Below are 57,320 nucleotides of genomic sequence, written 5' to 3'. Positions count from 1 at the left end.
GAAAAGGAAAATATGACGTTTTTTTGATTTAAATATGACGAATTGACGTCAGCGTCGTGACAAACATATTTAATATCAGCCTGTTATGCTCATCTGACCTCTGTAATATTTTCTTACTATGGCGTTGGCGGCGCTGGGGCCTTACAATCGGCCACCGTGAATTTAGCGGTTACCGGCGGCGAAACGGCGTAACATGGCGCTCTTTTGTCGCGATTGTGGTTTTTACACCCAAAATAATTGGAGTTGCGGCAAGCCAGCCAGGGGCTGCGGCTTCAAGTATGCGGGGGATATACAGAGAGGCGCAGGTGGAACAGTTTGATGTCGTAGTAATAGGTGCGGGCGCCGCGGGCATGTTTTGCGCCGCGCAGGCGGGGCAGCTCGGCCGCCGGGTGCTGCTGCTCGACAACGGCAAAAAACCGGGCCGCAAGATCCTGATGTCCGGCGGCGGACGCTGTAACTTCACCAATATGTACACCGAACCGGCGGCCTATCTGTCGAATAACCCGCACTTTTGCAAATCTGCGCTGGCGCGTTACACCCAGTGGGATTTCATCGATCTGATCAACCGCTACGGCATCGCCTATCATGAAAAAACCCTGGGGCAGCTGTTCTGCGACGATTCGGCGCAGCAGGTGGTCGAGCTGCTGGTCAAGGAGTGCGAGCTGGGCCAGGTGACGACGCGCCTGCGCAGCGAGGTGCTGAGCGTGGAAAAAACCGAACAGGGTTTCGAGCTGGCGCTGAATGGCGAAAAAGTAAGCGCTCGCTCACTTGTGGTGGCCAGCGGCGGTCTTTCGATGCCGGGGCTGGGCGCGTCGCCGTTCGGCTACAAGCTGGCGGAGCAGTTTGGCCTGAACCTGTTGCCGACGCGCGCCGCGCTGGTGCCCTTTACCCTGCATAAACCGCTGCTGGAACATCTGCAGACGCTGTCCGGCGTCTCAGTTCCGGCGGTGATCACCGCCGAAAACGGAGTCAGCTTCCGCGAAAGCATCCTGTTCACTCACCGCGGGCTGTCTGGCCCGGCGGTATTGCAGCTTTCCAGCTACTGGCATCCTGGCGAGCATGTAAGCATTAACTTACTTCCGACGCTCGATCTGGCGGCCTTCCTCGACGAGCAACGGCGGGCGCACCCCAACCAAAGCCTGAAAAACACCCTGGCGCTGCACCTGCCGAAGCGGCTGGTGGAGTGCCTGCAGACGCTGGGGCAACTGCCGGAGGCCACGCTGAAGCAGCTGAACCCGGCGCAGCAGGCGGCGCTGGTGGACAGCCTGCAGAGCTGGCGGGTGCAGCCGAACGGCACCGAAGGCTACCGCACCGCGGAAGTGACGATCGGCGGCGTCGACACCAAAGAGCTGTCCTCCAAGACCATGGAGGCCGGCAAGGTGCCGGGCCTGTACTTTATCGGCGAAGTGGTGGATGTGACAGGGTGGCTGGGCGGTTACAACTTCCAGTGGGCCTGGAGCTCGGCCTGGGCCTGCGCGCAGGCGCTGGCGGCGGTCGACGGCTGATGGCCAGCGCCCTCGCTCCCGCGCCGCGGCGGGCTCCGCGTCGCAAATACGCCGGCAGTGCGCTCTCGTTGAAGGGGGCGACGCGCAGTACGATGTGATCGATTTGCTGCAGGCTGAATGGGCGCAGGGTTTTATCCTCGGGCGGATGCGTAATGACTCGGCATGTCAGGCGCCGTCCTCGTCGCACATCCTTGCCACCCTCTCCTCCAGCGCCGCACGCGCCGCCGCCTCGAGCGCCGGGGCGGCGGCCGCATTCTCCGCCAGCAGGGTTTGCAGGCCGACCAGCCAGTCGTAGATATAAAAGGCGGCATGCGTGGCCGCCGTCGGCGCCAGCTTGGTCAACCGCTGCTGATTGCCCCAGTCGACCGCCGGCTGCGGCGGCGGGCTAAATATCGGCCGGCCGTGATTGATGCGGCTGGCGGGGCGCGACGCCGCATCGCGTTGCTGGAAGCCCAGCCAGGCGACGAAATCGCCCAGTATCGCCAGCGCCTGGCCAATCTGCCGGTCCTCGCCCGCGGCGGCGGCCAATGCGCGTTCCAATGCGGCGTCAATCTCCAGCCGGCCGGCGGCGGTAATCAAGGCATCGGCCAACAGTTCCAACTGGGGTTTGTCGACGCCCAGCAGCGCCGACAGTTGGGCGTTATCCGGCAGATTGCGCAGGTGATTGACCCACTCCGCGAACACCCGCTGGGCAAACGGCGAGCCGCCATGCGCCGCCGGTGCGGCGGCGGGCTCCTCGCCGAACAGGTCGACATCGACGCCGAACGGCGGGGCGGCGGCCACCGGTGCGGGCATGAGGGGCTGCGGCTGTGGGTACAACCGGCGCAGCGCATCGCGCTGCGGCAGCAGCCATTCCAGCAGTTCGCCATGCGCGCCGGCCTGCGCCTGCAGTGCGCGCAGCAGGCGCCGGGCGCGCTGCGGGTCCGGGCTGGTCAGCCAGTTGCCGAGCAGGCTGTCTTTCAGTTCGCGCCGCAGCTCTTGCCGCCGTTCAAGGATGCGCGCCTGTTTTAACGCCGGGCGCGCCTGCTTGGCCAGATAAGCCGCCATGCGGCGGCAGTCTCGCTCGTCCGTCGCCAGCAGCGTCGCCCAGCTGTCTCCGGGCTCGCCGACGTGACGCTGAACGGCGTCGTCAGGCCGTTGCTTCCCTTCCCGGCGCGCGTCGAACGGCGTGATGGCCCAGATCAAGCCGGGCTTGCGGCGGCTGCGCACCCCGGCGCTTTCCCCCTGCGTTTGCTCGACCCAATAGGCGAGCGCCTCGCCCGTTCGGCCGGCGTCCTGCGGCCGGTCGACCGCGTCGGCAATCAGCAGCAGGCTGGCATGCAGCCCTTCGGCGCAGCGCGCCAGCAGATCGGCGCGTTTCGTCTGCTGCAGGCGCTGCGTCGGCTCGGCCCCCGGGCAGTGGGCGCTGGCCGGGATATCGAGCAGCTCAACCCCGGCCGGCAAGCCGGCGGGCAGGGGCACCGTCACCTCGGCGGCCAGCCACGCCAGATCGGCCTGCGAGACGTTTAGCGCGGCACCGCTCTCCGTCAGCACCGGCAGCGTTGCCCCGGCTGACGCGCCGAGGGCGCAGGCCGCTTCCGGGGCCTGCAGGCGCGCGCTGCAGCCCAGCGCGTGCAGCGCATAGGCCAGCTGACGATAGTGCGCCGTCAGCCGCGGATCCTCGCCCCACAGCGGCGCGAACAGCCGGGCCCGATCGTCGATGCTCAGGTGGGGCGCCAGCGCGACGGCCTGCGGCCAGAAATGGCGGTCCAGCGCCGGTTGCCATTTGCCGCCGTGGCGGCGGATGCGGTCCCACAGCGCTACAACGGCGTTGCTGTCCATGCCGTCAACGGCCATCGCCTGGCGGTGGCGCGCCAGCGCCTGCAGGCGAGCGGCGATGGCGCGCGCTTCGCCCTCGGGGCGAAACCCGTCCATTAACGCGGCGCCAATCGTCATGCCAAGCAGCTGCGTTTCATCAAGCAGGGTGATGGCGATCGGGTAAGCGGATGAGGCCCGAGCCGCGGAGCCGGCGTAGCGCACCGTCAGCGCGGCGTCCCCGCCCAGCGGCTCGGCGCCGGGCGCCAGCGCCGCCAGCAGGTGCCTTTTGGCGGCGAGGTTATGGCCATAGAGGCCGATGGCGACGGGCCGCTGCGCGGCGTGGTCCAACAGCGTCGCCCGGTTGTAGCAGCGCCGCAGGCGCAGCGTCAGGCTGTCGGCTTCCCGGTTCAGGCGGGCGGAGCCTTGCCGCGCCGCCGCCAGCCAGTCAATCGCCTGAAGGATGCCGCCGCTGAGCCGCGAGGGGGAGGGGATAGGTTTCATCTGGTATAAATGCTCCCGCTGTCTATCCAGTAATGGGCGGCGCCGGAGGCGCTGGCAGCCAGGGTATTGAGTTTCAATTGCAGCTGGTGCGCGGGCACCGGCGTGCCGTCGGCCAGCAGGGCTTCGGCGATCTCGACGCCTTCGGCGCCCTGCTCGGCGCTGCCGGTGACGGCCAGCCTCAGGCTGATCACCGCATCGCCGGCCAGCCTGCGCGCCAGTTGGGCATCGGCGATGGTGAGCGTATACAGCGGCGATGCCGGCCAGCGCGGGTTGTCCAGCTGGCGGAAACCCAGGCGCAGCGGGCCGCGCAGCTGGAAGCGGCCATGGGGATCCAACGTAAAGTCGGCGCGGTCCAGATCGATGTCGCGGTAGTAGACGTTATCGTCCGCCAGCATGTTATTGCCGTCCAGCATGCCCAAATGGCGCAGGGTGGAATAGGGCTGGAAATCGCCGACGTTGAAGTAAAAGCTCCCCAGGCGCAGGCCGCTCGCCAGCAGGCACAGCATGGCGCCCACGGCGGCGGTGGATTTGGGGTTGGCGATGCGCCCGCGTTGGTTAAACGGATACCAGCTGCGGGTATGGTAGCCCTCCAGCGGCAAAATGCGGCTGGCGGGCAGCGGCTGCAGGCGGCGCAGCAGGGCCTGCACGCCGGGGAAGCGCGTCGGGCGGCCGGTCAGCAGCAGCACATCGCAGGCGTACAGCGCCACCACCTCGCAGAGCAGCCGCAGGCAGCGGCCGATGCCGACCCGGTCGGACAGAAAAGCGGCGTGCAGCGCGCCCAGGCGGATCACCAGCGGGGTCTGCAAGATGGCGAAGGCGGCGCCGATTTCGCGTTGCACCTCGCCGTCGATAAACGCCAGTACCTGCGGCGTCGGCGCTTGCGGCAACAGCTCGCCGAGGCTGGCGGCGATCTCGGCGCGGGCGTCCAGCGGATCGTAATCTTCATACGCGCAGAGCAGGGCGCGCCCGGCGGGCATGAATATCTGCAGCGCGGCCTGCTGGCGCAGGGTGGAAAACCCGTCCATGCGGCCTTCGTTGCCGAACAGCTTGTCCATGACGGCCGCCGGCGCGGCGACCCCGGCGTCTTCGAGCGCCTGCTGTACCGCGGGCAGGATAAACAGCCGGATGGTATCCAGCAGAATATCGTCACCGGCGACTTTAAATCCTTCGCGGAACAGCAACCGCGGATTGATCTTGATGTTGTTGCCCACGCCGTCGTCCAGCGCGTACTGGGTGATGGCCAGATCGGTGGTGCCGCCGCCGATGTCGATGGAGGCGATGCGCAACGTTTTGCCCGCCTGTTCTCCCGGCGCCGGCGGGCGGTCCGGCCTGGCCATGGCGGCGAAAAAGGCGTCGGTGCGGCCGGCGTAGTTCATCTGCGTTTCGTTATACAGATAAACCATCTGCCCGCAGGTGGCCTCGTCCCATTCCATATGCACCTGCGGCACCGCAACGCGGGTTTGCTCGCCGTCGAACGGCGCGTCCAGCGGGTGCCAACCCATGGCTTTCCACACCAGGCCGATGGCTTCCCGCATGCGGCGGCGGAAAATCTCCCGCTCGGGCTTCGGCATCGCCGAAGGCAGGGTCAGGATAATGGCGCGCAGGCGGCGCGGAGCGGCGGCGTTGGGCATTTTGCTCCGCTGGGCGACGCTGTTGATCTGCATCAGCGCCTGCGCCAGCAGTTCGGTCAGCATCAGGCTCATGACCGCGCTGCGGCTGTAGTGGGCGGCGAATACCGGCAGACGTTCCGCCGCAGGCAGCGCGGACAGCGGCACGCCTTCGTCGTTGATCAAGCCGGTCAGCGGCGCCGCGGCGGCCATCGGCTCTTGCGGGCCGTTGAACCGCCAGCCGGGGGCGTAGCGCTCTTCGTCCCACAGGTAGCGGCGCGGGCTGGAAATGCCGGTGCTGCCTTCAGTGCCCCGCCGCCGCTGCGCCAGCTGCACCGCCTCGCGGCCCACCCGGACGATAGCAGGCCAGACGAAGGCGTCGTCGCGCCCGCTTTGGAACGAGAGGTGGGCCTTGCCGAACGAAGCCTGGGCGAATTCGACCCGGCTTTCGAACAGCTCGTTGTAAACGCAGTGCGGTGCGGACAGCGAGCGCAGTTGCAGTTCATAGGTCTGCTTCAGGCCGTTGTTTTCTTCCGGATGATCCTCGACCAGCACGCCGCAGGTGTGGGAGTTGCCGACGTCCAGGACCAGATCCACGTCGACCGCCGGCTGCTGCAGCGTCGCGCCGACGATTTTTATCTGCGGCACCGCCAGCTGGTGGCCGAGCATGTGCAACAGATTGAGGTAGTGCGCTTGATATTCGAAGGTTTTCAGCCCGGCGTTAAGCGCGGCTTCGTCGCGCTGTTCCCGCATGACGGCGCGCTGGGTAAAGGCTTCGCGCAGCCAGCCGTCCACCCAGGTGTGATCGAGAAACTCGCCCAGCTCATGGTTGCGGTGGGCCAGCGCGAAGTGCAGGCCGGTCGCGAGATCGCGCTCGCTCGGGGCCAGTCTCTCCTGGCCCGGCGCGGCGAGGCGGGTATCGAAGGCCAGCACCACCCGCAGCAGATTGCCGTCCCGATCGGGCGCGTCCAGCTGCGCGATTTGCATCCGCGCCCAGTTATCCGGCCCGGCTAAAAACGCCCCGGACGGGGTGTAACGGAAGAACGGCAGCGGCAGCCAGATTTTATCCAGCAGGCTCAGCGATTGCTGCAGCGAATAGCCGAACTCCGGGCGCACCACCTCGGCGGCCTGCCCCGGCTGGGCGGGCAACAGGTATTTCTCGCCGTCGGCATCCCACTGCAGGCGCAACAGCGGGCCGCTCGCCGTCTGGCGGACAAACTTGCCCGCCACGTCGCCATCGGCCGGTATCAGGGCAAAGTCCAGAAACTGAATACCGCTGTCCTGGATCAGCGTAACGGCTTGCGGGTAATCCGTAAGGGGTGCCGGCATCATTTACTCTCGCGCTTGAACGTCATGGGGTAAACCGTATCCGCACCGTAGCGGCCGCTGCACGCCGCCGGCCCGGTGTCGTTTTGCCTGCAGACGATTTCCGGCAGCGGGTAGCGGCTGCCGTCGCTGCAGCGCGCTTTGGCGCGGCTGTTGATCACCAGGTTGCCCGACGGCATCAGCCCGGCCTCGATCGGCGCCCGGCAGGTGACGGCGTCGCCGTGGGTAATGCTGGCGGTGCCTTTGCCGCCGTTCAGCCGGTATTGCAGGCTGGGGCGTTTGCCGGTCAGGGGATCCTTCAGCGCCACGGTGGCGCGCCATTTGCCGTTAAGAAAACGGGTCGAACCGGCCTTGACCGCGTCGGCGGGCAGCACCAGCGAATGTTTATCCGCCGGCGTCTGGGTGGCCGGCGCGGGGGGCGGCGGCATCAGCGTCGCGTGGGCTAGCGGCAGCCGTGGCCTGAACGCCGGCGCGGTCGGGCGGGGCTGCGGAGCCGCGGGTTGCGCCACGGCAGGGTGAACCTGCGGCCGGCTCAGCCAGCCGGCCACGGCCAGCAAGGCGGCCAGCATCAGCGCAGGCCAGACAAAACGGCGCCGGCGAGGTTGCGCCGGCCTGATGATTTCAGTCGCGGGTGCGGGCTGGGCGGCGGGTGCCGCTAATGGCCGCGGCGCGGCGGCGATCGGCGCCGTTTTTTCCGTTGGCGGTTCGGCAGGGCGCAGGCAGGCCAGCGGATCGTCCTGGCGCTGGGCCTGCGGCCGGATAAAGCCCCAAAAGGTCAGCACCGGTTTATCGTCGACCAGGTAGACATGGTTTTGGTCCGGGATCTGCATCGCCTTGGCCAGCAAGGCGCCGAACAGACGCTGGCTGGGGTGATCCGTCGCCTGCGCCTGCGCCGCCAGGGTGCGCAATGTCTCCAGGCTGCGTTCCAGCCGGCGCAACGCCTGCGCGCGTTGATCGTCGCTCGCCGCCAGCCAGGAGGTGACCTTCCCCGGGAAGGGGGCATACCAGTCAATGCGGGTGCCGGACTCGTTCGGCTGGGGGATGGCCAGGCAATCGGCGGCCTGCTGCCGTTGGCGGATGCGCAAGGTTTCCCGCAGCTGCGGCGCGCAGGCATAAACCGGTTGCCCATTTTCGCCCAAGGCAAGCACATCATCCAAACTGCCACTGCGTAAAAAGGGTTTCACCACGGCAAAAAACCTTGTCCTGTTCCGCTAGACGCATAAACGACCATGGTAACCCGCGCCGCCCGCGGTCAAACGGCCAAGGACAGGCGTAAAAACCCGCGTCTTTCGCCGCTATCGGCCGGATCTTGCCGATACTGGTCTGGCGATAATCTCGCTATCCGGATCTGTCGCTGTACCGCTTTATCTGAAGAATAAGGGGAGCCGGGCGGTTAGCCGGCGCGCGATTTTCTCATTCAATATGACAGCGTCTCGCGGGTTGCCGACATGCGGCATGCCTCAGGCGTACGGAGTGGTAGCGGAATGAACGGTCAGTCAGAAAAAACGCTCGTGGTCGCCGGCCTTGCACGTTCAGAGGGAGGGCGCCCGACTCAGGGCTGGGTCAACGGATTTTTGGGCATGCTTATTTTCAGCGGATCGCTGCCCGCCACCCGGGTGGCGGTGCTGGAGCTGGATCCGCTGTTCCTGACGGCGGTCAGGGCGGTGATCGCCGCCCTGCCGGCGCTGTGCGCGCTGCTGTTCACGCGGCAGCCGCGGCCGGGGCGGGGCGACCTGCCGGCGTTGCTGTCTGTGGCGGTCGGCGTGGTCATCGGTTTTCCGCTGCTGACGGCGCTGGCGTTGCAACACGCCACCTCGGCGCATTCGCTGGTTTACATCGGCCTGTTGCCGCTGGCGACCGCCTGTTTCGGCGTGCTGCGCGGCGGGGAGCGGCCCAAAGCCGCATTTTGGGCGTTTTCAGTGCTGGGCGCCCTGTTGGTGGGCGGTTTTGCGCTGAGCCAGGGGGGCGGCGGTGCCGGGGTGGGCGATGCCCTGATGGTGGGGGCGATACTGCTGTGCGGCCTGGGCTACGCGGAAGGGGCGGTGTTGTCGCGCCGCCTCGGCGGCTGGCAGGTGATCTCGTGGGCGCTGGCGATCGCTCTGCCGCTGACCTCGGTCGCGGCGCTGCTCACGGCGCCGAACGGTTGGCCGACGATCGGCGGCGCGGCCTGGCTGTCGCTGATCTACGTTTCGGTATTCAGCATGTGGATCGGCTTTATCTTTTGGTATCGCGGCCTGGCGCAGGGCGGCATCGCCGCCGTCGGCCAGCTGCAGCTGCTGCAGCCTTTCTTCGGGCTGGCGCTGGCGGGGCTGGTGCTGCATGAAACCGTCCAGCCCGCGATGATCGCCGTGATGGCCGGCGTGTTGGCGTGCGTGTTCGGCGCCAGGCGTTTTTCTCGTTAGGGCGCAGGGGCGGCGCAGGCGCGGATGACCTGCCCAAGCTTTTGCACCGCCTGGTCGACCGCGCGATCGCTGTGGCCGCCCAGCCCGAGCACCAGTCCGGGCTTGCCGTGGCCGACGGCATACATCGGCGAAACGGCGCGCAGCGCCAGGCCGGCCCGGTTCGCGCGCTCGGCCACCTGCAGATCGTCGAAACCCGCCTTTAACCACAGCACCGTATGCATACCCTGATCGCAGGGCTGCAGCCAGGCCAGCTCAGGGTCGAGGTGGGCGTCTATCGCCGCGATCAGCACCCGACGCTTCTCCGCATAAACGCCGCGCATTTTGCGGATATGCCGGTCCAGATACCCTTCGGCGATAAAAGCGGCCAGCACGTGCTGATCGGCGCTGGGCGGATGGCGGTCCATCAGCATTCTGGCACCGCAAAAAGCGTCGACCAGCGGCGGGGGAACGATGGCGTAGCCCAGCCGCAGCGAGGGGAACAGCACTTTGCTGAAGGTGCCCAGATAGACGACCCTGTCGGGATCCAGCCCTTGCAATGAGGGAAACGGGTGGCCGGCATAGCGCATCTCGCTGTCGTAATCATCTTCAACGATCCAGGCCTGCCGTTCCCTGGCCCAGGCCAGCAGGGCGGTTCTTTTGGCCATGCTCATCGGCATGCCGAGCGGATATTGATGAGAAGGGGTGACAAAGGCGGCGCGGGCCTGAGCGGCGAGCCCGGCGCCGGCGGCGACGTCGATGCCGTCGTCGGCGATGGGCACCCTGATCATGCGGCGGTCCCTGAAGACGTTGTCGAAAATGGCGGTAATGCCCGAGTAGGCGGGATCTTCAACCCAGGCGGCGTCGCCGGCGTCCAGCAGTATTTGCGCGGCCAGATAGAGCCCCTGCTGGGTGCCTGAGGTAATAATGATTTGCTGCGGCGTGCAGCTTACGGAGCGGGAGCGGCGAACGTATTCGCAGAGGGCCTCGCGCAGCGGCAGTGCCCCCATGGGATCGCCGTAACCCGACGGCGCGCCCGGCCCGCGGGCGCGAATGCGGTTGCCGAGCCGGCGCCAGATATCGTCCGGCGCGGTCTCGCCGATGGGCACCGACACGGCGAAGGGCACCGGCGGCAGAGGGCGCACCTGGGCGGCGAAACGGGCCAGGCGCTGCGCTTGCTCCGCCAGCGGCGGCGCTGCCGCCGAGGGGGACTTTGCGGGGGAGAGGCGCACCCTGCGCGGCGCCAGCGAACCGGCCACCCGGGTGCCGGATCCCGGCTGCGGTGCGAGAAAACCTTCGGCGGTCAGCTGGGCGAAAGCCTCCAGCACGGTGCCTCTGGCCAGCCTGAGCGCCGCGGACAACCGCCGGGTGGAGGGCAGCAGATCGCCCGCCTTCAGTTCGCCCTTATTGATGGCGGCGCGCAGCGCCTGCGCCAGCTGCTGGCTCAGCCGCCCCGCCTGGCGATCGAGCTGACCGATGGCGGGAACTTCAACGACCCTGGCTTTTCTCGGCATCATTCCGGTCCATTGCTTATGAATAAAGTCGTGAACCAAAGTAAACCACTATGAGGTTGTTGGCGACAGCCCCGCTCAACTGGCCGGGCGTGATGCCGCGCCGGCCAAGAACATCGTCACTGCAGCGTGCACCATCTCACGGATACGCGGCAAGCCAACCGGCTGTAAATGCCGCTGGAACACGCGCATGTCGATCTCTGCGGTGAGCAGTGAAAGAAACTGGGTTGCCTTAAGGTGAGGATCGGCCAGGCGCAGCTCCTTGCGGTCCATTGCTGCAGACATCACCACCGACAGTTTTTCCACGCTTTCACGCGGACCGGCCTCGTAAAACAATGTGCCGATATCCGAATGGCCGGACTCGGCGACCACCATGCGATAAACCGCCATCGCGCTGTTGTCGTTGGTCAGTACCAGCAGCATCTGTTCGCCGAAGCGCGTCAGCGTCTGCTCCAGCGTTTCCTTGCCTCGCTTTTCATTCATCAACTCTGTGGCTGCTTCGGAAAGGTGCTGGGTGGCATGTTGACGAACAACAGCAGTAAATAGCTCTTCCTTGGATGAAAAATAGCCGTAAAGCGTCGCCTTGGAACCGCCGACGCGTTTCGCCAGTTCGTTCATCGAGGCGCGTTCGTAACCCATTTCCTGAAACAGCAGCGCCGCTTCTTCTACGATGGCGTCGCGGCGCGCGTTGGTCCGTACTTTCATCATCTCTCCTGCAGACAAACCGGAAAATTGCACAAAAAAAGACATCTTCTTGACAAGCGAAGAATATCAATGCAAAACTCAACTGTACAGTTTTGTTTTGGCGGTGTCGTATTCAACGTTATCGCTGTATAAACCGCCGGGAGCAGCACTGTATGGACCGTTAAGGTCGCATATTCGGGCGTACGCAGCGGGCCAATATCGTCGCTGAAACAGCACGTTCTGACCGATATTGGTGGCATTTTCTTCTACAGGATCACCTAAATGTTCGTATACCTCAAGGTTTCTCGCCCGGCGATATTAGTGCTTGCCGTTGCGCTGGCCGGCTGCGCCGGAACAGCACCTGTCCGCTATGCCGATATCGAATCGTCATCACGGTTGATGCCCAATGCAGACGATCAATCCGACCGCATTCCTTACCGTTACTCCACCCCGGTGGACTGGAAAAAATACACCGGCATCATCATTGAACCTGTTGTTATTTATCAGGGAGCGGACAATCAGTTCGGCGATGTTTCGCCGGAGGACCGCAAGGCGCTGGCAGATTATATGCACAGTAAGTTCAGTGAAGCGCTGCGCCCCCGTTTCCGTGAGGTCAGCGCCCCCACCGGAGATGCTATCCGCCTGAAGCTGACGCTGACCGGGGCGGACACCACTACGCCTTTTGTCGGCACCTTCACCAAGTTTGATCTGGCGGGTGGGCCTTACAACATCGTGCAGTCTATTCGCGGTAAAGAAGGCATGCTCAACGGATCGGTAAATTACGTCGTCGAGATTTATGACGCTTCGACCCAGCGCCTGCTCAACGCTTACGTGGCCAAGCAATACCCGAACGCCATGAATGTCGGTGCCAGCATTGGTTCGTTGAGCGCCGCTGAAGTAGGGCTCGATAAAGGCGCCGAAGAGTTGGCCGAGATCCTGAAGTAATAAGGCTAACGCGACTCAGAAATAGTCAGTCAACGTCGGGGAAAACAGGTGGCCTCTGTCGCCTGATAATAAAAAATGAAACGGATAACCGGAGTTCAAGCCGGTTATCCGCTTTCAACGCCTTGTCAGGACATTGTTCCCATTAATTTATGAAAACTTTCTCTCATCTGGTGGTTTGTCGGCATTGCGACAGCGTATATCGCTACAGGCAACTGAAGGTGAATGACGAAGCCCGCTGCCTGCGTTGCCGCGCCACGCTTTATCGTGACGGGCAGATCAACACCACTCGGATGTTGGCACTGACACTGACCGCAGCCCTCGCTTTTACGCTGGCTAACGTGTTTCCGGTGGTCGGCGTCAGCTTCCATGCGGTGCAGAATGCCGCCAGCGTCTGGCAGACCGCCGTTGCGCTAGCTAACGGCTCAACGATGCCGCTGGCGGTTTGCATGGTGTTTCTTCTGATGGTTGCGCCATTACTGCAAATCACGCTCTTCGGTTGGGTGATGCTGTTTGCCCATCTTGGCCGTAGCGCCCCGGGTTTTGTTGGTGCGATCAGGTTGCTGAAAGGGTTACGCCCCTGGAGCATGGTTGAAGTCGGTTTGCTGGGTTTTTTAGTGGCCGCCATTAAGCTGTCCGGTTTTTTGCAGGTGGCTCCGGGCCCCGGTTGCTGGGCCATGGCGGTATTGATGTTGTTAATTGTCATCATTGGCAATCAGGATCTTCAACCTTTGTGGCGGCTGATGCCGACGCGAACACATCAGGTAGGCATTGACCATGAATAGGCCGCTGTATGCCCGGCAATTGAATGTGGCCGGCTGCTTGACCTGCGGGTTGGTATGCCGCGACCTCTCCCGTTGTCCGCGCTGTCGCACTCGGCTACATGATCGGCGGTCCGACAGTTTGGTGCGGTCATGGGCTTTACTTCTCGCCGGCATCATATTCTATCTTCCCGCCAACGTTCTGCCGGTGATGCACACCAGCCTGTTCGGCAAGGGCGGTGAAAGCACCATCATGGCTGGGGTGATTGATTTTTGGCGAGCGGGTTCCTATGGCATCGCTCTGGTGATATTTGTTGCCAGCGTGGTTATTCCCTGCATGAAGTTCCTGAGCCTCATCCTGTTACTGGTGGCTTCCCAGCGCCGAAGCGCCTGGGCGATGCCTGAAAGGGCAAGGCTTTACCGGCTGGTCGAAGGGATCGGTTATTGGTCGATGCTGGATGTGGTGGTAGTGGCCGCTGTGTCGGCACTGGTGCAGTTTCAAACGCTGAGCACGGTCGAACCCCGCAGCGGCATCCTGTTTTTCGGCTTGGTGGTCATCTTGACCATGTTGTCCGCCATGGCCTATGACCCCCGTCTGATTTGGCAAGGTGATGATGATGAATAAACTGCCTTCACTGCCTGATGTGATCCCGCGTCGTCGTTGGCCGGCACCAATCTGGTTGGTGCCGCTGGTCGCATTGCTGGCCGCGGTGTCGATGCTGGCCCATACCTGGCTCGCCACCGGCCCGGAGATCACCATTATCTTCCAAACCGCCAACGGCCTGGAGCCGGGGAAAACGGCGGTGAAATATAAAGACGTGACGGTGGGCACCGTCAAAGGCATAACGCTGGGTGGCAACGACTCGCAGGTGCTGGTTACCGTCAGCCTCAATGAAAACGCAGCCAATCTGGCTCGCGCCGACACGCGTTTTTGGGTAGTACGCCCACGCGTCGGCATCGGCGGCGTAACCGGTATCGATACCCTGCTGTCCGGGGCCTATATCGGAGTAGACAAGGGGACCTCAAACGACACCCGTCGCCACTTTACCGGGCTTGAATCGCCGCCGGCCATCATCAATGGCATGCCGGGCTCTCGGTTTGTGGTGCAGACCGACGATTTAGGCTCGCTTGATATCGGCTCTCCGGTCTATTACCGACGAGTGCAGGTGGGGCGGATTGCCTCTTACCGACTGAGCGAAGACGGTAAGAGCGTCAGTCTGCAGGTTTTTATCGATTCACCCTACGATCGTTTTGTGAAGCCGAATTCACGCTTCTGGAACGCCAGCGGGCTGGATATTTCGGTTGGCGCCAACGGTTTTCGACTCAGAACGCAAACGGTCGGCGCCATTATAGCGGGTGGCATCGCCTTTGCTACGCCGGACAGCTCTCCGGCGACGATCGGGCCGACGGTTGGGTACGTGCTGGCTAAAGATCAGGAGTCCGCCCTGGCTGCGCACGATGGCCCGCCGATCCCGTTCAAACTGCGTTTTGAACGATCGCTGCACGGCCTGGAAGTGGGGGCCGCAGTCGAGTTCTCCAGTATTAAAATAGGACGGGTGGTGTCGATCGATTTAGATTACAGCCCCAAAGGCTACCGTTTTCCTTCGGTGGTCGGCATTGAGGTTTACCCTAACCGGCTTGGCAACGTGTTGAGCAAGTTGCCGAAACCGACCCAGGGGCTGGAGCTGGCGACGGCGGCATTTACCCGGGATTTGGTCGAGCACGGCCTGCGCGCCCAGGCCACGCCGGGCAACCTGCTCACCGGACAGCTTTATATCTCGCTGGATTTCGTGCCGAATGCGGCCAGAGTGCCTTTTGACATTCATGCGCGCCCGTTGATGTTGCCGACCGTCAACGGCGGTTTGGACAAGCTGCAAGAGCAAATCGCCAGCATTGTCGGAAAGGTAGATAGAATGCCGCTGGCATCCATCGCACAGCATCTGAACGCCACGCTTTCCGGTATGGATAAAACGCTGCAACAGGTCAATGGGCAGACGCTGCCTGCCGCGAACCAACTGCTCAGGCAAATGAATCAGACGACGCAAATCGCACAGGATCTGCTGGCGGAAGACTCGCCGTTGATGCTGGTGTTTACCCAGTCTTTACAGGAAGCGCTGCGCGCCATGCGTACGGTGCGCAATCTGGCCGATCAACTTGGCCGCCATCCAGAGTCACTGCTGTGGGGCCGCTCCGAGGATCCCCCGAAGCCCAATGAAGGCAACGATTATTCTTCCCGACAAGGTTCGAAAAAATGACCTCACCCTCCCGGCTCTGTTTGCTGATATTCATGGTTTCGTTGGCCGCCTGTTCCTCGCCGTCGGTGCATTACCATACGCTGGTTGCGCCTGCGGTCGAGCCGCCGCCGCTGCAACCCGCCCCGTTTTTGATTGCCGTGTTGCCGGTCGGTATCCCTCCGCAGCTTGATGTCCCGCAGTTGGTGGTACGTCAGGGGCAGGGCGGCGCCATGCTGTTAGAGAATGAACGCTGGCTGAGCCCGCTTGGCGACGAAGTCCGCAGCGCGCTTTCCGCCGCGTTGACGCAACGCCTCGGCACTGAGGACGTCGCCGGGCTGGTCCACACTGCGGAAATCCCGACGGTGAAGGTACAGCTCCAGATACGGCGTTTTGATACCTGGCCCGGGCGAACCGTCGAGTTTGAGGCGGGCTGGGGTTTGAGCTTGCAGGGGCGCAGGCTGGTATGCGGCAGCCGTCTGACGCTGGCTGTTCAACCGGGTTATGCGGCGATGTTATCGGCTCAGCAGCAGGTTATCGCCAAATTGGCGGATCAGATTGCCGCCACCGCGCGCTATTGGGCGGTAGATGACGGGAGCCGTTGCAGGCAATAACGGCAAGGCGAATTGGCTAATCAGTCCGACAGAGACATTTTATTGACAGCAGTATGAATTCAATGCAAAACTAAACCGTACGGTGTTTTTATTGAGCGGCTGCCTGTCCATCGGGTGGTAATCGTCTGAATAAGCCGGTGGCCTGGCAACGCTATCAGGATGATGACGGGTCAGCGCCACTTAATACCCTGATAATAAAATCCTTAGGGCGTAACCATGAAAACTGCGCTTTCTGAATTGAATGTCTTGATCGCCAGCTTTGCAGACCAGCCATTTCAGTCGAACGCCGGTGATAACCTTGTTCGTGCAGCGAAAGCCGCGCAACAGCTTCTGCCGTTTATGCAACAATCGGGCATTGTCGACGCTGAACTCGGCATTGCCGCATTTATCGCTGATTTGCTGCATCTGCAGCACTATCGGCATCTCAATAATCAGAGCGAGCAGACGATTGACCGGGTGGTTCAGCTGGCGTTTCTGCATTTTGACGTCGACACCAGACATCCTTAGATCCCCCGGATAGAATTATGCTCCCGGTATTGGCGATGCGGCGGATGCGCTCGAGGCTTCTGGTCAGAAGCCCCGCGCAGCCTTAATTCAGCCCCATCTGATTCAACAGCATTTTGTTCAATTCGCTGCTCTTGCGGACGTTGAGCTTGCGCATCGCCGAGCGTTTGTGGGCGCTGATGGTTTTCTGGCTGCGCTGCAGCATGCCGGCGATGCTGCAGGCGGACATGCCGGTGCTCATCAGCCGCAGCACCTTTTTCTCGCAGCTGCTCAGCGCGGCGATGCGGCACTGCTGGCATTTCCACAGGCCGGCGGCGTGCAGCGCCACCCAGGGCTGCTGGCAAAAACGTTCCAGCGCCATCTGCAGCTTGTTGCGAACGGCGTAAACGGAATCGCGCCGGTGAATGCTGAACAGCGCCGGATGGGCCTGCCAATGCCGCGGCGCATGATCGTCCAGGATCAGCACGGTCATCTGCCGGTGCCGCGGCGTCTGATACGGGCTCTGGTAGCAACAGGCGCAGCCCCAGCGATCCTCCAGGGTGCGGAACACCACCTCAACGCCCTCCAGACGCTGCGACTCGAGGGGGGCCAGCTGAGGGTACAAGCGGTGGCATTCATTCAGGGCGTGCAGATAATCCTGCAGCAGCGAACGCAGCCCCTGCTGATAAAAGTTATCGCCGTCGAACAGGGTGAATCGGATATCGGGCATGGGTTACTCCTCAAAGCGTCCGTCGTGCGGGAACAGCCGACGCGCCTGCGATTGCAGCTGCGCAGCCCGTTGGGGCTGTTGCAGCAGCCGGCTGACCCGGATCAGGTTGAAGTAGATGTTGGCTTCCGGGCGCACGCGGATTTCGTTCTCGGCCCAGCGCCGGTAGCTCCGCAGCGCGGCCGCGTCCCGGGTGCGCGGGTACTGCAGCAGCAGCCGCAGCTGGCTGTCGAAGTCGTAACGGGTTTGCCAGGGCGTGGGCGAAATAACCTGATTCATGGGAGCGAACTGCCGCAGGCCCGTTTTTTCTACGCGGGTGATGATCAGCGCGCTGTGCAGCCCATTGAGCATATAAATCAGCATCAGCGCCGCCGATACGGCCGCCGCCCCGCGCAACGCCCGTTGCGCCATCGGCGGCAGGCGGCAGCGGCGGCGAAGGTCGCCGGCGCGCAGTATCGCCAGCAGCAGCACGGCGTGCGCGGCGGAAAGATACAGCGGGTATTCCACCATCATATGCAGCAGGATAGGCAGGGCCGCCTGCCAGGGCGCAGGGCGCAGCGGCCGGGCGCGCCGACGCAGCAGGCGCCACAAGCCCCAGCCGATGACGCCGACGCCGCACAGGCTCAGCAATCCGCCCTCCACGCCCCACAGCAACACTTCATTATGCGGATGGGTGACGCTGACGCTTTCCATGCCGCTGCGGTGGTTCTGGTAAAAATGATGCAGGAAATCATGCCGGAAGTGGCCATAGCCCCAGCCGAACCACGGACGCTCGGCGATCATGCGCACGGCTTCCTGCCAATAGGCCAACCGGTAGAAGATCGGCTCGGCCACGTCGATGGCGCGGGTGGCGCCATTCAACGCCACCAGGGCGAACCCGGCCAGCGTCCCGGCGGCCAGCAGCCACAGGGCGTGGCCGGCGCGGCGGCGGTTGAGGCGATGCAGCATCAGCCATTGCCACGGGGCCAGCAGCACGGCGGCCAGCAGGCCGGCGCGCGAGGCGATCAGGATCAGTAACAGCGGCGCCAGCGTCAGCATGGCCCCGCCCAGCAGGCTGACCAGCGGCGACAACCGCCCGCGGCGGCTCAGCAGGTACAGCGCCAGCGCCAGGCCGGTGGCGATAAAACTGGCCATCAGATTCCACTGCTGGAAAACGCCGTAGGGGCGATTCTTCAGGGTGTCATAACCGAAGCCGTTGCCCGGCTGCAGCAGGCTGTACTGCGCCATGCCCAGCAGCGCTTCGATGACCGCCGCCGCCAGCAGCAACGTCAGCAGGCGGCGGCGTCGGCGTCGGTCGAGCGGAATTTGCAGCAGCGCGAGGTAGGCCATGACGCCGAGCCCCAACCCCAGCAGGCGCGGCAAGGCCTCGCTCAGCCAGGGCTCGGCGGCCCAGCAGGCGGGCAATAATAAAATCAGGCCGCCCAGCGCCAGTCGGTTAAAAAAGCCGGAGACGGCCAGCGGCGGCCGGCTGAACAACATCGCCCCGAGAATAAACAGCGCCATAAATAGGGCGCCGACCATATTCCACGGCAGATAAAAACCGCTGCCGCCGCGATTGGGCCAAGACAGGTGCATGGCGATCAGGCAATAACCGGCCGCCAGCCCGAATAGCCAGGCCGTTTTTTGTTGGGACATATCGCTTTTCCTGAAGACGCCGGGCTTATTGGTAAGCCAGCACGAAGTTGGCCACCGAGCGGAATTCGCCTTCGGTTATGGTTTTATTCTGGATGGCGCTCGGGTGGCCCTGCACATAGGCGGTGAAATTCAGCACGTTGGGCCCGTTCTGCAGCGCCACCGCGCTGGTGGCCCGGTTCAGATCGATATCCGCTCCCTGGTGGTCGAACAGCGCGATGGCGGCGCCGTTGGTGCCGTTGTTGATCGCCAGCTTGCCCGGCAGCTCCGGGTCCTCAATGCCGCTGAAGGTGACGTTGACCGACTTGAACACCGCCGTTTTGCAGTCGGTCAGCTTGATGTTGAACGGCACCGGCGTGGTGTGGCCGTAGCGGTACAGGGTTTTGACGATCACCGTGCCGATCTCCACCAGCTGGTCGGCGGACTGCGGCTCGATGTTGCACGGCCGGCTCACCACGGTGCCGTGAAATTGCAACGGCGAGCCGATCAGCTCGGTATCCGCCGTGGCCGGCAGGGCCGCAAACCACCAGGGCGCGCAGCTCAGCAGCGCGAAAGCGCGTAGACGCATCTTGAGTTTCTCCCTCAGTTACTGGAATGCCGCCACTATGGTGGCCGACGCGTTGAATTCCCCTTCATCGATCTCCTTGCCGCCGTTGGCCAGCGGCGCCGCCACCAGATTCCAGGAGCCGCCGTTGCCGATATTCGGCACCGGATAAAATTCGTTCGGGACCACCAACTGGCCGTTATGCTTTATCTGGATGCCCAGATCGTTCTTGTCGGTTTTGAACGCGTTAGTGCTAAAAGAGGCCGCGGTGCCGGAAACCGCCAGCTTGATGTTCAGGGTGCCGTCTTCGAAGCTGCCGCCCTCGCATTGGAAGCGCACCGGAATGTTTTGCGGGTAGCTTGCGCCGTTCAGGTTGCTGCCGCTGATTTCGCCGAATTCCACGTTGATCAGCTGGCCTTCGTTGACCACGCATTTGTCCGGCACGTAGAGGATGGCGGACTGGATGAACACCTGCGCCATCGGATTGGGGCCGAAGCCGCCGTCGAGAGAGCCTAACCGGCCGTACATCTCGATGATCTGCCGGTCGTTGATCTGCACGCCATTGATGATCTTCTTGCGCACCCGGAAGGTGATGCGGCCTTTTGAACCGCTTTCGTAGTTGTTGATCTGCGCATAGGGCGGGGTGCAGGCATGCTGGCTCAGCAGGTTGGACTCGTTATAAAACGGCACGGTGACATAGGCCTTTTTATTGCCGGCGATCCACACCTCGGCCTTCAGGTCGAGAAAGTCGTTCAGCTGCAGATAGCCATTGCCGTAGTCGGAAGCGGGCAGCGCCGAGTCCGATTTGTAATAGTGCGGGCTTTTGGGGATAGGGGTATCGCAATAGGCCTTGCCGGTATAGGTGCCGCCTAATGAATAGGTAAACAGTTTGGTAAACCCCACCTGGTTGGTGATGTTGGTTTCATTCAGATCGATATAAAACTGTTTCGGGCCGCCGTCCGGCGTCACGTAGCCGTTGGCCCAGGCGGCAGGGGCCGCCAGCGTTAACGCCAGCGGCAGACAGAATTTAACGTATTGGTTTTTCATCGGATCACGAGCCTCACAGGTAGATCACCTGAATGTGCGCCACGGCGGCAAACCCCGCCGCCATCACCGCCCGCTGGGTGGACTCCACGCTGGCGCTGAACCACAGGGTGTTGCTGCCGGGTTGCAGAATATAGGGACGGCTTTGCTGATTGAGCGCCAACGCGCGGCCCTGCTGATCCCTCAGCCGCAGGCCGATGCCTTGCGCGCCGCCGTTCAGCTTCAGCAGCTGCGGATTGGCGATGTCGCTTTCGCCGAGGAACACCAGCGTGGCGGCCTGTTCGCCCTGCAAATAGAGCCGATTGGCGTCGCCGTTGCGCGGCCCGGCCGGGTTATCCGCCAGCGCGCGCGCGCCCAGCAGGCAATTGCGGAAGGACAGACGGAAGCGCACCGGCGCGCTCCGATCGCCGGCGTTCTGGAAGTCGCGCGCGTTGACCTCGCCGAGATCGATCGACTGATCCTGGCTATCCGGCGCCAGGCTGCAGGGGGCGCTGAGCAGCCCGCCGTAAAAACTGACGGTGCCGGTGGTGCCCTGAACCACGCCCAGCGGCGTCGCCGCCGTGGCGGATCCGCCGCACAGCAGGGCGCAAAGCAGCAGGGGCCGCAGGCGGCCGGTGAATTCAGCCATGCCGTATCTCCTTATTTTTTATCGGGCACGGCGGTGCAAACGCTGCCGTTGCAGGCGAAGCGCAACTCAGGGTGGCCGCCGTAGTCATTGATATAAGTGACGACAAAGCCGCTCAGGCCGTTATCGCGCAGCTTGATGCTTTCGCTGGATTTCGGCTTCAGCATCAGCGGCTGAAAGTCGCCGATCGCGCCGCCGCCCTGCTTCTGCGTTTGGCGGGTGATGCCGGTCAGGGTGATGTAGAACGGCGTCGGGTTGTCGATGGTGAAACCGCCGCCGCTTTTACGAAACACCAGCTTCTCCTGCCAGACTTCGCCCTTGGGGGCGACGATGGCCTTCGGCCGGTAAAACAGCTTGATTTGCGTCTGCAGCGCCAGCTGCATGACGTTGGTTTTGCCGCTTTTCGGCGGGATTTCGCGCAGGTTGAAATAGAACACCGATTCGCGATCCTGCGGCAGACGCTCGGCCTCCGGCGTTTTGGTGATGCGCACCACGCTGCGCTCGCCGGCCTCCACCCGCTGCAGCGGCGGCAGCACCACCAGCGGCGAGGTGATTTTCCGGTGCTGCTCATCCTCCAGCCAGGACTGGGCCAGGAATGGTAGCTCTTTGTTTTCGTTAACGATATTCAGGCTGATGGATTTGGCGTCGCTCAGGTAGACGGCGCGCGTGCGATCCAGCGAGATCGCCGCATTGGCCGCCGGCATGGCGGCCGTCAATGCCAGGCCGGCTGCGGTCAGTATTGCTATCGGGTGTTTATTCATGTCATCGGTTCTCAGCGTTACGGATTACAGTTTGGCGCACGGCAGCAGCAGCTGATCCAGCGGCTTGGCGGCGCCCGGGATCACGATGCGGCACTGGCGCTGGCCTTCCCAGGCGACGTCCAGCCGTTCTTCCGGCTGCACGCCGGTCAGATAGACCGAGCCGCCGTCGTTCACCACCGCCACTTCGCGGCCTTTTTCACTCAGCACCGTGGCGCCGAACGGCGGCTCGCTGCCGTCGGCCAGTTTGATGGTGGCCAACAGCTTGCTGCCTTTCACCACCTCGAAGTGGCGATAGCCGATGGCGCCTTCGGTCAGCGTGCCCTGCACCACGGCGCGGGTCGCTTCCACGTCGTCCGCCAGGGTGTTGACGTCGATGCGGGTGTCGGTGTTGTAGTAGCTGGTGATATCGGCGATCACCGCCAGCCCGAAACGGTTGCTGTAGGCGCGGCCGTTGTTGATCGGCACGCCGGCGACGCCGTCGGTATCCAGCATCATGCGGCTGCCGCCGTTGCTGGAGTTTTGGTGCGCCGCCACGCCGTGCCGGGTGGCGGTCAGGCCGCCGCGGAAGGTGCCGCCGACCGAGGAGTAGCTGTCCTGCTGGTAAGAGGCGCTGGCGTTGAGCGAGCCGAACGCGGCGTTGTGGGTGTAGTAGCCGCGCGCCAGTGACTTGCCGGACTGATTGAAGCCGCCGCTGACCTGCCAGCTGTTGTTCGGGTCGGTATAGTCGTTGTAGGACGCCAGCTGGGTGACGTCGCTGTTGGTGGTCTGCAGCGAATAGCCGATGCGTCGGCGGTCGCCGATCGGCACGGTGAAGTTCAGCATGATGCTGTCGTCGGTGCGCCCCTGGTAGCTGGTGCGGTAGGCGGCCAGCGAGGCGGTGATGTTGCTGACGTCGCCGATGCTGAACAGCTTGCTGGCCGACAGCCCATAGCGATCCTGTGTCCTGGCGTCCCAGTAGGTCTGGTGCGAATAGGTCAGGTAGGCGGTGATCGCCCTGGCGCTGTCTTCCGCCATAAAGGTCTTGCCGGCGGTGACGGTATACAGCTCTTTTTGACGGCCGTTGTAGCTGTCGTCGTAGTTGTCGTAGCGCTCCTGCAGGTACTGCGACATGTTCATGAACTTGCGCTGCGAGAAGCGGTAGCCGGCGAAGGTGATCTGGCTGTTCAGCTCATCGAAACGCTTGGCGTAGTTGACCTTGAACGACATGCCGCTGGCGGTCGGTTCGCCGGGCAGGCGGGCGATCGACTGGGTCACGTCCACCGACATGGCGCCGAACAGGTTCAGATCGCGGCCCAGGCCGAGCGCCCAGGCGTTGTAATCGCCGCCGAGCAGCGCGCCGCCGTACAGCGACCAGGCGTTGCTCAGCCCCCAGGAGAAATCGCTGGCGGAAAACAGCGGCCCCTGGGTGCGATGATCGTAGGCCGAAGGCTTGCCGAGGGCGATGTTATAGCGCACGTAGCCGGGACGGGTCAGGTAAGGAATGGTGGCGGTATCCACCTGGAAGGTAGAAACGCTGCCGTCCTGTTCTTCCACCTTGACGTCCAGCCGGCCGCGCACCGAACTGTTGAGATCCTGAATGGCGAAGGGCCCGGCGGGCACCGTGGTTTCATACAGCGTGCGGCCTTCCTGCGACACGGTGATCTTGGCGTTGCTCTTGGCGATGCCGCGCACTTCCGGCGCGTAGCCCTGCAGGTTGGGCGGCAGCATGCGTTCGTCGCTGGCCAGGTTGAGGCCGGTGAAGCGGTAGGAGTCGAACACGCCCGAGTCGAGATAAACCTCGCCCAGCGTCAGCTTGGCGGCCTGCATCGGCAGCGCGCGATAGGCGTAAATTTGGTTCCAGTCGAAGCCGCTGTCGCGTTCGCCGGCCTGCTGATTGTAGTTGGCCTGATAATCCGCGCGCAGGCGCCAGGCGCCCAGGTTGGCGCCCAGCGTGCCGTAGCTGCTGAGGTTTTCCGCGGTCGTGTTGTTGTGGCTCTGTTTGCCGGCCTGGCCGCTGAGGCTGTAGTCCAGCAGCAGGCCGGGAATGCCGTCGTCCCACTGCTCGGGTGGGGTCCAGTCCGGATCGGAATACTTCATCCAGGCCTGCGGAATGGTGATCGCCAGCACGCCGCCGCCGATGCGGTCGGAAATCGTCGCGCCCTTGATGCCGCTGAGATCGGCGCAGCCGTTGTCGTGCCAAAAGGTGATTTTTTGGGCGGCCTCTTCTTTCAGCGCCATCTTTTCCACCAGGTCGGGCGGCAAACACACCCGGCTGCGGGTTTTTTCGTCCGCCGAGGGGTAATACTGGATGCTGCGCTGCGGCAGCGTTTTCTGGTTTATTTTGATATCCAGCAGATAGGCGCCGGGCATGACATAGTCGGCGTCGGAGAAACGCGACAGGTCCACTTTGCTGCGATCGCCAATATCCAATACATCGGTATTAAATTCCGTGGCGGACTGCGCCGGACGCACCCAGAGGAAAGATAGAATGACGATGATGGGTATGTTTTTCCGTGTCAGTAATGACGTCATAGAATAATCACTCATGGCAAATCCGCGCCCAATAGCAGGTCATCCTGTACGACCTGAATACGTATTTCGTCATGCTGTGCAACGCCTGTCGGGAACCGGCGCTACAGATAAGACAGGGTGAATCTGGCCAGCGAACTGAAACCGCCCGCCCGCGCCTTATCCGGATAAATGCGCAATTGCGCGCCGAAACGCAGCTGGTTGTCGCCGGCGACGATCAGATAATCCGGCGTGGTGCTGCCGAGCGGGATCGGGGTGCCGGCGTCGGTCAGCAGCTCGATGGCCACGCCCTGGGCTTCGCCGTGGACGCCAAGCAGTTCGGGGTCGCGGCGGTCCGCGGTGCCGTCGAAGGTGACGTTGGCCGCGCGATAAACGAAATCGGGCTTCACCTGGCTGGCCAGCTCGCAGTTCACCAGTCGGATCGCAAAGCTGCGGCGGCTGCCGATCAGCACCGGCGCTGCGCCCTGCGCCGCATCGCTCATTGAAATAAGCCCAAAATCAACGGTTTGATCCACGCTCTCGCTGGCAATGCCGCAGGGCGTCTCGACGATTTCGCCGCCCAGGCTGACCTTGCCGTGGCCCTGATCCTTCGCCGTTGCCGCGGTGCTGCAAACGCTGAGCGCCACAAGCAGCGCGCCCCAAAATCGGCTTTTCATGCTGGCATCTCCCTGACGCGACCTGTTCCATTGCCGATGTCGGCAGGCATAAAGCGGGGATGCCGGTGCGGCATCCCCTGCGGGGGTATTACAGGTAAGCCAGGGTGAAGTTCGCCACGCTGGTGAAGTCGCCCGGCACTACGGCGCCGGATGCGCTGCTGCCCTGCAGGTAAGCGGCGAAGTCCAGGGAGTTGTCGTTTTCGGTCAGGCCCTGGCCATCGGTGGCGGTGCCCAGTTCAACGTCCTTGGAATGCAGCTTGTCGTAGATCATGATGCCGGCGCCGGTCGCCGTGCCGCTCAGGGCCAGCAGTTTGCTGTTGTCCGGATCCGGCGTGCCGGTGAAGGTCACCTTGACGTTTTTCATGGTCGACAGTGAGCAGTCTTTCAGTTTGATGCTGAAGGGTTCCATGCTGGATTTGCCTTGCTTGTCCAGAATGCGGCTGCTGATCTGGCCCATCGGCACGGTCTGGTCGACGGAGTTCGGTTCGATGCTGCATGGCGCATCGATGATTGAACCGGTAAAGGTGACTTTGCCGCTGCCTTGATTAGATGCTGCATGGGCAACAGATGCGGAAGCGAAAGCAATCATGGTTGCCAGCATTAATTTATTCAGTTTCATTTCTCAGGTTCCTGTAGAGAGTATTTAAATAAAAAGAACAGCACATCTAAATCCCCTGCGGGGGCGGCGACGTCATGTCACCGGCGCCGCAGTTGGAGCCAGATCCTTTTGCTCAGGGCAATACGCCATCCTCCGTTATTTATGGTGAATAACGAAAGTTATTGGAAATCGGCATTCAATTTCCGCGAAAGTAAAATATGAATATCGGCATGGCGTCTTGCTGGGATTATTCTTGCAAATAATAGAGTTGTTTGGGAATAGCTTTTATTAAATCAGGTCAAATTCAGAATATAAAACCAAAAGGAAAAAGAAATATATATCCCTGAAAATCAATAGATCGTATACAAATATTATCCAGTATAAATCACTATATAAATAACGATATGCGAGATATTAGATCGAGAGAAATAGAGTTCGCACTACAATTCATAATATTGTTTTGCTAATATCGCTCTCGGACGGCAGGCGACGAATGCCTGGGCGCTGGCAATGTATAAAACATAAATTATTGTTTTTATTTGCGTTGTCTGGCGGACTGTTGCGCGGTTATCGTGGGGCCGGCGTTCGATGGTGCAAACGTCTTTTCTCTTTAAATTAACAAAAAAACAACAATGCCGGCGGCGGATGATTATTCCGATCCTTTGCCGTTGTCGGGCGTTATTTTGTTATTTAACCCATTTTGATTAATCAAAAACGGTCAGGCGATGTGAAAGTTCGCTACATAATGATGACCTAAGTTAAAATTAAGGAATGATGACCGGAATGATTACTACAGTTAATGTTTTCACCGCTCGTTGTGCTGGCGCGCTGGCGATATTGATAATGTCAGTCGCTACGCTTTCAGGTTGCGCAGGGAAAAATAGCGCAGGCGCGATTTCTGTGAAAAAAGTTTCACAGAGTAATCCTAATGAAAAGTCCGATGAACAGCGGATCGCGCTGTGCCAACAAAGGGTTAATTCGTTAAAAAATATTAATCCGCAAAGTTATCAAAAGCGCATCGCCTATTTTAACGGGCTGCTGTCCAATGCCTCCGGATATGCCGGCATTCGCAGCAACGTGGATGAAAGCACCCGTAAAGCTATAGATGCGCTTTATAAATATAAAACGGAAAAGTTCTGCGCCGATGTGGAGCATGAGCTGATGTCCGACTTATCCAATCGGGTCGAGAGCCTGTAAGCATGAACAAGTGTGCGGAAGGAGCCGCAGCCATCTTGATATTATTGGCGGGGTGCGGCCTGGCCGGCGCCAGCGATGACGGCATTCCCGCGCTGCTGAAATTCGCCGAACGGCAGCAGGCCCCGGCGGTTAAGCCGGCGGCGCCCGCACCGCGGGCCGAGCCGGGTGCCGCCAGGCCCGGAAACCCGTCCCCTCCCGCCGGCGATAGCCTTCGTTTAACCACGCTGAATCAAACTCTGCGGCAGCAGGCCGAAACCATCCGCCGGCTGGAGCGACAGCTGGCGGAGCGCAAGGCGCTGCCCGCGCCGCCGCCGAAAATAACCGAAATCGACATTCGGCCGCTGGCGCGGGCGCTGCAGGGGCTGCGGCAGGCGATGGCCCCCGCGCCAGAGCTGGGCGCGCTCGCCGCGTCGCTGGCGCAGGCGGAGCAACAGCGCGCCGCGCTGGCCGGCCAACTGGCGCAGCAGCAGCAGCGGGAAGCAGCACGGGTACGGCGGCTGGAGCAGCAGCTGGCGGCGCGGCAAAAGGCGGCTGAACCGCCGGCGCTGACCAGCGCGGCGGATAAACAGGCCTATGCCGCCGGCGTATCGCTGGGCCGCGACATCCTGCAGCTGCAGCGCGATAACCGTCAGCTGGGGTTGACGGTGGATCGGCCGCGGTTGCTGGCGGGCATCGCCGACACCCTGGCGGGCAGCCAACGGCTGGACGACGCCGCGATCGACAGCGCGCTGCAGGCCGCCGATCGGGCCATGGAGCAGGCCCAGCGGCGCCGATCGCAGGACGGCAAGGCCTACCTTGCCGACTTTGCCCAACGGCCGGGGGTGCAAAAAGACGCGCTCGGCTTTTACTACCGGGTGGATTATGCCGGCAGCGGCCGGATCGGCGCGGCGGATCGCGTCGATATCGTGGTGCGCGAAAGCCTGCCCGGCGGGCAGGTCATCAAGGATATGGAGCTGGCCGGCACGGTGATCTCGCAGCCGCTGGCGCAATACCCGCCGCTGTTTCGCGCCGCCATCGGCAAGCTGCAAAAGCACGGCTCCATGACCCTGGTGGTGCCGCCGGCGCTGGCCTATGGCGATCGCGGCAGCCCGCCGGCGATCCCGCCGGGGGCCACCATGATTTACACCCTGCGCGTGGCCGACGTGCTGCCGCCGAGCGGGGAAGCTCAGAAGTAACCACTCAGGAGGAATGCCATGGCTAAGGCACCGAGAACATACGAAAGCAGGAAGTTGCAGATGCTGAACGTGTTGCAGGGATTGTGCAGGGAGCGGGCGGCGGGGGCGGGCGGCCACCACCCGCCGCCGGAACAGTGGCCGAAAACCCGCGAACTGGCGGATAAATGCGGCGAGAACATCTACACCACCCGCACCCTGCTGCTGGCGCTGGAGAAAGAGGGGAAAGTCCATTGCACCCATCGCAGCATCAATAATTCCCTGCGTTGGTATATTTGCCTCGAACGAGGCTCGGCGCGATAAAGCGTTATTCCGCCGTTCCAGTCTTTGACTGCCTTTCACCGCTAATCATTAATAAATTTTATCATTTGGCGGGGCCGACAGGCTCCGCCTGCTTGCCGGCGATTTTTTCGCGCCTAGCAGGCGTTGCCAATATGTTTTTTACGGCCATATACTTAACGCTCAATTGCCAGTGGAAGCGCGGAGCCGTCGTCATCATGAAGGAAAACAAAGAAATACTCAGATTGGATGATATTCATTATCAAATAGATGGCCAGGTGATCCTTGATTCCGTCTCTTTCGGGCTTGCGGAAGGGGAGTTTAAATTGATTACCGGCCCCTCGGGCTGTGGAAAAAGCACCTTGCTTAAAATCATCTCCTCGCTGATGGATCCCACCCGCGGCACCCTGACCTTCGCCGGACAGGCCATCACCGCCATGCGGCCGGAGGATTACCGCAAACAGGTCTCTTACTGTTTCCAGACGCCCTCGCTGTTCGGCAATACGGTGTACGACAACATTGCGCTGCCTTATCAGATCCGCAAGCAACAGCCGGACGAACAGAAAATGCAGGCCGACCTGGCGCGTTTTGGCCTGCCGGACAGCATGTTGAAAAAGAGCATCAACGAACTTTCGGGCGGCGAAAAGCAGCGCATTTCGCTGATCCGCAACCTGCAGTTTATGCCCCGGGTGCTGTTGCTGGATGAAATCACCAGCGCGCTGGACGAAGACAACAAGCGCAACGTCAACGAATTGATCCATCGGCTGGTGGCGGAACAGCGGCTGGCGGTGCTGTGGGTGACGCACGATACGGAAGAAATCAGGCACGCGGATGAGGTGATCACGCTGCCTGCGCACAGCGCCCAACGACAGGAGCACGCCGATGAACCAGCATAACATCACCAATGAATCATTAGGGCTGTCGATGGTCTTGGTGGTCATCGCCATCCTGATCAGCCACCGGGAAAAGCTGGCGCTGGAAAAGGACATTATCTGGAGCATCTGCCGGGCGGTGGTGCAGCTGATTGCCGTCGGCTATGTGCTGAAATATATTTTCGACCTGAACAACGCCGCGCTTACCGTGCTGATGGTGCTGTTCATCTGTTTCAACGCCGCCTACAACGCCAAGAAGCGCAGCAAATATATCGAACGCGCGTTCGTCACCTCGTTTATCGCCATCACCACCGGCGCGGTGCTGACGCTGGCGGTGCTGGTGTTGACCGGCTCGATCGAGTTCACCCCGATGCAGGTGATCCCGATCGCCGGCATGGTGGCCGGCAACGCCATGGTGGCGGTAGGGCTGTGCTACACCAATCTCGGGCAGCGCTTCAAAGGCGATCAGCAGAAGATCCAGGAGATGCTCAGCCTGGGCGCTACGCCGAAATTCGCCTCGGCGACGCTGATCCGCGACAGCATTCGCGCTTCGCTCATTCCCACCGTCGATTCGGCGAAAACCGTCGGGCTGGTGAGCCTGCCGGGCATGATGTCCGGCCTGATCTTCGCCGGTATCGATCCGGTCAAAGCGATCAAATATCAGATCATGGTGACCTTTATGCTGCTGTCCACCGCCAGCCTGTCGACCATCATTGCCGGCTACCTGGCCTATCGCAAATTCTACAACGCTCGCCATCAGCTGGTGGTCGGCAACCTGAAATAACGCCATAAAAAACGGCCTCCGCAGAGGCCGTTCGCCGGAGTGTTACCCCTGCAGCAGGGCGATGCTCCGGCGAATTTCGCGTTCGATATCCGCTTCCGACCAGCCATCCAGCTGCGAGGAGAACGGCTCGAAGGCATAGATGCCGGTATAACCGAGCCGTTCCAGGTTCTGCACCTGCCGCCGGCTTTCCAGCCGATCCCCGTCGCTCAGCATGACGCGCTCTTCGTCGCTCAGCGTTTCCCTGGCCCGCGGGTCTTCCACCCCGGACAGATGCACCAGGCCGATTTGCGCCACCTGGATCTGCGCGTCGAAATCGGCCTGCGCCACGTCGCTGAGATAATGGTGGAAGGTATCGAGCACGATTTTGTAGGGTGCGCCCGAGTCGCGGATCAGCGCCTGCGTCAGCAGCGACGAGCGCAGCGAGCTGATGCCGAAGCCCAGCGGCTCGACGTAGCCCTGCACGCCGTAGCGCTGGAACAACGGCGCCAGCAGCTTCAGCGCGGCCAGCGTATCGTCCCGTTTTTGCCGTTCGCTGCGTGAGTCGTCGGCGCTGCAGTGCGGGCACAGCACCAGCGCCCGGCTGCGGATGGCCTGCGCCTGGCGCAGCAAGGCTTCCGCGCGCTGCTGCAGCGCGGCGGCGTCGTCCGGCAGGTTAAACATGCCGAGGGCGTTGATGGTGACGATGTCGATGCCATATTCGGCGGCCAGCGCATTGAGCTGCGCGTCGCTCAGGTTATCGGTCACCTTGCCGCTGGGCATATCGTTGCGCAGCTCGACTTTGCTGAGCCCGCACTTTTTCACCAGGTGGAAAAAGCGTTCCAGATCGAGGTTTGGGGCAATCTTGCGGTTGATGCAAAAACGGTCCAGCGCAATGGTCATGATGCACTACTCCAGCTGTAGGGGGTAAGTAACAGGGGTTGATCAGGATTTGCCGTTTTCCAACGGCGCCTGCGGCGTGGCGGCCAACGGTTGGCGGTCTCGTTTGGCCATCACCACCTCTTCCATTTTCTCCAGCGAGACGCCTTTGGTTTCCGGAATGTAGCGGCCGATAAACCAGTAGCCGAACAGGCAGCAGCCGGCGAAGATCCACATCGGGAAGGCGCCGTGGAAATGAGAGAACAGATAAGGGTTGTCGTTAATCATCGGGAAACTCTGCGACACCACGAAGTTGGCCAGCCACATGCAGCCGACGGCGATGCTCATGCCCTGCGCGCGCATGCGGTTGGGGAAAATTTCCGATACCAGCACCCAGGTGCCCACGCCCCACGACAGCGCGAAGAACAGCATGAAGAACAGCATGCCGAACAGCGCGAAGTAGCCGGTGGCCTGCGTGTAAAGCGCATAAGAGGTGAGCAGCAGGCCGGCGATGGCGCCCAGCGTGCCGTAGCGCATCAGCGGAATGCGCCCCATGCGATCCATCAGCACGGCGCCGATCACCGAACCGATCAGCTGCAGCACGCCGATCCAGATGGTCTGGAACAGCGCTTCCTGCGCATTCTCGGTGACGGTTTTCAACACCACCGGCGCGTAGTACATCATCACGTTGACGCCGGTAACCTGTTGCAGCATGGCGACCATGCAGCCGACGAACAGAATGAAGCGCACCCGCACGTCGCGGTAGTTCAGCTTCTGCTGATGCTTCTGCCGGTCCTGGCGCAGCGAGTCCTTGATCTCCTGCAGCAGATTCTGCGCATGCGCGGCGTTGGAGACCTTGGTCAGCATCGCCAGCGCCTGATCGTCCCGGCCCATCATGACGTTCCAGCGCGGCGACTCGGGAATGATAAACACCAGAATGCAGAACAGGATGCAGGGGAGCACGCCGGAGGCGAACATCCAGCGCCAGCCCATGTCCACCAGCCAGGCTTCGCTGGCGATGCTGGCGATTTTGAAGTTAACGTAGAAAATCACGATCTGGCCGAAGACGATGGCGAACTGCTGCATACTGAGCGCGCGGCCGCGCATGTCTTTCGGCGACACTTCCGACATGTACATCGGCGAGACGGTGGCGGCGATGCCGACCGCCAGCCCGCCGATAATGCGATAGATGACGAACCAGCTGAAGGTCGGGGCCAGCGCGGCGCCGATCGCCGAGACGGTGAACAGCAGGGCCGCCAGCATCAGCGCCTTTTTGCGGCCGTAGTGCGCCGCCAGCGGCCCGGCGGCGAAGGCGCCGACCACGCAGCCGATCACCACGTTGGAGACCGCCCAGCCGGTTTCCGCCGGGCTGAGATCAAAATAGGTTTTCAGGGCTTCTATCGCGCCGGAGATCACGGCGGTATCGTAACCGAACAGAATGCCGCCGAGCGCCGCGATGCCGCAAATTCGCAGTATGTACCCGGTATTGTGCTTACGCTGATATGACATGTATCGCTCCGATTTTTATCCTGGCTTCCGCGCGCGCAGCAGGGTAGGGAGAAGGCGGCGAAAGGGTGTGAACCGTGCCTGTCATCAAGACGGTGATAGTGAATTGATTCTGGCCTAAACAAGAACATTTATTTCATAATTAGTGAATAATGAAATATAGATTTTTCGATCCAGTTCAAAAAAAACCGCAAATCGACGGCAAGCGACATCGAACTTTCGCGGGCCGGGTTACGCGGCGTCTGGCCGCCGGCACCGAAGCTTTTCTGTATAAAAGTCATGGGTAATTGCTGCGGGCTGGCTTGCCGCCGTCGGGACGCGCGCCCGGCGGCGATGCAATGGCTTTGTACGGCGCCGTGGCAAAATTGCGACCTTCCGCACTAAAAACAAAATTTCTAAAATAATTTATTTGAAACTTTTTTTTCAATGAAATAGAGTTTGCTGCATCCGGTCAGGATTTAGCCTGTGTGCGGGCGCCGCCTGGCAGACAGGATGATTAACGCCATGCCGTTTGCGGCCGGGCGACAGCGGACTTGAAAAGAGGGTGTGACATGAAAACCGTGGGTAACTTTATTGGCGGGCAAGTGTGCCTGAGCAGCAGTAATCAAACCGTCGACGTGCATAACCCGGCGACCGGGCAGGTTGAACGCCGCGTCACCCAGAGCACCGCCGCCGAGGTGAAACAGGCCATCGACGTGGCCCACCGGGCGTTTGCCGACTGGTCGCGCACCACGCCGCTGCGCCGCGCGCGCGTCATGTTCAACTTCAAGGCGCTGCTGGAGCAGCATCGCGACGAGCTGGCGGCGCTGATCGTCAGCGAGCACGGCAAAGTCTATTCCGACGCCCTGGGCGAACTGACCCGCGGCATCGAAGTGGTTGAATTCGCCTGCGGCATTCCGCACCTCATCAAGGGCGAGTATTCGCCGGACGTCGGCGGCGGCGTTGACAGCTTCTCGCTGATGCAACCGCTGGGCGTGGTGGCGGGCATCACCCCGTTCAACTTCCCGGCGATGGTGCCGATGTGGATGTTCCCGATCGCGCTGGCCTGCGGCAACACCTTCGTGCTCAAGCCGCCGGCGCTGGTGCCTTCGGCGTCGGTGCGCCTGGCCGAACTGCTGAAAGAAGCCGGCCTGCCGGACGGCGTGTTCAACGTGGTGCACTGCGCCAACGAAGACGCTGCGCAGCTGTGCACCGATCCGCGCATTCAGGCGGTGAGCTTTGTCGGCTCGTCCACCGTGGCGGAGCACATCTATACCACCGCCAGCGCCCACGGCAAGCGGGTGCAGGCCTTCGGCGCGGCGAAGAATCAGGCGATCATCATGCCGGACGCCGATCTGGACGCCACGGTTAACGCCCTGATGGGCGGCGCTTTCGGCTCCGCCGGCGAACGCTGCATGGCGCTGCCGGTGGCGGTGGTGGTCGGCGACAGCACCGCCGACAGGCTGATCGCCAAGCTGAAACCCTTGATTGCGCAACTGCGCGTCGGCCCGGGCATTCAGCAGGGCGGCGAAGAGAACGAAATGGGCCCGCTGGTTTCCTCCGCCCACCAGAAAAAGGTGCTGGGTTATATCGACCTTGGCGTCGAAGAGGGCGCCACGCTGGTGGCCGACGGCCGCAACTATCAGGTGGCGGGCTATCCTGAGGGGTACTACGTCGGCGGCACGCTGTTCGATAACGTGAAGCCGGACATGCGCATCTACCGCGAAGAGATCTTCGGGCCGGTGCTGGGCATCGTGCGGGTGCCGGACTACCAGACCGCCATCGACACGGTTAACGGCCATGAGTTCGGCAACGGCGCCGCCATCTTTACCAGCAACGGCCACTACGCGCGCCAGTTCGTGCAGGAAGTGCAGGCCGGGATGGTCGGCGTCAACGTGCCGGTGCCGGTGCCGATGGCGTTCCACAGCTTCGGCGGCTGGAAACGCTCGGTGTTCGGCGCGCTGAACGTGCACGGCACCGACGGCGTGCGCTTCTATACCCGCATGAAAACCGCCACCGCACGCTGGCCGACCGGGCAGCAGACGGTGTCGGAATACAGCATGCCGACGCTGGGCTAATCCCCGCAGGCAGAACAAGGCCGTTGCTTCATTGGAGCGACGGCCGCTGCATTTGTAACGCTATAGGTTAACAGGAGAATCGTCATGTCTTCACTGCTTGCCAAATGTCAGCAGCCGAACGCCCAGGGGCGCATCCAGTACGTCACCCCGGAAAATGCCGGCTGGCGCTTTGTCGGGTTCGAGGTTTATCGCCTGGCGGCCGGCGAGTCGCTGCAGCTGGAAAGCGGCGACCGGGAGCTGTGCCTGGTGCTGGTGGCCGGCATCGCCTCGGTCGCCACCCTGCGGGCGGAATATCCGCATATCGGCAAGCGCATGAGCCCGTTCGAGCGCACGCCGCCTTACGCGGTGTACGTGCCGCATCAGGATCGCATCGAGGTGCGGGCGGAAACCGATTTGGAGCTGGCGGTATGCAGCGCGCCGGGCGGCGGTCACCTGCCGTCGCGGCTGATCACCCCGGCGGATGTCGGCGTGGAGCGGCGCGGCAAGGGGCGCAACCAACGGTTGGTGCACAATATTTTGCCGGACAGCGAACCGGCCGACAGCCTGCTGGTGGTGGAAGTGTACACCGACGAGGGCAACACCAGTTCTTATCCCAGCCACAAGCACGATCGGGAAGACTCGCCGGATGAAACCTATCTGGAAGAGACTTACTACCATCGCATCCAACCGGAACAGGGCTTCTGCATGCAGCGCGTGTATACCGACGACCGCGCTCTGGACGAATGCATGCCGGTCTATAACCGCGACGTGGTGAAAGTGCCGCGCGGCTACCACCCGGTCGCGACCCTGGCCGGTTACGACAATTACTATCTCAACGTGATGGCCGGGCCGGTGCGGCTGTGGAAATTCACCTGGGAGAAAGATCACGCCTGGATTAACAGCGACGGTTATCCGGCGGCGAAGTAAGCGTTAGCGGGCCCGGCTTGCCGGGCCCGTCGTTATTCAGCGTTATTCGTCCTTGGCGTTGTTCAGCGCCAGCGAGACCGCCAGGGTTTGCGCCAGGCACATCGAGGCGACCTGCGAGCGGAACCCGTCCACCTGCGCTTCGCGCACCACAAAGCACACGTCGCTGAAGGCGGCCAGCGGGCTGACCTGGCTGTCGGTGATGGCGATCTGTTGCGCGCCGCGCTTGGCGCCCAGCTCCACCAGCTCCAGCGCTTCTTGCGCATACGGCGAGTAGCTGATGGCGATCACCACGTCCTTCGGTTTCACCATGCTCAGCTGTTCGGTAAACATGCCGCCCAGCCCGTCGATCAGAAACGCCCTGCGCTCCAGATGGCGCAGCGCATAGGTGAGGTAAGAGGCGACGCTGAACGAACGGCGCAGGCCGATCACGTAGATATTCTCGGCGTTGTTCAGCAGCTCGACCGCGCGATCCAACTGCTCGGGGGCGATTTGCATCGCCAGCTGCTGCAGCGCCTGGGCGTTGACCATGGTGAACACGTTGAGGATTTCCGCCGGTTTTTCCGGCGCCACGTTGTCGTCGGTCGAGGTTTGGCGGAACAGACGCGCGCGCTCGGTGTAGTTCACCGTTTCTTCCATCAGGTGCTGACGAAACACCTGCTTCATTTCGTTGAAGCCGCTGAAGCCGAAGGCGTTGGCGAAACGGATCAGGGTGGAGGGCGGGACGCTGGCCTGTGCGGCGATGGAGGCGACGGTATCGAAAGCAATGCTGTTACTGTTATCCAAAATGTAGCGCGCCACCTGCTTTAAGCGTTTGCTCAGCGTTTCATAACGGTGGCGAATCTCATCCTGTAACAGCGAAAGTTGAGTTGGGTTGTTCATCCATTCGGCTCGCAGTGTGGGCTAAGGCGTATCGGCCTGACGCCTGAATTGTTGACAGGCCATTCTAACAGACGGAGTGGAAATTTCATTTCCTCAAAAAGCGATTTATTCGATCGCAAGTTGCGTTACTTCACAGAAAACCGGCAAAAAAATCCCCTTAAAGTGGTGAAATCACCTTAAGGGGACGATAACGCGCAACGCGGCGATCAGCGCGCGCCGTCGCTCTGCGGGCGATACTGGCGCCAGAAACCGATCAGCGTCAGGTATTTTTGTTTCACCTGTTCGATCAGCGCGGCGTCGTCCAGCTCGCCCTGCAGCCAGCGGCGCGAAGGTTGGCCGAAGATGGTGCGACCGACGGCGAAACCTTTCACCCAACGGGCGTCCGCGGCGGCGGCGAAGCCGGCCTTCAGCGTTTCCTCCGGTGAGTCCAGCCCCAGGATCAGCACCCCGCGGCAGTGGGGATCGTTGGCCTCGATCAGCGCGCCGACCCGCTGCCAGTGGGCGGCGCTCAGCGGCGGCAGCTTCCACCAGTCCGGCTGCACGCCCAGCTGATAAAAGTGCTCAATCATCTCCAGATAGTAACGTTCGTCCTTGTCGGCGTTGCTGTCCGGCAGGATCACCTCGAGCAGCAGTTCATGGCCGGATTTGCAGCAGCCGCGGTAGATGTCGGCGATCAGCTCGTCCTGTTCGCGGCGCAGTTCGGCGGCATCGTGCGGGTGATAGAACACCAGGCATTTCACCACGTGCTCCTGCGGCCAGTCGATCAGCTGCGAGCCGATATTGCCGTGCTCCAGGCGCAGCGGGCGCGAGCTAGGCAGCTCCACCGGCCGGCCGATCCACCAGCCCTGGCCGGTGATTTCGTTCAGCGCCGCCTGGCCGTAGGTGGTGTCGGCCAGAATGCCGCTGTTGCCGTGCAGCCCGGCCTGTTCGGCAGCCTGCTGCGCCGCCGCCAGCAGCAGGGTCTTCAGGCGGGGGATGCGCTCTTCGCCGACGTTGGCTTCGCGCGCCATGTCCGCCAACTGCTTGCGGTGATCGAAGGCGAACACGCACAGCTCCGGCCACTGTCGTTTGCGGGTGGTCACCCGATGCAGGTGGTTCAGGCGCGCGTCGCGGTCCGGGCGCGGCACCTGCCGTTCGCGCAGCAGGTAGTCGTCCAGTTCGCTCTTGGTCGGCATCGCCGGCGCACAGCCGTGGCGCGACACCACCAGCGCGCCGCAGGCGTTGGCGTAGCGGCAGGCCTGATCCCAACCCTCATCGTTCAAATAGCCGCGCAGCAGGCCGGACATAAAGGCGTCGCCGGCGCCGAGCACGTTGAGCACCTCCACCCGCACGCCGGAGTGCAGCTTCACCTGCCGCCAGTCATCGGCGATCTCGCCTTCAAATACCGAGCAGCCTTGCGCGCCGCGTTTGCATACCAGCGTGGCCCGGGTGGCCCGGCGCACGTTTTTCAGCGCGGTCAGGGTGTCGGTGCTGCCGCCGGCGATATGAAACTCTTCTTCGGTGCCGACGAGCAAATCAAAGTGGTGCAGCACTTCCTGCAGTTCGCGCGTCACCTGCTCGGATTCGACAAAGCGGGTTTCGCCGTCGCCCGGCGAGGTCAGGCCCCACAATACCGGGCGGTAGTCGATATCCAGCGCGGTGCGCAGGCCGTGGCGGCGGGCGTATTCCAGCGCCTTCAGCACCGCCGCGCGGGTGTTCGGGTGCGAAAGGTGGGTGCCGGTGATGGCCAGCGCCCGCGACGAAGCGATATAGGACTCGTCGATATCGTCCGGCGTCAGCGCCATATCGGCGCAGTTTTCGCGGTAGAAGATCAGCGGGAAGGTTTCCTGATCCTTGATGCCGAGGATCACCAGGCCGGTCAGCCGCCGCGGATCGGTGATCAGGCATTGGGTATCTGCGCCGACGCGCTGCAGCTCTTCGCGCAGAAAACGGCCCATGTGTTCATCGCCGACGCGCGCCAGCATGCCGGAGCGCAACCCCTGAATGGCGGTGCCGTAGGCCACGTTGCCGGAAGAGCCGCCAAGATATTTGGAGAATGTGCTGGCGTCTTCCAGACGCGCGCCGATCTGCTGAGCATAGAAATCGACGGCGATGCGCCCGAGACAAATGACATCAAGCTGTTTTTCTTGTGTAGCCATACCCGTTTCCTTCTGTATTAAGCAAAACCCCGGCTTGCGGCCCGATAACGGCGCCAGCAGGAAGCATGTTTTGAAGTATGGGGAATAAAAATTTCAATTTCAATATGGAATGAAATTTACACCCCAAAAATGTGATGCATTTAAAACATCGCCGCAACCGGCGAGGAAAGGGGAAAAACCGCGTCGGGGCTGAGGATAAACCGGCGATCGGCGGGAAACGACATGGCCCGCAACCGGACGGCCGCGCCGAGCTTCCGCCGGCCGGAGAACGGCGGCGGGCGCGGGATGGCGCCGCTAAGTCCGTGAATAGTAAAGGCCGGGATGAAATGGGGTTTTCATCAATATGCGATCTTTATCGCAAAATGAAATGTTTCTTCTGTAATGTGATTTTATGAAAAATATATTTGTTTATAATCGCTTCACGTTTCAGGTTGTCGACTTAGTGAGCGGCGGGCACCGCCCGCTCAAGATAACAGCTGCCGCCGCGTAACAAAACACCGGGCGTGCGACCCGCTAGCGAGGTTGCACCGGGGCGGCCCTCAATCGAAAGGGTGAGTAAATGGGCAAGATCAAGCTAACCATGGCGCAGGCGCTGGTCAGGTTCCTCGACAACCAGTATCTGCTGGCCGACGGGGTGGAAACCAAGTTCGTGAAGGGCGTCTTTGCGATTTTTGGCCATGGCAACGTGCTTGGCCTGGGGCAGGCGCTGGAACAGGACAGCGGCGACCTGGTGGTGCATCAGGGGCGCAACGAGCAGGGGATGGCCCATGCGGCGACCGGTTTCGCCAAGCAGAAGCTGCGCCGGCAGATTTACGCCTGCACCTCCTCCGTCGGCCCGGGCGCCGCCAACATGATCACCGCCGCGGCCACCGCCACCGCCAACCGCATCCCTTTGCTGCTGCTGCCGGGCGACGTCTACGCCTCGCGCCAGCCGGATCCGGTGCTGCAGCAGATAGAACAGTCTTACGATCTCAGCATCAGCACCAACGACGCCTTCCGCGCGGTGAGCAAATATTGGGACCGCATCGTGCGGCCGGAACAGCTGATGAGCGCCTGCATCAACGCCATGCGCGTGCTGACCGATCCGGCGGAAACCGGCGCGGTAACGCTGTGCCTGCCGCAGGACGTGCAGGGCGAAGCCTACGACTACCCGGACTACTTCTTCCAAAAACGCGTGCACCGGCTCGATCGCCGCCCGGCGACCGAAGGCATGCTGGCGGATGCGCTGGCGCTGGTGAGCGCCAAGCGCAAGCCGCTGCTGGTGTGCGGCGGCGGGGTGAAATACTCGCTGGCCGGGCAGGCGCTGCGCGCGTTCGCCGAGCGCTTCCACATCCCGTTCGTCGAAACCCAGGCCGGTAAGGGCGCGGTGCCGAGCGATCATGAGTTCAACCTGGGCGGCATCGGCGAGACCGGCTGCCTGGCGGCCAACACCCTGGCCAAGCAGGCCGATCTGGTGATCGGCGTCGGCACCCGCTACACCGATTTCACCACCTCGTCGAAATGGCTGTTCCAGGATCCGCACGTCGACTTCCTCAATATCAACGTCAGCGCCTTTGACGCCGGCAAGCTCGACGGCGTGCAGCTGCTGGCGGACGCCCGCGCGGCGTTGACCGCCCTGAGCGCGCTGCTGGCGCAGTCCGATTACCGCGCCGGTTGGGGCGAGGCGATCGCCGAGGCGCGCAGCGCCCAGCAACGGGAAACCGCCCGGGTGTATGCGGTGGAATACAGCGGCGAAGGCTTTGTGCCGGAGATAGACGACCATCTCGACCGCGAGCGGGTGTTCGCCGAGTTTATCGCGCAGACCGATTCCTTCCTGACCCAAAGCCGGGTGCTGGGGGTGTTGAATCGGCAGCTGCCGCAGGACGGCGTGATCGTCGCCGCCGCCGGCAGCCTGCCGGGCGACCTGCAGCGCGTGTGGCACAACCACGGCGAGCACGGCTACCACGTCGAGTACGGTTATTCCTGCATGGGCTACGAGGTCAACGCCGCGCTGGGGGTCAAGCTGGCCGAGCCGCAGCGTGAGGTATACGCGATGGTCGGCGACGGCGCCTTCATGATGCTGCATTCCGAACTGGTCACCTCGATCCAGGAAGGCTGCAAAATCAACGTGGTGCTGTTCGACAACATGACCAACGGCTGCATCAACAACCTGCAGATGGAGCACGGCATGGACAGCTACACCACCGAGTTCCGCTTTCGCAATCCGCAGGGCGGCAAGCTCGACGGCGGGCTGGTGCCGGTCAACTTCGCCATGCTGGCGGCGGCCTACGGCTGTAAAACCTACAGCATCACCACCGAACAGCAGCTGATCGAGGCGCTGGCCGATGCCCGCAAGCAAACCGTCTCCACCCTGCTGGATATCAAGGTGCTGCCGAAAACCATGGTGCACAAATATTTCAGCTGGTGGCGCGTGGGCGGCGCCCAGGTGGCCGACAGCGAAAAAATCGTCGCGGTGGCCCGCAAGCTGCAGGAAAACGTCGATAAGGCACGCGAATACTGATTCGTTCTCATACATAAATCTCGAGGGTAGCGAAATGACATTGAATATTGGGGTTATCGGCACCGGCGCCATCGGCCGCGATCACATCCGTCGCTGCAGCAAGGTGTTGCAGGGCGCCCGCGTCGTCGCGGTGAACGACATCAATCGCGACAACGCCGCCAGGGTGGTGAGCGATCTGCAGCTGGACGCCCGGGTCTATGACAACGGCCATGATCTGATCAACGCTGCGGACGTGCAGGCGGTGCTGGTCACCTCCTGGGGGCCGAGCCATGAAGAGTTCGTGCTGGCGGCGATCGCCGCCGGTAAGCCGGTGTTCTGCGAGAAGCCGCTGGCGGTGACTGCGCAGGGCTGCAAAAACATCGTCGACGCCGAAGCGAAGCACGGCAAACGTCTGGTGCAGGTCGGCTTTATGCGCCCTTACGATCGGGGTTACCGCGCGTTGAAACAGGTGCTGACCAGCGGCCAGATCGGCGAACCGCTGATGCTGCACTGCGCGCACCGCAACCCGACCGTCGGCGAGGCTTACACCACCGATATGGCGATCACCGACACGCTGATCCATGAGATTGACGTGCTGCGCTGGCTGCTGGACGACGACTATGTGTCGGTGCAGGTGGTGTTCCCGCGCAAGAGTCCGAAGGCGTTCCCGCACCTGAAAGACCCGCAGATCGTACTGTTCGAAACCGCCAAGGGCACGCGCATCGACGTCGAAATCTTCGTGAACTGCCAGTACGGCTATGACATTCAGTGCGAAGTGGTGGGGGAGACCGGCATCGCCAGGCTGCCTGAGCCGTCTTCGGTGCAGATGCGCAGCGGCGCCCGGCTGTCGACCGAAATCCTGACCGACTGGAAGGAACGCTTTATCGACGCCTACGACGTCGAGCTGCAGGGTTTCATCAACGACGTGTTGGCGGGGGCGCTGACCGGGCCTTCCGCCTGGGACGGTTACGCCGCCTCGGTTACCGCCGACGCCTGCGTGGCCGCCCAGCTCAGCGGCGAGATAGTGCCGGTGACCCTGCCGGCGCGCCCGGCGTTCTACAACAAATAACCGCCTGAACCGCCGATCTACGTTGAAGAGGAGTGACCATGAAGATCGCTTTTGATGTCGATGTCATCCGGGATTTGGGCGTGACCCGGATGGTTCAGCAGGTGGCCGACTGGGGTTATAAATACATCGAACAGTCGCCGCACCCGCAGATAAATCCGTTTTATAAGCATCCGAAAGCCAGCCGCGAAATTATGGCGGAATACAAAAATGCCCTGAAGGCTACCGGCGTGGAGATCTCCTCGTTCATCGTGGTGTACCGCTGGTCCGGCCCGGGCGAAGATCGCCGCCAGGCGGCGGTCAAAAATTGGCGGCGGATGATCGAGATCGCGGTGGAAATGGGCGTTCAGGTGATCAACACCGAGCTGGCGGGCAACCCCAACGAACCGGAGATCTGCGAAGAGTTGTGGTACCGCTCGATGGAGGAGCTGCTGCCGATTATCGAGCGCGAGGGCATTCGCATGGAGATCCAGTCGCATCCGTGGGACTTCTGCGAACTGAGCAACGAAACCGCCGACATGGTGAAGTCGCTGCGCAGCGATCACGTCAAATACCTTTACAGCGTGCCGCACAGCTTCTATTACGACAAGGGGCAGGGCGACGTGGCCGGCATGCTGAAGTACGCCGGCGACGATCTCTCGCACGTGCTGATCGCCGACACCATGAACCACACCAAGCATTGCCGCTATATCGTCAACCCGCCGGGCGTTGACGCTGCGGTGCACCAGCACGTGGGCATCGGCGAAGGCGAAGTGGACTTCGACGCGCTGTTCCAGACCCTGCGCGACATGGAGTTCGCCAACCGCAACTTTAAGGTTGGCGGAGAGTCGATCATCTGCACCTCGCTGTTCGGCTATCCGGAAAAGATGAAGAGTCAGGCGGTGGCGACCCGCGAGCGCATCGAACGAGAGCTGCTGGGCAAATAACCTTTCGGTGCGCCGGCGGCCTGCGCCCCGGCGCGCCATCCGATGATTGAGGCTGAAAATGAACAAAGACCACGTAAAGCTGGCCATCGCGCCGATCGGCTGGACCAATGACGACATGCCCGATCTGGGCAAGGAAAACACCTTCCAGCAGTGCGTCAGCGAAATGGCGCTGGCCGGGTTCACCGGCAGCGAAGTGGGCAGCAAGTACCCGCGCGATCCGGCGGTGCTGAAGCCGATGCTGGATATCCGCGGCATCCAGATCTGCAACGCCTGGTTCAGTACCTTCTTCGCCGACGGCCTGAAGGAAAAAACCATCGATGAATTTATCAACCACATGAACTTCCTGCATGCGATGGGCGCCCGGGTGATCGGTTGCTCCGAGCAGAGCCAGAGCATTCAGGGCACCGCCAAGGGGGTGTTCGAAGAGAAGCCGCATTTCAGCGATGAAGAGTGGCAGCGGGTGGCCGACGGTTACAACGCGCTGGCGAAGATCGCCGCCGCCAAGGGGATGCAGGTCTGTCTGCACCACCATATGGGCACCGGCATCCAGACCACGGAAGAGATCGACCGTTACATGAGCATGGTCAACGACGACGTCTACCTGCTGTTCGATACCGGCCACGCCTACTACTCGGAAGGCAGCCAGCAGGCGATGATGGCGATCCTCGAAAAGTATCTGCCGCGCATCAACCACGTTCACCTGAAAGACGTGCGCGATGAGGTGGTGGCGGAAGTGAAGGCCAACAAGCTGAGCTTCCTCGACGGCGTGAAGAAGGGCACTTTCACCGTGCCGGGTGACGGGGTGATCGACTTCCGGCCGGTGTTCCGGCTGCTGGACGAGCGCGGCTACCAGGGATGGATGGTGGTGGAGGCCGAGCAGGATCCGGCGCTGGCCAACCCGTTCGAATACGCGGTCAAGGCGCGCCGCTACATTCGGGAAACCGCCGGGATTTAACCGGCGGGCGCGGCAAAGGGGCGATGACGCCCCTAATGAGATGGTCACCCCCACCCTGTGAGCGGTACGCTGGCAGGGTGTTTTTCTTTTCGAAGGGGATCATCATGCAAAACATCACACTTATCGGTATCGACCTCGGCAAGCATACCTTCCATGTCCACGCTCAGGATAAAAACGGCCACGCTCTGCTGCGCAAGAAGTTTTCCCGTACCCAGCTCACCGCTTTTCTTTCCACCTGCAGCACAGCCACCGTCGTCATGGAGTCCTGCGCCGGCGCTCACTTTATGGCGCGCCATATCACTCAGCTCGGCCATCAGGTTAAACTCATCTCGCCCCAGTTTGTCCGGCCATTCGTCAAGAGCAACAAGAACGACTTCATCGACGCTGAAGCCATCTGCGAAGCAGCTTCACGCCCCTCTATGCGCTTCGTGACGCCGAGAACCGAAGACCAACAGGCGATGGCGGCGCTGCATCGCGTCCGGGATTCTCTTGTCAGAGAACGGGTCAAAACCACCAATCAGATGCACGCCTTTCTGCTTGAGTTTGGCATCAGCATGCCGCGAGGAACGGCCGTTATCCGACGCCTGGCTGCGGTACTTGAAGAGCATTCACTCCCGCCTTATTTAACCCGGCTGCTTATGCGCCTCCAGCAACATTACACCTATCTCAGCGAGCAGGTTGAGGGACTCGAACAAGAGTTAAAAACGCATATGGCGGATGACGAGGCTACGCAGCGTCTGCTGACCATCCCCGGTGTCGGCATGATAACCGCCAGCCTGCTGGCCACAAAGCTGGGCGACGGGAAAAACTATGTCGGCAGCCGGGACTTTGCGGCATCGACGGGATTGGTCCCGCGGCAATACAGCACCGGCGGGAAAAATACGCTGATGGGCATCAGCAAGCGGGGAGATAAAAATCTGCGCCGCCTGCTGGTTCAATGTGCGCGGGCCTTTATGCAGCGACTTGAACATCACCCGGGGCGTCTGGCTGAATGGGTGAAGGTCCAGTTGACACGGCATCACTCGAATGTGGTGGCCTGTGGACTGGCGAACAAGCTGGCACGGATAGCCTGGGCGGTGACGGCGCATCGCACCGTATTTAGCCAATAAAAAGCGCCGACAGTTAGCCGCTGTCAGCGCTTTGGATAACCCAGTTACGACCTGGTTTTGCGACGACTGATGATGATGACATGAACGGCACAGCGACCTGCTGATGAACCTGACATAAAAAATGGCTCTTTGAAGCCGGGACCCTTTTCAGGTTCAGCAGGTGTGGACTTCATCGTGGCGCGGGTAACGCAGTGTTACCCATCAGACGCCGTATAGATTTACGCAAGCCCATCATAAATCAAAATCGGTGTTGCAAAAACGGGGGTGACCATAGATTTTTATGGCGTCGGCTCAGGCCAGACTGCGCCAGGTCACCACCTGGCTGCCCGGCCATGGGGTGGCGGCATACACGCCGCGGGCGATCGCCCGCGCCAGGGTATCCGCCGCCAGAGCGCCAATCTGCAGCACCGCCAGTTCGCGGCTGCCCTGCACCTCGCGTTGGCCGGTCGACAGGGCGAACACCACGTCGCCGTCGAACGGGCTGTGCAGCGGGCGAATGGCGCGCGCCATGCCGTCCTGCGCCATGATGGCCACCCGTTTCAGCTCTACCCGCGTCAGCGCCAGATCGGTGGCGATGCAGGCCAGGGTGGTATTCTTCCGGCCGCCTTCCGGCTCCTTCACCATCCAGTCTTCGCCCTGCGCCTGCAGCTGCGCCAGCGCCGCGGCGCCGCCATTGCCGAACTCGCCGTTGATTTCATAAGGGGTGGCCCAAAAAGCCCGGGTGCCGGGCGCGACCACCGAACCCAGGCTGTTGACCGCCACCAGCGCGCCGACGGCGGCGCCGTTGGCGGCGATCGCCGAGGCGGATCCGAGACCGCCCTTCAGCTTGCCCATGCCGGTCATGGCGCCGTAACCGGCGCCCACGGTGCCCAGCGGGAAATCCAGGCTCGCCTTGCCGGCCGCCTCGATGCCTAACTGGCGGTAGGGGGAGCGAGCTGCCAGTCTTTATCTCCGGCATTGCTTAAGTCGTACAGGCAGGCGGTGGGCACGATCGGCGAAACCGGCACCCCGGGCGCCGGGCGCAGGGCGTAACCCTTGCCCTGTTGCCCCAGCCAGGCCGCCACGCCGTCCGCCGCCGCCAGGCCGTAAACCGAGCCGCCGCTCAGCACCAGCGCATCGAGGGTCTGCACCAGGTTGTCTTCCCCCAGCGCGTCGGTTTCGCGGGTGGCCGGGCCGCCGCCGCGCACGTCCACGGCGGCGATCGCCGGCCGATCCGGCAGGATCACCGTGGCGCCGGTGCGCACCTTGCTGTCCTGCGCTACCCCGACCTTCAGGCCGGGGACGTCGGTAATCAGGTTGCGGGCGCCGGTCCGCAGGGTGGCTGAAGTTGGCATAGCGGTCCCCAATAATGTGGTGGGAGAAAGGACGCCGACGGCGCCGGTGAGGCACGCCAGCGCCTGCAGAAAGGTGCGGCGGCTAAGGGCGAGGGGCCGGCTCAGCGGCCCCGTCTTACCTGCGGCGTTATGCATCGCCGTTTGCCTGCGCGGAACGAAAGCGCGCCATGTGGTAGGCGTCGACCAGCACTCCGTCGCGCATGGCGTAGCGGCGGCTGGTGCCTTCTATCTCGAAGCCGAACTTGCGGTACAGCGCGATGGCCGCCTGATTGTCGGTAAATACCGTCAGCTCGATGCGCTCGATGGCCGCCCAGCTGTCGCAGATGTCGATCATCGCCTGCATCAGGCTGCTGCCGATCCCTTGGCCCTGATAACGGGAATCGACGCCGAGGCCGAAGGTGGCCACGTGGCGGCGGCGCACGCGCTGGTTCAGTTCTACGGTCAACTGCCCGGCGACCTGCCCATCGAGGCAGGCCACCAGGTTGTGCATGCCGGGCTTGAGATCGGCAATGCGCTGCTGCCACAGTTCTTTTGACGGCAGCGGGAGCTGTAGGGTGTCACGGTAGACCTGCGGCTGAGAGTAGAGCTGTTGCAAAGCCTGCGCATCGGTTGTTTCCACGTGACGAACCACTATTTCGCTCATGTCGCTGCTCCTGTCGCTTACCGGTTGAATAACCTCTGAATTTATCCGTTTATCGTATCGAGTCAACATTATTCCCGGTTGGTCAAAAAAACGCTTTACAGGTGCGAATGATAATGATTATTATTGCGATGCGTTCCGGGGAGGGCATCAGCCTTTGATGCTCTCGCTGCGAAGGCACGACATTGCTCACATTGCTTCCAGTGTTTACTTAGCCAGCTCGGGTGCTGGCTTTTTTTTTGCCCGTTTTCCGCCGCCGCCCGCTCAACAAACCCGCTGTCGATCGCTTTCCCACTCTATCTAATTTTTTGAACAGAGGGATGAGTTTTTTACGCTTTCTTATTCTGCCGCCAGGACTAGACTGTAGAAAACATTGAGGAGAGTTGAATATGATTTACGTACGCAAAGCAGAAGACCGCGGTCATGCCAATCATGGTTGGCTGGACAGCTGGCACACCTTCTCATTCGCCAACTACTATGATCCTGACTTTATGGGGTTCTCGGCGCTGCGGGTGATCAACGAAGACGTGATCGACGCGGGGCAGGGCTTCGGCACGCATCCGCATAAAGACATGGAGATCCTGACCTATGTGCTGAGCGGCACGGTGGAGCACCAGGACAGCATGGGCAACAAGGAGCAGATCCACGCCGGTGAGTTCCAGATCATGAGCGCCGGTACCGGGGTGCGTCACTCCGAGTACAACGGCAACGGCGATCGTCCGCTGCACCTGTACCAGATTTGGATCATCCCGGATCAGGTCGGGCTGGAGCCGCGCTACGAGCAGCGCATGTTCGACGCGCCGCAGGGCCGCCAGCTGGTGCTGTCGCCGGATGCGCGCGACGGCTCGCTGAAGGTGTTCCAGGACATGACGCTGTCGCGCTGGGCGTTGAACCAGGGCGAGCAGGCGGAATGCCCGATCGCTGCCGGCCGCCGGGTGTGGATCCAGGTGGTGCGCGGCAAGGTGACGGTGAACGGCCAGCCGGCCGGCACCAGCGACGCCTTCGCGGTGTGGGATGAAGCGGCGTTGTCGATCCGGGCCGACGAAGAGAGCGAAATCCTGCTGTTCGATCTGCCGCCGGTATAATTAAGCGGTAAATATCAAGGGCTCACGGCGTGAGCCCTTGTTGCTTTTCGTCGCCGGATAACCAGCAATATCAGCCCGCCGTTTTTTTTGCTAAAATGACCGCCCATTCACGGTTAGCCAGTTCATTGATAATGAAGAAAAAACGGCCGGTACTCCAGGATGTTGCAGACCAGGTAGGCGTTACCAAGATGACGGTGAGCCGTTATTTGCGTAATCCCGACCAGGTTTCTGTCGCCTTGCAGCAAAAAATCGCCGTCGCGCTGGATGAGCTGGGTTATATCCCCAACCGTGCGCCGGACATTCTTTCCAACGCCACCAGCCGGGCGATCGGCGTGCTGTTGCCGTCGCTGACCAACCAGGTGTTCGCCGAGGTGCTGCGCGGCATCGAAAGCGTGACCGACGCGCACAACTACCAGACCATGCTGGCGCACTACGGCTATTTGCCGGAGCGTGAAGAAGAACGCCTGACCTCGCTGCTGTCCTACAATATCGACGGCCTGATCCTGTCGGAGCGCCACCACACGCCGCGCACCCTGAAGATGATTGAGGTGGCGGGCATTCCCGTGGTGGAGCTGATGGACTGCGTCTCGCCGTGCATCGATCTGGCGGTGGGGTTCAACAACTTCGAGGCGGCGCGGCAGATGACGCAACAGATCATCGCCCACGGCCATCGTCACCTGGTGTACTTCGGCGCCCGTCAGGATGAACGTACCATTATCAAACAGCAGGGTTACGAACAGGCGATGCGCGAGTCCGGCCTGGAGCCGTACAGCATCATGACCGCGCGCTCTTCCTCCTATTCCGCCGGCGGCGAACTGCTGCGCCAGGCGCAGCGCGACTACCCGCAGATCGACAGCATCTTCTGCACCAACGATGACCTGGCGATCGGCGCGGCCTTCGAGTGCCAGCGCCAGGGGCTGTCTATTCCTCATGAGATGGCGATCGCCGGTTTCCACGGCCACGATATCGGCCAGGTGATGGTGCCGAAGCTGGCCAGCGTGCTGACGCCGCGTGAGCGCATGGGGCAAATCGGCGCCGAACGCCTGCTGGCCCGGCTGCGCGGCGAAACCGTCTGCCCGCGCATGGTGGACGTCGGCTTCACCGTGATCCCCGGCGGCAGCATCTGATCGGTTTCAACGGTTTGTTTTAGAACTATTTATTCCAGACTCGCGCCGTCCGGCGCGCCGCCTTTCCCCCCTGTACGCCACGCTTCCGTTACCTGCATAAGTTTGATCTCTATCCCAGAACGGGAATTTTAGCCCTTGACCCGGTTCCGCTGTTCGTTCTGTTACCGGTATCATGATACCGGTAACAACGAGCATGCGGTTATCTTGCAGCAAGATGAGACCTCTGACTCAACAACACCTACAGCTCGCCTTATCACACCGGGAAAGAGCCTAAAAATACAACAACCGCACGCTTTACGGCCTATTGTAAAGTGAGACTGCGATAAAAAGGTTGGAGAAAAATTATGCCATTAGTGATTGTTGCAGGCGGCGTAGCGCTGCTGCTGCTGTTGATGATCCGCTTTAAGCTGAACGGCTTTATCTCTCTGGTGCTGGTCGCGCTGGCGGTCGGCATCGCGCAGGGTATGCCGGTCGATAAAGTGATCGGCTCCATCAAGGCCGGGGTTGGCGGCACGCTGGGCAGCCTGGCGCTGATCATGGGCTTCGGCGCCATGCTCGGCAAGCTGCTGGCGGACTGCGGCGGCGCTCAGCGCATCGCCACCACGCTGATCGACAAGTTCGGTCAAAAATACATTCAATGGGCGGTGGTGCTGACCGGCTTTACCGTCGGTTTCGCCCTGTTCTATGAGGTCGGGTTCGTGCTGCTGCTGCCGCTGGTATTCAGCATTGCGGCTTCTGCGCGGGTACCGCTGCTGTACGTCGGCGTGCCGATGGCGGCCGCGCTGTCGGTCACCCACGGTTTCCTGCCGCCGCACCCTGGCCCAACGGCGATCGCCACCATCTTCCATGCCGACATGGGGAAAACCCTGCTGTACGGCACGCTGTTGGCTATCCCCACGGTGATCCTGGCCGGCCCGGTCTATGCCCGCTTCCTGAAAGGCATCGACAAGCCGGTGCCGGAAGGCCTGTATAACCCAAAAATCTTCACCGAAGCGGAAATGCCCAGCTTCGGCATCAGCGTCGCCACCTCTCTGGTGCCGGTGATCCTGATGGCGCTGCGCGCGGTAGCCGAAATGGTGCTGCCAAAGGGCCATAGCCTGCTGCGCTTCGCCGAATTCTTCGGCGATCCGGTGATGGCGACGCTGATTGCGGTGCTGATCGCTATCTTCACCTTCGGCCTGAACCGCGGGCGCAGCATGGATGAAGTGATGGGCACCATCACCGACTCGATTAAAATCATCGCCATGATGCTGTTGATCATCGGCGGCGGCGGCGCGTTCAAACAGGTGCTGGTCGACAGCGGCGTAGAGCAATACATCGCCGGCCTGATGGCGGGCAGCAACGTTTCGCCGATCCTGATGGCCTGGTCGATCGCCGCCGCGCTGCGTCTGGCGCTGGGTTCCGCCACCGTGGCGGCGATCACCGCCGGCGGCATCGTGGCGCCTCTGATCGCCACCACCGGCGTCAGCCCTGAGCTGATGGTGATTGCGGTCGGTTCCGGCAGCGTGATTTTCTCTCACGTCAACGATCCGGGCTTCTGGCTGTTCAAGGAGTATTTCAACCTGAGCATCATGGAGACCATCAAATCCTGGTCGGTGCTGGAAACCATCATCTCGGTGTGCGGCCTGGTGGGCTGCCTGCTGTTGGCGACGGTCGTATAATCGCTAGCCCGTCCGGCGCCGCGTCTGGCGCCGGACCCCGTTACGGCATTTATTGAGCATTTTCATCAGTTGGGGCGCATTTGATGACGTCGGCAGCCTGACCCGCCGCCAGGACGCGCATTAGACTCCATAAGGGCATGACATTATGAGTAATCCGCAGAATCACGTATTTATCTTGATGGGGGTTTCAGGCAGCGGCAAATCCGCCGTGGCCAGCGCCGTCGCCCATGACGTCAATGCCGCCATGCTGGACGGCGACTACCTGCACCCGCGGGCCAACATCAACAAAATGGCCGCCGGGCACGCGCTGGACGACAACGACCGCGCGCCCTGGCTGGCGGCGTTGAACGACGCCATCTTCGCCATGCAGCGTACCAACGGGGTTTCGCTGCTGGTGTGTTCGGCGCTGAAAAAGAGCTACCGCGACCGCCTGCGCGAGGGCAACAGCAACCTGCATTTCATCTACCTGAAAGGGGATAAGGCGGTGATTGAAGAGCGTCTGAAGCAGCGCAAGGGCCATTTCTTCAAGCCGCAGATGCTGGTTTCCCAGTTCGCCACCCTGGAAGAGCCGGGTTCGCAGGAACCGGACGTGCAGGCGATCGACATCAACCAGCCGCTGGACGGCGTGGTTGCCGACACCGTCGCCTATATTCAGCGCGTTGCGGCCCGTTAATCGCGGGCCATCTGCCGGCGCCGCTCTGGCGCCTACAGCTTCATGTAAGCCCGCACGCCGTCCAGGAACATCTGGGTCGACAGCATCACCAGAATCAACCCCATCAACCTTTCCAGCGCGCTGACGCCCTTGCTGCCCAGCAGGCGCAGGAACAGATTCGACATCAGCAGGATAGCCGCGGAAATTCCCCAGGCGATCAACAGCGCCACCACCAGATGAGACAGCTGGTTCGGGTACTGGTGCGACAGCAGCATCAGCGCCGCCAGAATCGACGGGCCGGCCACCAGCGGGATCGCCAAGGGCACCAGAAACGGCTCTTCGCCGGCGGACAGCCCGGAGCTGTTGCCTTCCTGAGAGGGGAAAATCATCTTGATGGCGATCAGGAACAGGATGATGCCGCCGGAGATGGAGACGGTCTCGGTGCGCAGGTTGAGGAACGCCAGGATCTTCTCGCCGGCAAACAGGAAAATCAGCATCAGCAGCAGGGCGATCACCAGCTCGCGGATCAGCACCACCCGCCGGCGGCGCGGCTCCAGGTGCTTGAGCACCGACATGAATATCGGCAGGTTGCCCAGCGGATCCATAATTAAAAACAGCAGTACCGTGGCTGAAATCATCTCTGTCATGGTGACCTCGGGATTTAAAATACACGTCGGCCGTTCAGGCCGCGTCCTTGCCTATACCCTATGGATTTCAAATTGCAGCTAGGCGCCCAGCGATCGCATCCCCAGGAGCTTACTCAAGTAAGTGACTGGGGTAAGATCGTGCAGGTAACAACGCTGCAGTTTGAAAGACGACGGGTATATAAGAAGGATTGCTGAGAAATGCCCAGCCATCGAATAAATTCACTTTGCGCCCGCGCCGACATTTTGTAAGGTGAAGAGATATTGCACACCATTTTCATCATCTAATAGCCATCCCCAAGGCAGGACACAGTCATTATGAAAAACGTTGGTTTCATCGGTTGGCGCGGAATGGTCGGCTCGGTCCTCATGCAACGCATGACGGAAGAGCGCGATTTTGACGCCATTCGCCCGGTCTTTTTCTCCACCTCGCAGCACGGCGCCGCAGCGCCGGCCTTCGGCGGCCAGCCGCAGGGCACCCTGCAGGATGCCTATGACGTCGACGCGCTGAGCGCGCTCGACATCATTATTACCTGCCAGGGCGGAGATTATACCAACGAAATTTACCCCAAGCTGCGTGAAAGCGGCTGGCAGGGGTACTGGATTGACGCGGCGTCTTCGCTGCGCATGCAGAATGACGCGATCATCATCCTGGATCCGGTCAACCATGCGGTGATTCAGCAGGGGCTGGATAACGGCATCAAGACCTTCGTCGGCGGCAACTGCACCGTCAGCCTGATGCTGATGTCGCTCGGCGGCCTGTTCGCCAACGATTTGGTTGAGTGGGCGTCGGTCGCCACCTATCAGGCGGCCTCCGGCGGCGGCGCGCGCCACATGCGCGAACTGCTGACCCAAATGGGCATGCTGCACGCCGACGTGGCGAAAGAGCTGCAGGACCCGGCCTCGGCCATTTTGGACATCGAGCGCAAGGTGACCGCGGCCACCCGCAGCGGCAAGCTGCCGACCGACAACTTCGGCGTGCCGCTGGCCGGCAGCCTGATCCCCTGGATCGACAAGGCGCTCGATAACGGCCAGAGCCGCGAAGAGTGGAAGGGCCAGGCGGAAACCAACAAGATCCTGAATACGTCCAGCGTGATCCCTGTCGACGGCCTGTGCGTGCGCGTCGGCGCGCTGCGCTGCCACAGCCAGGCCTTTACGCTGAAGCTGAAAAAAGACGTTTCGCTGCCGGAAATCGAACAAATGCTGGCGACGCACAACGACTGGGTGCGGGTGATCCCGAACGACCGCGAGCTGACGATGCGCGAACTGACACCGGCGGCGGTAACCGGCACGCTGAATACGCCGGTCGGCCGTTTGCGCAAGCTGAATATGGGGCCGGAATATCTGTCGGCGTTCACCGTGGGCGACCAGCTGTTGTGGGGCGCGGCCGAGCCGCTGCGCCGCATGCTGCGTATCCTGCTGTAGAATATTTACTTACAGCGCAAGAGGCGTCGCTAAAGCGAAAAAATCCTTAAGGCTCGCATGGTTGCGGGCTTTTTTGTTTTTATCAGGTTGCAAGAAGCATCACTAAAGCGCACAGCTACGTTGTACCCAATATCGTACTTTTGAGGTTTGCCCAGACTGCGGGGAGCGCAAAGGGGCACTGTATATTTCCAACGCGACTTTGCAGTGTCGGCAGTGCGCCGGTTTTCATTACGCCTGTCAGAGTCAGTAGCAAAATGAAAAAGCCGAACCAACAATTATAGAGAGGTAGGCGTGTCAGCATTGGCGCACCTATCAGGACGAACCTGGTGAAGCATGGTGAACGGAACCCGTAGAGTAGTACCTCTACCAGATATAACGAGCGTAGCCCAATACCACAAAATCATAATTTTTATGTGGATAAACAGCGCTTATGTTTTATGCTGGTGATTCATTTCGCGTTTAGATTAAGGATAATCAGCATGAAAAACGCTATCAGTACTCCACACAACTACCTCTTTTACGTCAATTACCCGACCCCGGAATCTAAAGCGTTACAGGGGCGTCTCGCTACCAGACTATAACGGCCAGAATACCTGCGCTTTTTGCCCTGTGATGACGTGAAGGTAACGACCAGTTGCTACACCTACGGCAGCCCGGCTTACCCGATTAAAGAGCCCATCAGGATGAAGGAGCCCAAAGACTGTCCGAGATAGCCTGTCCCCGGTTGTTGTTTCCCTATGAATGAACTCCACATCTACAAGGAAAGTGAGATGAAACATGCATTGTTAAGCCCGCTGCTGGCGGGATTGCTGCTGTTAACCGGCTGCTCACAGCCCGTCGCTCAGGCCGGAGGCGGTGGTGGCACCATTAAAGCCATCAACCATACCAAATGGGCGATTAACCACTTCAGCGTAAACGGGCAGTCGGGCATCGACATTATTGGCCCGTTCCAGGGCGGCGGCGGTGGCTGCTGCTACAGCGTGCCCGCCCGGTGGACGCCGGGTATGGCGGTGCGCATCGATTGGGAAACTGGGGAGGGAGGCTCTAAAGGCTTTCCGGGATTTGCTGATTACAAAAAATATAAAGCCTGGGAAAAAAAAATGAAGGCTCAAAATCGCCAGCACAGCAAAACCGTGTTGGTGCCTGACTATAACGGCCAGGATGTCTGCGGCATCACGGTGCACTTTTTGCCCTGTGATGACGTGAAGGTCACGACCAGTTGCTGGTCACCGAGAAATGCCAACTACCCGATAAAAGAGCCCATCAGGATGAAGGAGCCCAAAGTATGTCCGAAATAAAGGAAACCGACTTAGCCTGGGTACCGCCACCGTTCCCGGCACAGGGACGCCTGCCTGCGCAGGCGCTGCAGGTGGGGCAGAGCCTCCATCAGCAGGACAGCACCGAGCGGCTCTACCATCAGGAGCTGTGCCTGGCCGCCGGACGACGCGTGGCGCCGCCGTGTTGTAAAACGCTGCATATCAGTCTGTTTTTCGACGGCACCGGCAATAACCTGAATAATGATTTGCTTCTGTCAAACCCAAAACACCCGACCAATATTGCCCGTCTGTTTCGCGCCACTATCGGGACCGGTACGGCGGGTGGGGTACCGACCAACGATCAGAGCGCGCTGTTAGATGCTGCTGAAGAGGGGGAGGGGAAATATTTTAAGTTCTATATGCCTGGAGTGGGCACCCCGTTCCCGGAAGTGAACGACCCGGACTATTCCACTATGGGTTTGGTGGGTGCCACTAAAGGTGAGGAGCGGATAAACTGGGCGCTGCTGCGCATTATTGATGTACTGAAGTTTAGCTCCACGGAAAAGTGGCTGACTACTGCGGAGAGCCGCCGGTCTATCAACAACATGGGCACCAGCTGGAACCGGCTGTGGTTTGGTGGCAGCCACAACCGTTATGAAGAGTTCAGCCGGTTACTGAATGATTTAGCCCCGCAGTTGAAGCCATTGATTACCCAGCCGGAGCCGGGTAAACCCAAGCTGTTGAGCATCAAACTGTACGTCTATGGCTTTTCCCGTGGTGCGGCGGCGGCGCGCGCCTTTGTGCGCTGGTTGAGTGAACTGCTGCCGCCACCTGCGGCGGAAGGAGAAAATCCCCCGCAGTGCCTGCAAGTTGGTGATATGCAGCTGCCCATCAGCGTGGAGTTTCTCGGGCTGCTGGATACCGTGGCCTCGGTCGGAGTGGCGCACGTGGTGCCGATTGCCGAAGGGCATATGGGCTGGGCAGACGATTCGATGGAGCTGCCGAGCGATGAAACCTATGGTGGGCTGATAAAAAAATGCGTGCATCTGGTCTCGGGTCATGAACAGCGTCTCTGTTTCCCGCTGGACTCGGTGCGCCGGGGTAACGGTAAGTACCCGCCTTATGCTACCGAGGTGGTGTATCCGGGGATGCATTCGGATATCGGCGGTGGCTATCCGCCGGGGGATCAGGGAAAGGCGAACGGTGAGGATGACGCTTTATTATTATCACAGATATCTCTGAACGATATGTATGCTGCGGCTTTTAGTGCTGGAGCACCATTAAAAGTACCGCAGGACGTATTACCAGAATCATCTACAGATAATTGGCGAATAATGCCTATTGATCTGATCTCTCAATTTTTGGTTTCCGATGTACTTGTTCATCGCTTCAACGCCTGGCGCGAACTTACCCTGAATCTGACCACGCCAGAAAAAATCTCTTCTGAAGAGGCAGCCAAATACGAGCCACCGCGCGCCAGCATCAGCCTGGAAAGCCTCGTCGATAACCAGATTGCCTGGATCACCGCCTGGCGCATTGATCGCTATGCCAAAGGGACGCTAGTGGAACAGCGGTTCTACAAAGCTGCCTCGGATAAGGAGGCACAGCCTGCTGTGCGCAAGGAGGCAGAAAAGGCACGAAATAAAAAACAGCAAGATGTCATTGATTTCCGTAATGAGCAGAAAGCAACACAGCCTGCCGACCAGATGGACGATCTGGTGCTCTATCCGGGCGTCAAGGATTTTGACCCGAAGATGGATAAGCCCCAGCTGTTTGAAGCGGCGAAGGAGTTTGGCAAGGACTACCATGACGGCTACCGCATTCCGGATAATCTGGCGCAGGTGGTACTGGATACGGTGCTGCAACCGATGATTTTCGTGCTCAATACCGACGATGAACCGCAGGAATACCGGCGAATAAAGGCTGACGGAGATGCCCGCGTGCCTACCCTGTTCCCCGCCGCCGGCGAGGGCAGCAATGCGCAGCAGCCCGCAGGGCTGGTCAGGGCGCTGTTTGACGACCAGGTACACGACTCGCGCGCCTGGTTTATGCACGCCGCGCTGGGTACGCGCGAGATGTGGGCCGGCTACTTCCGTTACCGCATGATTTACTTCAGCGAAAAATGCAATAAGTCACTCTCGCCGCTGGTTATCGCCGGGAATATGGTAGGGTTCGCGACCCTTGCCACGGGGGTCGTGCTGAGCTTCAAACAAAAGAGCCTGACCGGCAAGCTGGCAGGGCTGGCCGCCACCGGTGCGGTGCGTTCGTTGCAGGTTGAGGTCGTGGACAAACTCACCGGGTTGCCGCTGCCGGAATTGCCGGGGGGTGAACAGCTCAGGGCCTTTACCACCGAACCGGGCGTGGTGGTTGCTCAGCAGAAGGCCGAGCTGGCGCAGCAGCAGCTGGCACGGGTGCAAGCCGCGATCTCAGTCAGTTGGCTTGAGCGAGTGCAATCGGCAACTTTCAGTGAGAACGTTCAGGGATAAAAATAGACCGCCAATTAAATCCGGTGATGTGACGACCGCATGTCACCGGATTGCGCTAGCCCTTAAAACGAAAGTTTCTTGGTCTATGAGGGGGATATATTCTTGCGTGCTTGATGGTGAACCACCAGCAAAGGCCGCAAGAGCTCATTGAGTTATCACACCGGCTATCAAATCACGGTGAGCAGGGGAGTAACTCCGGGCGTTAGTTGGAAAAGGGTATGCTCTGTTTTTACCTGTACCCTAAGTGGTACCCAATTTGTATGGATGAGTGTTTAGGCCTTGCTGTGTAAGGGATTTAAGCATAGATCAGTATTCTGCTGTGAGAACAACCGCCGTTTTATTGTGCCATATTCTGGAGCCTGCTTATTTCTTGCGACAGTGATTTCTGCCTTGGT

47 protein-coding genes and 1 pseudogene are annotated in these 57,320 nt (G+C 61.3%); 27 read left to right on the top strand and 21 right to left on the bottom strand.

Translation table 11 applies throughout. From position 1 onward, the window contains the following. The first annotated feature begins 305 nt into the window (after positions 1–305). Positions 306–1,505, top strand: a complete 1,200-nt coding sequence (locus D7I37_RS06045; protein ID WP_061799565.1) for an NAD(P)/FAD-dependent oxidoreductase — start codon at positions 306–308, stop codon at positions 1,503–1,505. Positions 1,506–1,670: 165 nt separating this feature from the next. Here the strand turns inward: D7I37_RS06045 and D7I37_RS06040 are convergent, their stop codons facing one another. The 3 genes from D7I37_RS06040 to D7I37_RS06030 are packed head-to-tail and all read right to left on the bottom strand — an operon-like array spanning position 1,671 to position 7,923. Continuing rightward, complete coding sequence (locus tag D7I37_RS06040; protein WP_129543451.1) at positions 1,671–3,803, bottom strand: virulence factor SrfC family protein; 2,133 nt, start codon at positions 3,801–3,803, stop codon at positions 1,671–1,673. Continuing rightward, complete coding sequence (locus tag D7I37_RS06035) at positions 3,800–6,739, bottom strand: virulence factor SrfB (RefSeq protein WP_129544752.1); 2,940 nt, start codon at positions 6,737–6,739, stop codon at positions 3,800–3,802. Before D7I37_RS06035 ends, D7I37_RS06040 begins: the two co-directional genes overlap by 4 nt. Beyond that, entirely contained in the window at positions 6,739–7,923 is a 1,185-nt protein-coding gene (locus D7I37_RS06030) for an SrfA family protein (protein ID WP_061799562.1), read from the bottom strand. Before D7I37_RS06030 ends, D7I37_RS06035 begins: the two co-directional genes overlap by 1 nt. 297 nt (positions 7,924–8,220) lie before the next feature. Between D7I37_RS06030 and D7I37_RS06025 the strand changes: the two genes are divergently transcribed. Then, complete coding sequence (locus D7I37_RS06025; protein ID WP_061799561.1) at positions 8,221–9,138, top strand: DMT family transporter; 918 nt, start codon at positions 8,221–8,223, stop codon at positions 9,136–9,138. On the opposite strand, the gene D7I37_RS06020 is transcribed toward D7I37_RS06025, so the two are convergent. Beyond that, positions 9,135–10,628: a PLP-dependent aminotransferase family protein gene (locus D7I37_RS06020; RefSeq protein ID WP_129544751.1), complete on the bottom strand. Its 1,494-nt coding sequence runs from the start codon at positions 10,626–10,628 to the stop codon at positions 9,135–9,137. The two genes, D7I37_RS06025 and D7I37_RS06020, sit on opposite strands and share 4 nt — an antisense overlap. Before the next feature lie 75 nt (positions 10,629–10,703). Next, entirely contained in the window at positions 10,704–11,330 is a 627-nt protein-coding gene (locus tag D7I37_RS06015; protein ID WP_129544750.1) for a TetR/AcrR family transcriptional regulator, read from the bottom strand. 261 nt (positions 11,331–11,591) lie between these two features. Here D7I37_RS06015 and D7I37_RS06010 point away from each other — a divergent pair, with 261 nt between their 5' ends. The 6 genes from D7I37_RS06010 to D7I37_RS05985 all read left to right on the top strand — a co-directional run bounded on the left by D7I37_RS06010 (position 11,592) and on the right by D7I37_RS05985 (position 16,364). Continuing rightward, positions 11,592–12,254 (top strand): DUF3313 domain-containing protein, encoded by a 663-nt coding sequence (locus D7I37_RS06010; RefSeq protein WP_126026949.1) that lies wholly within the window; start codon positions 11,592–11,594, stop codon positions 12,252–12,254. 149 nt (positions 12,255–12,403) lie between these two features. Further along, the gene (locus D7I37_RS06005; protein ID WP_126026948.1) at positions 12,404–13,036 is read left to right on the top strand and encodes a paraquat-inducible protein A; all 633 of its coding nucleotides are present in this window, start codon (positions 12,404–12,406) and stop codon (positions 13,034–13,036) included. Then, positions 13,029–13,637, top strand: coding sequence for a paraquat-inducible protein A (locus D7I37_RS06000; RefSeq protein ID WP_126026947.1), 609 nt, complete (start codon positions 13,029–13,031; stop codon positions 13,635–13,637). Before D7I37_RS06005 ends, D7I37_RS06000 begins: the two co-directional genes overlap by 8 nt. Then, positions 13,627–15,267 carry an intermembrane transport protein PqiB gene (locus D7I37_RS05995; protein ID WP_371415257.1) on the top strand — a complete coding sequence of 547 codons (1,641 nt, stop codon included), beginning with the start codon at positions 13,627–13,629 and terminating at the stop codon, positions 15,265–15,267. The genes D7I37_RS06000 and D7I37_RS05995 overlap by 11 nt, the downstream gene beginning before the upstream one ends. Beyond that, positions 15,264–15,857 (top strand): membrane integrity-associated transporter subunit PqiC, encoded by a 594-nt coding sequence (locus D7I37_RS05990; RefSeq protein WP_129543450.1) that lies wholly within the window; start codon positions 15,264–15,266, stop codon positions 15,855–15,857. Before D7I37_RS05995 ends, D7I37_RS05990 begins: the two co-directional genes overlap by 4 nt. A gap of 216 nt (positions 15,858–16,073) precedes the next feature. After that, positions 16,074–16,364, top strand: coding sequence for a hypothetical protein (locus tag D7I37_RS05985; protein ID WP_126026942.1), 291 nt, complete (start codon positions 16,074–16,076; stop codon positions 16,362–16,364). A gap of 82 nt (positions 16,365–16,446) precedes the next feature. Here the strand turns inward: D7I37_RS05985 and D7I37_RS05980 are convergent, their stop codons facing one another. From D7I37_RS05980 to D7I37_RS05940, 9 genes are all read right to left on the bottom strand, one after another. After that, positions 16,447–17,070 (bottom strand): LuxR C-terminal-related transcriptional regulator, encoded by a 624-nt coding sequence (locus D7I37_RS05980; RefSeq protein ID WP_061799560.1) that lies wholly within the window; start codon positions 17,068–17,070, stop codon positions 16,447–16,449. Positions 17,071–17,073: 3 nt separating this feature from the next. Then, positions 17,074–18,702 (bottom strand): PglL family O-oligosaccharyltransferase, encoded by a 1,629-nt coding sequence (locus D7I37_RS05975; RefSeq protein ID WP_129543449.1) that lies wholly within the window; start codon positions 18,700–18,702, stop codon positions 17,074–17,076. A gap of 25 nt (positions 18,703–18,727) precedes the next feature. Then, positions 18,728–19,267, bottom strand: a complete 540-nt coding sequence (locus D7I37_RS05970; protein WP_061799556.1) for a fimbrial protein — start codon at positions 19,265–19,267, stop codon at positions 18,728–18,730. 18 nt (positions 19,268–19,285) lie between these two features. Next, positions 19,286–20,290 (bottom strand): fimbrial protein, encoded by a 1,005-nt coding sequence (locus D7I37_RS05965; protein ID WP_061799554.1) that lies wholly within the window; start codon positions 20,288–20,290, stop codon positions 19,286–19,288. Positions 20,291–20,303: 13 nt separating this feature from the next. Further along, positions 20,304–20,915, bottom strand: a complete 612-nt coding sequence (locus D7I37_RS05960) for a fimbrial protein (RefSeq protein WP_061799552.1) — start codon at positions 20,913–20,915, stop codon at positions 20,304–20,306. An 11-nt stretch (positions 20,916–20,926) separates the two neighbouring features. Then, positions 20,927–21,616, bottom strand: a complete 690-nt coding sequence (locus tag D7I37_RS05955; protein WP_231922189.1) for a molecular chaperone — start codon at positions 21,614–21,616, stop codon at positions 20,927–20,929. A gap of 81 nt (positions 21,617–21,697) precedes the next feature. Beyond that, a complete protein-coding gene (locus D7I37_RS05950) occupies positions 21,698–24,199 on the bottom strand; it encodes a fimbria/pilus outer membrane usher protein (protein ID WP_207205555.1) in 2,502 nt (833 codons plus the stop codon). Between the two features lie 86 nt (positions 24,200–24,285). Then, on the bottom strand, positions 24,286–24,837 hold the full coding sequence (locus D7I37_RS05945; protein ID WP_061799546.1) for a fimbrial protein: 552 nt from the start codon (positions 24,835–24,837) through the stop codon (positions 24,286–24,288). Positions 24,838–24,925: 88 nt separating this feature from the next. After that, positions 24,926–25,456 carry a fimbrial protein gene (locus tag D7I37_RS05940; RefSeq protein WP_061799544.1) on the bottom strand — a complete coding sequence of 177 codons (531 nt, stop codon included), beginning with the start codon at positions 25,454–25,456 and terminating at the stop codon, positions 24,926–24,928. Between the two features lie 762 nt (positions 25,457–26,218). On the opposite strand from D7I37_RS05940, the gene D7I37_RS05935 reads away from it, so the two are divergent. The 5 genes from D7I37_RS05935 (at position 26,219) to fetB (ending at position 29,739) form a co-directional block, all read left to right on the top strand. Next, positions 26,219–26,632 (top strand): hypothetical protein, encoded by a 414-nt coding sequence (locus tag D7I37_RS05935; protein ID WP_095100307.1) that lies wholly within the window; start codon positions 26,219–26,221, stop codon positions 26,630–26,632. A 2-nt stretch (positions 26,633–26,634) separates the two neighbouring features. Beyond that, the gene (locus tag D7I37_RS05930) at positions 26,635–27,807 is read left to right on the top strand and encodes an FKBP-type peptidyl-prolyl cis-trans isomerase N-terminal domain-containing protein (RefSeq protein ID WP_129543448.1); all 1,173 of its coding nucleotides are present in this window, start codon (positions 26,635–26,637) and stop codon (positions 27,805–27,807) included. A gap of 18 nt (positions 27,808–27,825) precedes the next feature. Continuing rightward, a complete protein-coding gene (locus D7I37_RS05925) occupies positions 27,826–28,107 on the top strand; it encodes a FaeA/PapI family transcriptional regulator (protein ID WP_061799540.1) in 282 nt (93 codons plus the stop codon). Between the two features lie 194 nt (positions 28,108–28,301). Further along, positions 28,302–28,979 (top strand): iron ABC transporter ATP-binding protein FetA, encoded by a 678-nt coding sequence (gene fetA, locus D7I37_RS05920; protein WP_061799538.1) that lies wholly within the window; start codon positions 28,302–28,304, stop codon positions 28,977–28,979. After that, the gene (gene fetB / locus D7I37_RS05915; protein WP_061799536.1) at positions 28,966–29,739 is read left to right on the top strand and encodes an iron export ABC transporter permease subunit FetB; all 774 of its coding nucleotides are present in this window, start codon (positions 28,966–28,968) and stop codon (positions 29,737–29,739) included. The genes fetA and fetB overlap by 14 nt, the downstream gene beginning before the upstream one ends. Positions 29,740–29,781: 42 nt before the next feature. Here fetB and D7I37_RS05910 read toward each other — a convergent pair whose 3' ends face one another. Further along, complete coding sequence (locus tag D7I37_RS05910) at positions 29,782–30,618, bottom strand: TIM barrel protein (RefSeq protein WP_129543447.1); 837 nt, start codon at positions 30,616–30,618, stop codon at positions 29,782–29,784. Positions 30,619–30,660: 42 nt separating this feature from the next. Beyond that, entirely contained in the window at positions 30,661–32,103 is a 1,443-nt protein-coding gene (locus D7I37_RS05905) for a sugar porter family MFS transporter (protein WP_129543446.1), read from the bottom strand. Between the two features lie 548 nt (positions 32,104–32,651). Between D7I37_RS05905 and D7I37_RS05900 the strand changes: the two genes are divergently transcribed. Further along, positions 32,652–34,157: a CoA-acylating methylmalonate-semialdehyde dehydrogenase gene (locus D7I37_RS05900; RefSeq protein ID WP_095099719.1), complete on the top strand. Its 1,506-nt coding sequence runs from the start codon at positions 32,652–32,654 to the stop codon at positions 34,155–34,157. Positions 34,158–34,241: 84 nt separating this feature from the next. Continuing rightward, complete coding sequence (gene iolB / locus D7I37_RS05895; protein ID WP_129543445.1) at positions 34,242–35,063, top strand: 5-deoxy-glucuronate isomerase; 822 nt, start codon at positions 34,242–34,244, stop codon at positions 35,061–35,063. A 42-nt stretch (positions 35,064–35,105) separates the two neighbouring features. Here iolB and D7I37_RS05890 read toward each other — a convergent pair whose 3' ends face one another. Continuing rightward, positions 35,106–35,942 (bottom strand): MurR/RpiR family transcriptional regulator, encoded by an 837-nt coding sequence (locus tag D7I37_RS05890; protein ID WP_061799529.1) that lies wholly within the window; start codon positions 35,940–35,942, stop codon positions 35,106–35,108. Positions 35,943–36,148: 206 nt separating this feature from the next. Beyond that, complete coding sequence (gene iolC, locus D7I37_RS05885) at positions 36,149–38,080, bottom strand: 5-dehydro-2-deoxygluconokinase (RefSeq protein WP_129543444.1); 1,932 nt, start codon at positions 38,078–38,080, stop codon at positions 36,149–36,151. 559 nt (positions 38,081–38,639) lie between these two features. Here iolC and iolD point away from each other — a divergent pair. The 5 genes from iolD to D7I37_RS05860 all read left to right on the top strand — a co-directional run bounded on the left by iolD (position 38,640) and on the right by D7I37_RS05860 (position 44,615). Next, complete coding sequence (gene iolD / locus D7I37_RS05880; RefSeq protein WP_129543443.1) at positions 38,640–40,580, top strand: 3D-(3,5/4)-trihydroxycyclohexane-1,2-dione acylhydrolase (decyclizing); 1,941 nt, start codon at positions 38,640–38,642, stop codon at positions 40,578–40,580. Positions 40,581–40,614: 34 nt separating this feature from the next. Further along, a complete protein-coding gene (locus tag D7I37_RS05875) occupies positions 40,615–41,628 on the top strand; it encodes a Gfo/Idh/MocA family protein (protein WP_061799523.1) in 1,014 nt (337 codons plus the stop codon). A 38-nt stretch (positions 41,629–41,666) separates the two neighbouring features. After that, a complete protein-coding gene (locus D7I37_RS05870; protein ID WP_061799521.1) occupies positions 41,667–42,551 on the top strand; it encodes a sugar phosphate isomerase/epimerase family protein in 885 nt (294 codons plus the stop codon). A 58-nt stretch (positions 42,552–42,609) separates the two neighbouring features. Beyond that, positions 42,610–43,506 carry a myo-inosose-2 dehydratase gene (gene iolE / locus D7I37_RS05865; RefSeq protein WP_061799519.1) on the top strand — a complete coding sequence of 299 codons (897 nt, stop codon included), beginning with the start codon at positions 42,610–42,612 and terminating at the stop codon, positions 43,504–43,506. 104 nt (positions 43,507–43,610) lie between these two features. Further along, positions 43,611–44,615, top strand: a complete 1,005-nt coding sequence (locus D7I37_RS05860; protein WP_061800785.1) for an IS110 family transposase — start codon at positions 43,611–43,613, stop codon at positions 44,613–44,615. Positions 44,616–44,906: 291 nt separating this feature from the next. Here the strand turns inward: D7I37_RS05860 and D7I37_RS27670 are convergent. Together D7I37_RS27670 and D7I37_RS05850 are read right to left on the bottom strand one after the other, a co-directional pair. Beyond that, positions 44,907–46,084 (bottom strand): annotated as a pseudogene (locus D7I37_RS27670) (P1 family peptidase). Next, positions 46,077–46,592 carry a GNAT family N-acetyltransferase gene (locus tag D7I37_RS05850; protein WP_129543442.1) on the bottom strand — a complete coding sequence of 172 codons (516 nt, stop codon included), beginning with the start codon at positions 46,590–46,592 and terminating at the stop codon, positions 46,077–46,079. The pseudogene D7I37_RS27670 and the gene D7I37_RS05850 overlap by 8 nt, the downstream one beginning before the upstream one ends. 386 nt (positions 46,593–46,978) lie before the next feature. Between D7I37_RS05850 and D7I37_RS05845 the strand changes: the two genes are divergently transcribed. The 4 genes from D7I37_RS05845 to gntK all read left to right on the top strand — a co-directional run bounded on the left by D7I37_RS05845 (position 46,979) and on the right by gntK (position 51,135). Then, a complete protein-coding gene (locus D7I37_RS05845; RefSeq protein ID WP_129543441.1) occupies positions 46,979–47,674 on the top strand; it encodes a pirin family protein in 696 nt (231 codons plus the stop codon). Between the two features lie 131 nt (positions 47,675–47,805). Next, a complete protein-coding gene (gene gntR, locus D7I37_RS05840) occupies positions 47,806–48,801 on the top strand; it encodes a gluconate operon transcriptional repressor GntR (protein ID WP_061800604.1) in 996 nt (331 codons plus the stop codon). Positions 48,802–49,145: 344 nt separating this feature from the next. Next, positions 49,146–50,462: a gluconate transporter gene (gene gntT, locus D7I37_RS05835; protein WP_095099710.1), complete on the top strand. Its 1,317-nt coding sequence runs from the start codon at positions 49,146–49,148 to the stop codon at positions 50,460–50,462. Positions 50,463–50,607: 145 nt separating this feature from the next. Beyond that, positions 50,608–51,135: a gluconokinase gene (gntK, locus tag D7I37_RS05830; protein WP_061800609.1), complete on the top strand. Its 528-nt coding sequence runs from the start codon at positions 50,608–50,610 to the stop codon at positions 51,133–51,135. A gap of 32 nt (positions 51,136–51,167) precedes the next feature. Here gntK and D7I37_RS05825 read toward each other — a convergent pair whose 3' ends face one another. Beyond that, positions 51,168–51,761, bottom strand: coding sequence for a YhgN family NAAT transporter (locus D7I37_RS05825; protein ID WP_061800612.1), 594 nt, complete (start codon positions 51,759–51,761; stop codon positions 51,168–51,170). Positions 51,762–52,076: 315 nt separating this feature from the next. On the opposite strand from D7I37_RS05825, the gene asd reads away from it, so the two are divergent. The 3 genes from asd to D7I37_RS05810 all read left to right on the top strand — a co-directional run bounded on the left by asd (position 52,077) and on the right by D7I37_RS05810 (position 56,925). Then, positions 52,077–53,183 (top strand): aspartate-semialdehyde dehydrogenase, encoded by a 1,107-nt coding sequence (gene asd / locus D7I37_RS05820; protein WP_061800614.1) that lies wholly within the window; start codon positions 52,077–52,079, stop codon positions 53,181–53,183. A gap of 770 nt (positions 53,184–53,953) precedes the next feature. After that, entirely contained in the window at positions 53,954–54,481 is a 528-nt protein-coding gene (gene tli1 / locus D7I37_RS05815) for a T6SS immunity phospholipase A1-binding lipoprotein Tli1-KP (protein WP_129543440.1), read from the top strand. Beyond that, positions 54,469–56,925 (top strand): DUF2235 domain-containing protein, encoded by a 2,457-nt coding sequence (locus D7I37_RS05810; RefSeq protein WP_129543439.1) that lies wholly within the window; start codon positions 54,469–54,471, stop codon positions 56,923–56,925. The genes tli1 and D7I37_RS05810 overlap by 13 nt, the downstream gene beginning before the upstream one ends. Positions 56,926–57,320 lie beyond the last annotated feature (395 nt).

Origin of the sequence: Serratia sp. 1D1416 (assembly GCF_003641105.1) — a bacterium.
Taxonomy (GTDB): domain Bacteria; phylum Pseudomonadota; class Gammaproteobacteria; order Enterobacterales; family Enterobacteriaceae; genus Serratia; species Serratia ficaria.
Note: the sequence above shows the minus strand (reverse complement) of the source record. Positions and strands in the feature narration are given on the sequence as shown.

Excerpts from the sequence above, each read along its gene's own strand:
- D7I37_RS06040 (WP_129543451.1), bottom strand. The coding sequence starts at position 3,803 with ATGAAACCTATCCCCTCCCCCTCGCGGCTCAGCGGCGGCATCCTTCAG.
- D7I37_RS06035 (WP_129544752.1), bottom strand. The coding sequence starts at position 6,739 with ATGCCGGCACCCCTTACGGATTACCCGCAAGCCGTTACGCTGATCCAG.
- D7I37_RS06025 (WP_061799561.1), top strand. The coding sequence starts at position 8,221 with ATGAACGGTCAGTCAGAAAAAACGCTCGTGGTCGCCGGCCTTGCACGT.
- D7I37_RS06020 (WP_129544751.1), bottom strand. The coding sequence starts at position 10,628 with ATGCCGAGAAAAGCCAGGGTCGTTGAAGTTCCCGCCATCGGTCAGCTC.
- D7I37_RS06015 (WP_129544750.1), bottom strand. The coding sequence starts at position 11,330 with ATGAAAGTACGGACCAACGCGCGCCGCGACGCCATCGTAGAAGAAGCG.
- D7I37_RS06010 (WP_126026949.1), top strand. The coding sequence starts at position 11,592 with ATGTTCGTATACCTCAAGGTTTCTCGCCCGGCGATATTAGTGCTTGCC.
- D7I37_RS06005 (WP_126026948.1), top strand. The coding sequence starts at position 12,404 with ATGAAAACTTTCTCTCATCTGGTGGTTTGTCGGCATTGCGACAGCGTA.
- D7I37_RS06000 (WP_126026947.1), top strand. The coding sequence starts at position 13,029 with ATGAATAGGCCGCTGTATGCCCGGCAATTGAATGTGGCCGGCTGCTTG.
- D7I37_RS05995 (WP_371415257.1), top strand. The coding sequence starts at position 13,627 with ATGATGAATAAACTGCCTTCACTGCCTGATGTGATCCCGCGTCGTCGT.
- D7I37_RS05990 (WP_129543450.1), top strand. The coding sequence starts at position 15,264 with ATGACCTCACCCTCCCGGCTCTGTTTGCTGATATTCATGGTTTCGTTG.
- D7I37_RS05985 (WP_126026942.1), top strand. The coding sequence starts at position 16,074 with ATGAAAACTGCGCTTTCTGAATTGAATGTCTTGATCGCCAGCTTTGCA.
- D7I37_RS05980 (WP_061799560.1), bottom strand. The coding sequence starts at position 17,070 with ATGCCCGATATCCGATTCACCCTGTTCGACGGCGATAACTTTTATCAG.
- D7I37_RS05975 (WP_129543449.1), bottom strand. The coding sequence starts at position 18,702 with ATGTCCCAACAAAAAACGGCCTGGCTATTCGGGCTGGCGGCCGGTTAT.
- D7I37_RS05970 (WP_061799556.1), bottom strand. The coding sequence starts at position 19,267 with ATGCGTCTACGCGCTTTCGCGCTGCTGAGCTGCGCGCCCTGGTGGTTT.
- D7I37_RS05965 (WP_061799554.1), bottom strand. The coding sequence starts at position 20,290 with ATGAAAAACCAATACGTTAAATTCTGTCTGCCGCTGGCGTTAACGCTG.
- D7I37_RS05960 (WP_061799552.1), bottom strand. The coding sequence starts at position 20,915 with ATGGCTGAATTCACCGGCCGCCTGCGGCCCCTGCTGCTTTGCGCCCTG.
- D7I37_RS05955 (WP_231922189.1), bottom strand. The coding sequence starts at position 21,616 with ATGCCGGCGGCCAATGCGGCGATCTCGCTGGATCGCACGCGCGCCGTC.
- D7I37_RS05950 (WP_207205555.1), bottom strand. The coding sequence starts at position 24,199 with ATGAGTGATTATTCTATGACGTCATTACTGACACGGAAAAACATACCC.
- D7I37_RS05945 (WP_061799546.1), bottom strand. The coding sequence starts at position 24,837 with ATGAAAAGCCGATTTTGGGGCGCGCTGCTTGTGGCGCTCAGCGTTTGC.
- D7I37_RS05940 (WP_061799544.1), bottom strand. The coding sequence starts at position 25,456 with ATGAAACTGAATAAATTAATGCTGGCAACCATGATTGCTTTCGCTTCC.
- D7I37_RS05935 (WP_095100307.1), top strand. The coding sequence starts at position 26,219 with ATGATTACTACAGTTAATGTTTTCACCGCTCGTTGTGCTGGCGCGCTG.
- D7I37_RS05930 (WP_129543448.1), top strand. The coding sequence starts at position 26,635 with ATGAACAAGTGTGCGGAAGGAGCCGCAGCCATCTTGATATTATTGGCG.
- D7I37_RS05925 (WP_061799540.1), top strand. The coding sequence starts at position 27,826 with ATGGCTAAGGCACCGAGAACATACGAAAGCAGGAAGTTGCAGATGCTG.
- fetA (WP_061799538.1), top strand. The coding sequence starts at position 28,302 with ATGAAGGAAAACAAAGAAATACTCAGATTGGATGATATTCATTATCAA.
- fetB (WP_061799536.1), top strand. The coding sequence starts at position 28,966 with ATGAACCAGCATAACATCACCAATGAATCATTAGGGCTGTCGATGGTC.
- D7I37_RS05910 (WP_129543447.1), bottom strand. The coding sequence starts at position 30,618 with ATGACCATTGCGCTGGACCGTTTTTGCATCAACCGCAAGATTGCCCCA.
- D7I37_RS05905 (WP_129543446.1), bottom strand. The coding sequence starts at position 32,103 with ATGTCATATCAGCGTAAGCACAATACCGGGTACATACTGCGAATTTGC.
- D7I37_RS05900 (WP_095099719.1), top strand. The coding sequence starts at position 32,652 with ATGAAAACCGTGGGTAACTTTATTGGCGGGCAAGTGTGCCTGAGCAGC.
- iolB (WP_129543445.1), top strand. The coding sequence starts at position 34,242 with ATGTCTTCACTGCTTGCCAAATGTCAGCAGCCGAACGCCCAGGGGCGC.
- D7I37_RS05890 (WP_061799529.1), bottom strand. The coding sequence starts at position 35,942 with ATGAACAACCCAACTCAACTTTCGCTGTTACAGGATGAGATTCGCCAC.
- iolC (WP_129543444.1), bottom strand. The coding sequence starts at position 38,080 with ATGGCTACACAAGAAAAACAGCTTGATGTCATTTGTCTCGGGCGCATC.
- iolD (WP_129543443.1), top strand. The coding sequence starts at position 38,640 with ATGGGCAAGATCAAGCTAACCATGGCGCAGGCGCTGGTCAGGTTCCTC.
- D7I37_RS05875 (WP_061799523.1), top strand. The coding sequence starts at position 40,615 with ATGACATTGAATATTGGGGTTATCGGCACCGGCGCCATCGGCCGCGAT.
- D7I37_RS05870 (WP_061799521.1), top strand. The coding sequence starts at position 41,667 with ATGAAGATCGCTTTTGATGTCGATGTCATCCGGGATTTGGGCGTGACC.
- iolE (WP_061799519.1), top strand. The coding sequence starts at position 42,610 with ATGAACAAAGACCACGTAAAGCTGGCCATCGCGCCGATCGGCTGGACC.
- D7I37_RS05860 (WP_061800785.1), top strand. The coding sequence starts at position 43,611 with ATGCAAAACATCACACTTATCGGTATCGACCTCGGCAAGCATACCTTC.
- D7I37_RS05850 (WP_129543442.1), bottom strand. The coding sequence starts at position 46,592 with ATGAGCGAAATAGTGGTTCGTCACGTGGAAACAACCGATGCGCAGGCT.
- D7I37_RS05845 (WP_129543441.1), top strand. The coding sequence starts at position 46,979 with ATGATTTACGTACGCAAAGCAGAAGACCGCGGTCATGCCAATCATGGT.
- gntR (WP_061800604.1), top strand. The coding sequence starts at position 47,806 with ATGAAGAAAAAACGGCCGGTACTCCAGGATGTTGCAGACCAGGTAGGC.
- gntT (WP_095099710.1), top strand. The coding sequence starts at position 49,146 with ATGCCATTAGTGATTGTTGCAGGCGGCGTAGCGCTGCTGCTGCTGTTG.
- gntK (WP_061800609.1), top strand. The coding sequence starts at position 50,608 with ATGAGTAATCCGCAGAATCACGTATTTATCTTGATGGGGGTTTCAGGC.
- D7I37_RS05825 (WP_061800612.1), bottom strand. The coding sequence starts at position 51,761 with ATGACAGAGATGATTTCAGCCACGGTACTGCTGTTTTTAATTATGGAT.
- asd (WP_061800614.1), top strand. The coding sequence starts at position 52,077 with ATGAAAAACGTTGGTTTCATCGGTTGGCGCGGAATGGTCGGCTCGGTC.
- tli1 (WP_129543440.1), top strand. The coding sequence starts at position 53,954 with ATGAAACATGCATTGTTAAGCCCGCTGCTGGCGGGATTGCTGCTGTTA.
- D7I37_RS05810 (WP_129543439.1), top strand. The coding sequence starts at position 54,469 with ATGTCCGAAATAAAGGAAACCGACTTAGCCTGGGTACCGCCACCGTTC.